At 60.8% G+C, this 41,772-nt stretch carries 41 protein-coding genes; 21 read left to right on the top strand and 20 right to left on the bottom strand.

All coding sequences use genetic code 11. The features are described 5' to 3' along the window. The 4 genes from HMPREF2635_RS11190 to HMPREF2635_RS11175 form a co-directional block, all read left to right on the top strand. Positions 1 to 484: hypothetical protein (locus tag HMPREF2635_RS11190; protein WP_141761712.1), on the top strand; the 484-nt coding region annotated here is incomplete at its 5' end. 164 nt (positions 485 to 648) lie between these two features. Continuing rightward, positions 649 to 852: a hypothetical protein gene (locus HMPREF2635_RS11185; RefSeq protein ID WP_070821773.1), complete on the top strand. Its 204-nt coding sequence runs from the start codon at positions 649 to 651 to the stop codon at positions 850 to 852. A 111-nt stretch (positions 853 to 963) separates the two neighbouring features. Beyond that, positions 964 to 1,536, top strand: a complete 573-nt coding sequence (locus tag HMPREF2635_RS11180) for a hypothetical protein (protein WP_070821772.1) — start codon at positions 964 to 966, stop codon at positions 1,534 to 1,536. Between the two features lie 94 nt (positions 1,537 to 1,630). Continuing rightward, positions 1,631 to 1,993 carry a hypothetical protein gene (locus tag HMPREF2635_RS11175; protein WP_070821771.1) on the top strand — a complete coding sequence of 121 codons (363 nt, stop codon included), beginning with the start codon at positions 1,631 to 1,633 and terminating at the stop codon, positions 1,991 to 1,993. A gap of 2 nt (positions 1,994 to 1,995) precedes the next feature. Here HMPREF2635_RS11175 and HMPREF2635_RS11170 read toward each other — a convergent pair whose 3' ends face one another. After that, complete coding sequence (locus HMPREF2635_RS11170; RefSeq protein ID WP_070821770.1) at positions 1,996 to 3,162, bottom strand: YihY/virulence factor BrkB family protein; 1,167 nt, start codon at positions 3,160 to 3,162, stop codon at positions 1,996 to 1,998. An 84-nt stretch (positions 3,163 to 3,246) separates the two neighbouring features. On the opposite strand from HMPREF2635_RS11170, the gene HMPREF2635_RS11165 reads away from it, so the two are divergent. Further along, a complete protein-coding gene (locus tag HMPREF2635_RS11165; RefSeq protein ID WP_070821769.1) occupies positions 3,247 to 3,723 on the top strand; it encodes an S-ribosylhomocysteine lyase in 477 nt (158 codons plus the stop codon). A gap of 15 nt (positions 3,724 to 3,738) precedes the next feature. Here the strand turns inward: HMPREF2635_RS11165 and HMPREF2635_RS11160 are convergent, their stop codons facing one another. Beyond that, on the bottom strand, positions 3,739 to 4,860 hold the full coding sequence (locus HMPREF2635_RS11160) for a UDP-N-acetylmuramate dehydrogenase (RefSeq protein ID WP_070821768.1): 1,122 nt from the start codon (positions 4,858 to 4,860) through the stop codon (positions 3,739 to 3,741). Positions 4,861 to 4,884: 24 nt separating this feature from the next. On the opposite strand from HMPREF2635_RS11160, the gene HMPREF2635_RS11155 reads away from it, so the two are divergent. Genes HMPREF2635_RS11155 through HMPREF2635_RS11145 form a run of 3 tightly spaced genes read left to right on the top strand, consistent with a single transcriptional unit; the run spans position 4,885 to position 7,034 of the window. Continuing rightward, positions 4,885 to 5,376, top strand: a complete 492-nt coding sequence (locus HMPREF2635_RS11155) for a DUF2505 domain-containing protein (protein WP_046647832.1) — start codon at positions 4,885 to 4,887, stop codon at positions 5,374 to 5,376. A gap of 27 nt (positions 5,377 to 5,403) precedes the next feature. Further along, positions 5,404 to 6,213 (top strand): class I SAM-dependent methyltransferase, encoded by an 810-nt coding sequence (locus tag HMPREF2635_RS11150; protein WP_046647833.1) that lies wholly within the window; start codon positions 5,404 to 5,406, stop codon positions 6,211 to 6,213. A 23-nt stretch (positions 6,214 to 6,236) separates the two neighbouring features. Further along, complete coding sequence (locus tag HMPREF2635_RS11145; RefSeq protein ID WP_046647834.1) at positions 6,237 to 7,034, top strand: LmeA family phospholipid-binding protein; 798 nt, start codon at positions 6,237 to 6,239, stop codon at positions 7,032 to 7,034. Between the two features lie 3 nt (positions 7,035 to 7,037). Here HMPREF2635_RS11145 and HMPREF2635_RS11140 read toward each other — a convergent pair whose 3' ends face one another. The 6 genes from HMPREF2635_RS11140 to HMPREF2635_RS13735 form a co-directional block, all read right to left on the bottom strand. Further along, entirely contained in the window at positions 7,038 to 7,487 is a 450-nt protein-coding gene (locus HMPREF2635_RS11140; protein ID WP_049154441.1) for a deoxyribose-phosphate aldolase, read from the bottom strand. Continuing rightward, positions 7,487 to 7,777 carry a DUF2516 family protein gene (locus tag HMPREF2635_RS11135; RefSeq protein WP_049154440.1) on the bottom strand — a complete coding sequence of 97 codons (291 nt, stop codon included), beginning with the start codon at positions 7,775 to 7,777 and terminating at the stop codon, positions 7,487 to 7,489. Before HMPREF2635_RS11135 ends, HMPREF2635_RS11140 begins: the two co-directional genes overlap by 1 nt. Positions 7,778 to 7,790: 13 nt before the next feature. Further along, positions 7,791 to 8,252 (bottom strand): CGLAU_01105 family protein, encoded by a 462-nt coding sequence (locus HMPREF2635_RS11130; RefSeq protein ID WP_049154438.1) that lies wholly within the window; start codon positions 8,250 to 8,252, stop codon positions 7,791 to 7,793. A gap of 15 nt (positions 8,253 to 8,267) precedes the next feature. Next, the gene (locus tag HMPREF2635_RS11125) at positions 8,268 to 9,602 is read right to left on the bottom strand and encodes a DUF445 domain-containing protein (protein WP_049154436.1); all 1,335 of its coding nucleotides are present in this window, start codon (positions 9,600 to 9,602) and stop codon (positions 8,268 to 8,270) included. A 115-nt stretch (positions 9,603 to 9,717) separates the two neighbouring features. Next, positions 9,718 to 10,203 carry a hypothetical protein gene (locus HMPREF2635_RS11120; protein ID WP_049154434.1) on the bottom strand — a complete coding sequence of 162 codons (486 nt, stop codon included), beginning with the start codon at positions 10,201 to 10,203 and terminating at the stop codon, positions 9,718 to 9,720. After that, the gene (locus HMPREF2635_RS13735; protein WP_232761147.1) at positions 10,200 to 10,523 is read right to left on the bottom strand and encodes a phage antirepressor KilAC domain-containing protein; all 324 of its coding nucleotides are present in this window, start codon (positions 10,521 to 10,523) and stop codon (positions 10,200 to 10,202) included. The genes HMPREF2635_RS11120 and HMPREF2635_RS13735 overlap by 4 nt, the downstream gene beginning before the upstream one ends. A 311-nt stretch (positions 10,524 to 10,834) precedes the next feature. Between HMPREF2635_RS13735 and HMPREF2635_RS11110 the strand changes: the two genes are divergently transcribed. Beyond that, entirely contained in the window at positions 10,835 to 11,752 is a 918-nt protein-coding gene (locus tag HMPREF2635_RS11110; RefSeq protein WP_070682406.1) for an Abi family protein, read from the top strand. 196 nt (positions 11,753 to 11,948) lie between these two features. Beyond that, complete coding sequence (locus tag HMPREF2635_RS13340) at positions 11,949 to 12,461, top strand: IS1634 family transposase (RefSeq protein WP_371326323.1); 513 nt, start codon at positions 11,949 to 11,951, stop codon at positions 12,459 to 12,461. A gap of 227 nt (positions 12,462 to 12,688) precedes the next feature. On the opposite strand, the gene HMPREF2635_RS11100 is transcribed toward HMPREF2635_RS13340, so the two are convergent. From HMPREF2635_RS11100 to HMPREF2635_RS11085, 4 genes are read right to left on the bottom strand one after another with little or no spacing between them, the layout of a single operon-like run. Beyond that, complete coding sequence (locus tag HMPREF2635_RS11100) at positions 12,689 to 13,060, bottom strand: membrane protein (protein WP_049157597.1); 372 nt, start codon at positions 13,058 to 13,060, stop codon at positions 12,689 to 12,691. Positions 13,061 to 13,107: 47 nt separating this feature from the next. Then, positions 13,108 to 13,857 (bottom strand): succinate dehydrogenase/fumarate reductase iron-sulfur subunit, encoded by a 750-nt coding sequence (locus HMPREF2635_RS11095; RefSeq protein ID WP_046647843.1) that lies wholly within the window; start codon positions 13,855 to 13,857, stop codon positions 13,108 to 13,110. Beyond that, on the bottom strand, positions 13,857 to 15,878 hold the full coding sequence (locus HMPREF2635_RS11090; RefSeq protein WP_046647844.1) for a fumarate reductase/succinate dehydrogenase flavoprotein subunit: 2,022 nt from the start codon (positions 15,876 to 15,878) through the stop codon (positions 13,857 to 13,859). The genes HMPREF2635_RS11095 and HMPREF2635_RS11090 overlap by 1 nt, the downstream gene beginning before the upstream one ends. 15 nt (positions 15,879 to 15,893) lie before the next feature. After that, entirely contained in the window at positions 15,894 to 16,649 is a 756-nt protein-coding gene (locus tag HMPREF2635_RS11085) for a succinate dehydrogenase cytochrome b subunit (RefSeq protein WP_046647845.1), read from the bottom strand. A 401-nt stretch (positions 16,650 to 17,050) separates the two neighbouring features. On the opposite strand from HMPREF2635_RS11085, the gene ramB reads away from it, so the two are divergent. Next, a complete protein-coding gene (gene ramB, locus HMPREF2635_RS11080) occupies positions 17,051 to 18,457 on the top strand; it encodes an acetate metabolism transcriptional regulator RamB (protein ID WP_070821767.1) in 1,407 nt (468 codons plus the stop codon). A 498-nt stretch (positions 18,458 to 18,955) separates the two neighbouring features. Here ramB and lpdA read toward each other — a convergent pair whose 3' ends face one another. Next, entirely contained in the window at positions 18,956 to 20,368 is a 1,413-nt protein-coding gene (lpdA, locus tag HMPREF2635_RS11075) for a dihydrolipoyl dehydrogenase (RefSeq protein WP_070511293.1), read from the bottom strand. Between the two features lie 675 nt (positions 20,369 to 21,043). Here lpdA and HMPREF2635_RS11070 point away from each other — a divergent pair. The 8 genes from HMPREF2635_RS11070 to HMPREF2635_RS11035 all read left to right on the top strand — a co-directional run bounded on the left by HMPREF2635_RS11070 (position 21,044) and on the right by HMPREF2635_RS11035 (position 30,300). Further along, positions 21,044 to 22,465, top strand: a complete 1,422-nt coding sequence (locus HMPREF2635_RS11070) for an alpha/beta hydrolase (RefSeq protein ID WP_070511291.1) — start codon at positions 21,044 to 21,046, stop codon at positions 22,463 to 22,465. Between the two features lie 38 nt (positions 22,466 to 22,503). Then, positions 22,504 to 23,583, top strand: coding sequence for an alpha/beta hydrolase (locus tag HMPREF2635_RS11065; RefSeq protein WP_070511289.1), 1,080 nt, complete (start codon positions 22,504 to 22,506; stop codon positions 23,581 to 23,583). 94 nt (positions 23,584 to 23,677) lie between these two features. After that, the gene (locus HMPREF2635_RS11060) at positions 23,678 to 25,036 is read left to right on the top strand and encodes a M1 family metallopeptidase (protein WP_049157605.1); all 1,359 of its coding nucleotides are present in this window, start codon (positions 23,678 to 23,680) and stop codon (positions 25,034 to 25,036) included. Between the two features lie 20 nt (positions 25,037 to 25,056). Beyond that, complete coding sequence (rfbB, locus tag HMPREF2635_RS11055) at positions 25,057 to 26,052, top strand: dTDP-glucose 4,6-dehydratase (protein WP_210384403.1); 996 nt, start codon at positions 25,057 to 25,059, stop codon at positions 26,050 to 26,052. A gap of 6 nt (positions 26,053 to 26,058) precedes the next feature. Continuing rightward, entirely contained in the window at positions 26,059 to 27,423 is a 1,365-nt protein-coding gene (locus HMPREF2635_RS11050) for a sugar nucleotide-binding protein (RefSeq protein WP_070511285.1), read from the top strand. Positions 27,424 to 27,540: 117 nt separating this feature from the next. Then, a complete protein-coding gene (gene rfbA / locus HMPREF2635_RS11045) occupies positions 27,541 to 28,407 on the top strand; it encodes a glucose-1-phosphate thymidylyltransferase RfbA (RefSeq protein WP_070511283.1) in 867 nt (288 codons plus the stop codon). Between the two features lie 147 nt (positions 28,408 to 28,554). Further along, positions 28,555 to 29,424: a DsbA family protein gene (locus tag HMPREF2635_RS11040; RefSeq protein ID WP_246824883.1), complete on the top strand. Its 870-nt coding sequence runs from the start codon at positions 28,555 to 28,557 to the stop codon at positions 29,422 to 29,424. A gap of 81 nt (positions 29,425 to 29,505) precedes the next feature. Next, entirely contained in the window at positions 29,506 to 30,300 is a 795-nt protein-coding gene (locus tag HMPREF2635_RS11035) for a cytochrome c biogenesis CcdA family protein (protein WP_070821766.1), read from the top strand. Here the strand turns inward: HMPREF2635_RS11035 and HMPREF2635_RS11030 are convergent. The 3 genes from HMPREF2635_RS11030 to HMPREF2635_RS11020 all read right to left on the bottom strand — a co-directional run bounded on the left by HMPREF2635_RS11030 (position 30,297) and on the right by HMPREF2635_RS11020 (position 32,966). Then, positions 30,297 to 30,932: an MBL fold metallo-hydrolase gene (locus HMPREF2635_RS11030; protein WP_070821765.1), complete on the bottom strand. Its 636-nt coding sequence runs from the start codon at positions 30,930 to 30,932 to the stop codon at positions 30,297 to 30,299. The genes HMPREF2635_RS11035 and HMPREF2635_RS11030 overlap by 4 nt on opposite strands. Further along, positions 30,933 to 32,084 (bottom strand): S-(hydroxymethyl)mycothiol dehydrogenase, encoded by a 1,152-nt coding sequence (locus tag HMPREF2635_RS11025; RefSeq protein ID WP_070821764.1) that lies wholly within the window; start codon positions 32,082 to 32,084, stop codon positions 30,933 to 30,935. It abuts the gene before it with no gap. Positions 32,085 to 32,150: 66 nt separating this feature from the next. Then, a complete protein-coding gene (locus HMPREF2635_RS11020) occupies positions 32,151 to 32,966 on the bottom strand; it encodes a GDSL-type esterase/lipase family protein (protein ID WP_070821763.1) in 816 nt (271 codons plus the stop codon). Positions 32,967 to 33,140: 174 nt separating this feature from the next. Here HMPREF2635_RS11020 and HMPREF2635_RS11015 point away from each other — a divergent pair, with 174 nt between their 5' ends. Further along, positions 33,141 to 34,826 (top strand): acyl-CoA synthetase, encoded by a 1,686-nt coding sequence (locus tag HMPREF2635_RS11015; protein WP_070821762.1) that lies wholly within the window; start codon positions 33,141 to 33,143, stop codon positions 34,824 to 34,826. A gap of 178 nt (positions 34,827 to 35,004) precedes the next feature. Here HMPREF2635_RS11015 and nagE read toward each other — a convergent pair whose 3' ends face one another. From nagE to HMPREF2635_RS10995, 4 genes are all read right to left on the bottom strand, one after another. Further along, on the bottom strand, positions 35,005 to 37,128 hold the full coding sequence (gene nagE / locus HMPREF2635_RS11010; RefSeq protein WP_070821761.1) for an N-acetylglucosamine-specific PTS transporter subunit IIBC: 2,124 nt from the start codon (positions 37,126 to 37,128) through the stop codon (positions 35,005 to 35,007). A 41-nt stretch (positions 37,129 to 37,169) separates the two neighbouring features. Beyond that, positions 37,170 to 37,949, bottom strand: a complete 780-nt coding sequence (gene nagB, locus HMPREF2635_RS11005; RefSeq protein ID WP_070546701.1) for a glucosamine-6-phosphate deaminase — start codon at positions 37,947 to 37,949, stop codon at positions 37,170 to 37,172. 42 nt (positions 37,950 to 37,991) lie between these two features. Further along, the gene (locus HMPREF2635_RS11000; protein ID WP_070821760.1) at positions 37,992 to 39,152 is read right to left on the bottom strand and encodes an N-acetylglucosamine-6-phosphate deacetylase; all 1,161 of its coding nucleotides are present in this window, start codon (positions 39,150 to 39,152) and stop codon (positions 37,992 to 37,994) included. Positions 39,153 to 39,327: 175 nt separating this feature from the next. Continuing rightward, on the bottom strand, positions 39,328 to 40,206 hold the full coding sequence (locus HMPREF2635_RS10995) for an alpha/beta hydrolase (protein ID WP_070821759.1): 879 nt from the start codon (positions 40,204 to 40,206) through the stop codon (positions 39,328 to 39,330). 246 nt (positions 40,207 to 40,452) lie between these two features. On the opposite strand from HMPREF2635_RS10995, the gene HMPREF2635_RS10990 reads away from it, so the two are divergent. Further along, positions 40,453 to 41,691 (top strand): MFS transporter, encoded by a 1,239-nt coding sequence (locus tag HMPREF2635_RS10990; RefSeq protein WP_046647863.1) that lies wholly within the window; start codon positions 40,453 to 40,455, stop codon positions 41,689 to 41,691. Positions 41,692 to 41,772: the final 81 nt, after the last annotated feature.

The raw sequence follows: 41,772 nt of genomic DNA, 5'->3' as shown, positions 1-41,772 counted from the left end.
GGCGGGTGCCGCGCTCTTCCAGACCGGCGGCATCATCGACGTCTTCCGCACGCACCGCATCCCGGCGAACGTGTCCCTGGACTGCGTCGACCCGCTCATCGCTCCGAAGGCGCCGAACCTGGTGTGGCTGCGCTCCCCGCTGGACCTCGCTGCGGCAGGCCACAGCGTGAAGGCCGCGGCACTGACCTCGCTTGGCTTCGGCCATGTCAGCGCGCTCATCGTCTACGCTCACCCAGGTGTGTTCGAGCAGGCTGTGTCCCAGCAACGCGGGGCGGATGCCGCCGCCCAGTGGCGTGAGCGCGCCGAGCAGCGCCTGCGTGCTGGCCGCGCCCACTTCGAGGCCGGCATGCTGGGCCGCGCCCCGCTCTTCGAGGTCATCGAAGGCCGCCGCCTTCCGGCACAGGACGCCAAGGCCGCCGAGATTGCCATGCTTCTCGACGACACCGTGCGCCTCACCGATGACGACACCTACCCCTCCGCCTAAGGCGCTAGCCCCCTAACAGCAAGCCCTTAGAACAAGCCGAGGACCTCCGCTCAGAAGCGGGCCTCCTCGGCTTCTTTTCTGTCTGCACCCTTCGCCTCGTGATAGTTTTTCGCATAAGGCACCGTTTACTTAATTGCGAGACTTCCAGGAACCAGGGGTGAAGCATGGATATCGAGAAGTTCCTCATGACAGCTGTCGGCTCACTCAGCGTCATTTCCCTTGCCGGTTGGCTCATCGCTGATTACGAGTGGTCAACCAGGGCCACGACGGTTATGGGGTTTGGATTCCTAGTCTCAGCACTGATTAATAAGCGCGGGCAAGAAAAGGCCGCTGGCCACCGCCAGGTTTCGGAAGAATCTGCGCAGTGACAGCGTTTGGGCAGTTAGGAGCGCTCCCCGGCTAGCCGCTTTCCCAGGTCCAGTAGCCATGCGGCGATTATTATCGGAGCTCATCGGACGCTCCCTTGAAAGAAGCTACTCATGACCCAACCTCCGTATCCGCCGCACACCCCGCCTCCGGGCCCCAGTCAGCAGGGGCCACGACAGCACGGCAGCCCACAGCAAAACCCCTATGCCAACCAGCCCTTCCCTCCACAGGGACCTCCTTATGGCAGCCCTGGTGGCGGTTACGGGGCTGCCCATCTCCAGCCAGAGCCGCCGAAGAAAAAGTCCGTCGTTGGAATCATCGCCACGGCGCTCGCCGTACTGGGAACAATCATCGCCTGCATCCCCGGCATCTACGTCGCAGGCTGGATCATTCTCCTCGTAGCTCTTATTACCGGCGCCGTCTCACTTTTCCTCAGCAACCAGTCAACTGCGTGGGGAGCAGTCGCCCTGATCATCACTGTGGTGGGCAGCTTGATCGCCTCGGTCGTCTTTTTCTTCTTCATGGCCGCAAAATTCATCGGGTCGCTTCCGGACACTACGCAAACACCCGGAATATCAAGTTCTGTCGTGGGCACGACGGTGCGCCCCTGGGATGAGGAGGAGACGCTGGACAGCACGGGCTCCCCCCACCCCAACAGCAACGGAATACTACGAAAGCGTTCCTGATGAGAACGGAAACCAAGTCATTGAAGAAGGCACGCCCGGTTCTCGTTCTAACCCGCTACCGCTCAACACGACGCTGAAAGGACCGGAATGGCACGTGGATGTCAGCAACCTCAACTTTGATGGCACGGACGAAGTCATGGCCGCGGACCCTTCCTACAAGCAGCCAGACGACGGGAAGAAATACCTGGTCTTTGATTTGACCTTGACGTACGTGGGCAACGAGACCGACGCCGGCTCGGAAATGGCGTTCCTGTACTTCGGCCCGGGCGAGGAGTCGAATGGGCAGCCTCTCATGTGGGATGTCAATGGGTTTATCGACGTAGACACTCCCTTCCAACCGCAAGAGAAACGTACCGGCCGAGTGGCCGTCAGCGTGCCTGAGAACGGCGCGGAAGACGGCACGTTCGGCATCGTCGTGCCGGGCACCGAGATTCCCTTCCACCTCGCTTTGAAGTAGAGCTACATCCCTGCCGTCTCGTCCTGTGCCTGCCGCGCGTTATCTGAAATCTCACGCGCTCTCTGTTCCAAGCTTTCTTGGGCGCGGGCCTGGGCTTGGGAGGAGCTATCAGAGCGCGGCGGGGCTTGGATAAAACGCTCCGAGTGTAGCCCCAGTTGCAGTTCCTTGGCGCGCAACACCTCAGCATCAATTTTGATGCCGACGATGAGCACGGTGTTCATCAACCACATGGCCATGAATACCGCCATGACGGTGCTCAGCGCACCATAGGCGCTGGCCGCAGCGAAGTACTTCAGGTAAAGGCCTACCAGCCCCCAGGACACTACTGTGCCCACGAGCGCCACCACGGAGCCATAGGTAATCCACCTAAAGCGCCCGGGCCGCACGTTGGGGCCGAAGTGATAGAGCACCGCGATGAGCGTGAGCACCACAACCACGGTGACGGGAAAGCGCAGCCAGTTCCACACCGGGAGGAAGATTCGCACCAAGTACGTGGCGGCGTCTTCTAGTCCTACGTTGCGCGCAAGCGGAATCAGCCCCTCATTAAGAACTGCATCACGCAGTAAGTTGGCAAAGAGCACGATGACCGCGCCGACCACGATGACCGCTGTCAGCCCCCACATCAGCGCCCACGTGCGGATGATGCCCCGGCCCTCCACCCGGCCGTACACGGTATTGGCAGTGCGCGAGAAGGCCCGCACATACGCCGACGCTGAAAACAGCGAAATGGCCAGGGAAATGATCAGTGCCAACGTGCCCTGCGCGCTAGAGCCGATGATCGTGCCGACGACCGTATGGGCTTGCTCAGAAAGCGAGCCAGGGACGTACTGTTCGATGAGCTCTGAGGTCAGCTGCTCCACTTCCGCTTGGCGGGAGGAGAAGATGAGCGTGGCAATGGAGTAGGCGGCCAGTACCGTGGGCGCAAAAGCCATGAGCGTGAAGTAGGTCATCCCGGCGGCACGGTCCATGAAGGCATCGTGGAAAAAGTCATTCCACGTGCGGCGGATGATCAGCCCCCAGCTCTCCTTGCGGAGCCGGTTGTCCCTGGAGAAAGGGTCGCGTTCCTCATCGTGGCCCTGGACCTCAAGGATGGTCGAGCTCTTAAACGGCACGATGGTCTCTGGCTCTTCGGCCGGAATAGCGTTGCCACCAATCTCCTCTTCGCTCATATCTGACCAGCGTATGCGGCACAGCCCGCATTCAGGGGAAGGACACTCGGGCCACAGGCTAAGCCGTGGTTACACTGGGAAAGCATGACTGAGAAGAACACCGAGAACAAGATCAACGTAAAGTCCTTCGAGCTCGACCACCGGCTTGTCGACGCCCCCTATATCCGCGTCGCCGACCGCACCGACTTGGGCGGTGGGGGCGAGATTATCAAGTATGACCTGCGCTTCTGCCAGCCCAATAAAGCGCACCTCGGCACTGAGGCGATCCACTCGGTCGAGCACATGATGGCTAATTTCATGCGCAACTACACCGACAAGCTCGTTGGCTTTGCCCCGATGGGCTGCCGCACCGGCTTCTATGCCATCACTAACGGCATGGAGCAGGATGAGCTGCTCCTCGCCGTCGAGGGCGCGCTCAACGACATTCTCAATGCCACCGAGGTTCCCGCCGCCAACGAGGTGCAGTGCGGCTGGGGCGCCCACCACTCACTCGAGGGCGCGCAGGAGGCTGCGCGCAATTTCCTCGCGGCCAAGGATGAGTGGCTCAACGTCATGGCCTAGCCACCCCAGTCCTCCTTAAATGCTCACACCCAGCCAGATGGGCTCCGGCTCCAGCGTCACACCGAAGGCCTTCTGAACCCCGGCGCGAATCTCGCGGGCCAGCGCAACGATGTCGTCTGCGGTGGCCTCACCGCGGTTGGTCAGCGCCAGGGTGTGCTTAGTGGACAGCGTTGCCCGCGCTCCTGACTCTTCACCCGGGTAGCCCTTGGCAAAGCCGGCTCGCTCGATGAGCCAGGCGGCGGAGAGCTTTTCCTTTCCTTCTCTAGATGCGGTGCCGCTTGCCGGCACCGCATGGCGCGGCATGCGGTCAGCATCCTCGTCGCCGCGGGCGGCGCGGACTGCTTCCTGGATGGAATCGGCAACCTTCGGTTCCACGATGGGGTTGGTGAAGAAGGAACCGGCTGACCAGGTGTCGTGGTCTTCTGGGTCGAGCACCATGCCCTTGCCGCGACGCAGCTTCAGCACTTCCTCACGGACGTCCGCGACCGGGCGGCGCTCACCGGGGTTCTGGGTGAGCTGGCCAAAGCGCAGGGGTGTGGACAGTCCATCGGTGGTCAGCTGCAGCTCAATAGCCAGCACCACGCCGCGTCCAGTGAACTTCAGGTTGGAGTAGCGATACGCCAGCTCTAATTCTTCCGCCGGTACCCAGCTCGCGGTCCGCGTAGCGCGCTCATAGAGGTAGACCTGCGTGAGGACGTCGGAGGTCTCCGCGCCATAGGCGCCGACGTTCTGTACCGGTACGGCACCCGCATTGCCCGGGATGCCGGACAGGCACTCAATGCCGCCCAGGCCGCACTCCACGGTCAGGGCCACGACGTCATCCCACACCGCGCCCGCATCAGCGCGCACGAGGCCGTTGGCCACGGTGACATCGATATCCTCGAAGTCGAGCACCACGACCACGACATCCAGCTGACCTTCCGCCACCACGAGGTTGGAGCCACCGCCGACGACGAGGTAGTCCTGGGAGGCGTCGTCAAGCGCGGCCAAGGCCGCAACCGCCGACTCAGCGCTGCCGCAGCGCACCGTCACCAGCGGTGCACCACCGATGCGCAGCGTCGTGAGATCGGCGAAGGTGGTCTCGGAATCCAGCGTGACTCCGTCAATGTCAGCGAGGGTCAGGAATTTATCTAGCACGTCTACCAAGGTAGTCTGTAACTCATGTCAACCCGTAGCGAAAACACCGTTATCATCAACCAGCCCATCGATAAGGTGCACAAGGCACTGACCACTCAGGAGTACTGGGACTTCATCGTGGCCAAGCTGTCCCCGGAACCGGGTACCGTGCACGAGTTCACCGGCAACACCGCTGTGCTCTACGAAATTCTTCCGACCTCCCTCCTTCCGGAGGCCGTTCGCGCCATGGTCTCCCAGGATCTGAAGGAAAAGCGCACCGTGACCATCGGCGAGTTGGTCGACGAGCAGATTTCCGTCTCCTTCACCGCTGACGTCAAGGGCACCCCGGTCGACTTCAAGGGTGACATCACCTACAAGGCCCAGGATGAGACCACCGTTCTGGATTACGTCACCGAGGTTTCCGTCAACATCCCGATGATGGGCGCTGCCATCGAGCCGAAGGTCGCTGAAGCTCTGCAGGAGCTCTACACCAACGAGGGCAAGCTCACCGAAGAGTGGATCTCCAACAACCTCTAAACAACTCCCTACACCACAGTTGTTGCCATGGCCGATCACGCGCATAACCTGAAGGCTCAGGAAAGCGCTGGTCGGCCTTTTGGCGTTGTTACCCGCGGCACCACCAACCCCAACCGCCTGCGCCGCTGCGATCGGTGGATGGTGGCGCACCCGGAGATCTCCTCGCTGTTGCGCTCCACGAGTAAGCCGCTGGCTCTCGACGTCGGCTACGGCGCTTCCCACACCACCACCGTGGAGTGGGCCGGCTGGCTGCGCAGCGTTAACCCGCATACCCGGGTAACGGGCCTAGAGATTTCCCCCGAGCGCGTCCTGCCGCCGCGCGATGGTGTCAGCTTCGAGCTCGGCGGCTTCGAGCTTGCCGGCTACCGCCCGCAGCTGGTGCGCGCCTTCAATGTGCTGCGCCAGTACGACGTCGACCAGGTGGAGAAAGCCTGGAACACGGTGACTTCACGCTTGGCTCCCGGCGGCTACTTCGTGGAGGGAACCTGCGACGAGCTGGGACGCAGATCGGCCTGGGTGCTTCTCGACGCCTCCGGCCCGCGCACGCTGACCCTCGCCTGGGATCCCTTCGACGTGGAGCGCCCCAGCGATATTGCGGAGCGCCTTCCCAAAATCCTCATCCACCGCAACGTGCCGGGTGAACCGATCCACGAGCTCTTGCAAGCGGCCGACGCCGCCTGGGACCGCGCCGCCGGCTGGTCTCCATATGGCCCGCGGGTGCGCTGGCGCATGGCGCGCGAAGAACTCCGGCAGACAGTCCCCATCCACCCGGTGAACCGCCGCCTGCGGGACAACGTTCTCACAGTGGATTGGGACCTGGTAGTTGGCCAACTTTAATCCAGTGCGCCACACTAGTAGTCATGGCTTCTTCTAAATCTCCCGCCTCGACGGCCTGGAAAATTTTCATCGGCGTACTGGTGACGCTCCTGCTCATCATCTTGCTTGCTGAGCTCGGCCTGCGCTGGTTCTTGGGTTCTCAGATGAAGAGCCAATTTACCCAGTCCGCCAAGGAGCAGGGCGTGGAGACCTCCGAGGAACCGGAGGTGAGCTTTGGTGCCAGCCCTATGGTCTTTGGTTTGCTCAACGGCAAGATTCCGCAGATGGATATGAAGACCCCGTCCACGCTGAAGATTGAGGGCACCACCATCACCGGCCAACCGGCCGCTGATGTGCACGTCGAAGACATGACGCTGTCCAAGGAGCCGGTTGCGGGCACGCTGCGGGCTTCGACGACGGTGCCGGATCAGTTCCTGCTCGCCAGCTTCCAAAAGGCCATTGCTGAGCAGTCCGGCTATGACGCCTTGGGCAACCTGGTGGTCACCGCGATTACCGCCAACGATGCCGAGGACGACCTCGAGGTGGAATTTGCCGGTGGCCTAGCCACGCTCTCGCTCAAGCCGGAGGCTCGCGACGGCAAGCTCGCCATCGATGCGAAGGAAGCATCGCTCTTCGGCTTCGACCTGCCCGAGCAGGCGACCTCCGCGATCTCGAATGCCTTGGCCGAAGGCATGGAGGAACAGCTCGCGGGCCAGCAGCTGACCTTTGAATCCGTGGATGTTGGGGCTGGGGAACTGACGCTCACCCTCATTGGCCACGACGTTCCAATGAGCGAACTCGATTCCGCCACCGCGCCAGCACAGCAGGCACCGGCTAATTAAGAATTAAAGGCTCTCTATGGAGAGCTGCGTATCCAGGGCTTCGTCGTCTGAAACGACGGAGCCCGTTTCAATGAGGCACTGATAGCCCGCTTGCTCGGCAGCACGCGCATACTCCGGCAACGGCAGAGCCGGACGCTCAGGAAGAATGAGCCCCAAGCGCACGGGCAGCGGGCAGGCCTCGCGGAGAGTGACGAGCTCGGAGAGGAGCGAGGTGGCATCCCCGAGCAGCGCATCCACCGCAACCCACACCTCGGCGGCACCTGATTGCACGGCCAGCCGCGCCTCCGCCGCCTTCACCAAGGAGTGGTGGCGGCCGGTGGGATAACCGGCAACAGCAATAACGTGCTCGGCGCCCTCAGCGGCAAGCACGTGGTGCGGGGAGACCAGCACTCGCTGTTGCCCCGCCGACTGGGTTCGCACCTCCTCCACGGAGGCCTCAAGCAGATTCAGCATTAGTAGGAATAATCGCCGTTGATGATGGCCTTGAGCTGCGGGCGCACGTCAAACCAATACACGCCGGTGATGATGGCACCAATCCAGCTGACAAAAGGCAGCGGCAGGTTCATCAACAGGGCGGAGCCGAAGAGCAGGCCGACCCATACCCACTTGTTCTGGCGGTCACCGGCGCGGAAGGCATCCTCCCGCGTCATCGCCGCTAGGACGGCACCAAAGAGGGCGAAGAGAGATACCGCGATGAAAATGTAGTGCGGTATCGACGCAATAATGTTAAGAAAAGTGTGCATCAAGAAAGACTAACTAGTTCTCGTCAACTACTTCGCCGTCAATGACATCGTCATTCGGCTTCTGTGCGTAGGGGTTGCGCGGGCTCTGCGGCTCTTGCGGCTGCTGGGCATGCTTGCCCTCCGCGCGCTGCTCCTTGGCGTTGTTGATAGCGCCCTGAACACCCTCACGGGTCTCGTTGAAGGCCGTGGTGAAATCCTCACGGGCCTTTTCAAAAGACTCCGAGTTGCGGGTCTCGCGCGCTGCGGAGGACACAGACTCCCCAATGTTCTTGGCCGTGGAGGTCACGCGGTCAAAGAAGGACTCTTCCTTCGCGGTGCCATCACCCATGCCCGCCTCATCGGCGGCGCGGGCAATGCGATCCGCCTGCGCGCTCTGGGCTTGGTTCTGGCGCTCCTCCTTGAAACGGCCACCAAAATCCTTGGCCACATCAAAAGCAGAGGAACCGGCATTCTTGATTGAGTCAAATACGGACATGGTCGTCACTCCTTGTTAGACGCCAAAAAGCAGATGATTAACAGTGTAGATAACCAACCCCGCCAGCGCACCCACAACCGTGCCGTTGAGGCGGATGAACTGCAGGTCCTTGCCCACCATGAGCTCGATATTCTCGGAAGCCTCCTGGGCATCCCAGCGCTTAATGGTCTCCGGAATAATCGCGATGATCTCCGGGGCGAATTTCTCCACCGCGTAGCGCGCGGCCTTGTCCACCAGCTCGTTGGCCTGGGCCAGGAACTCGGAATCCTCCAGCAGGCGGTGCGCCAATTCCTTCACCTTGGCGGTGATCTTCTGGCGCAGGAAGGACTCTGGGTCGGTGAGCTGTTCAATGAGCGTGGAGGAGACCGTCGCCCACATCGCCGCCGGCGCCTTCTGCGCCTGATCGGAGGCCAGCATCTCCTGCTTGATGCCTTCGATGCGCCCGCGCATGTCCTCATCCCACTGCAGGTCCGAAGCCAGCTTGGACAGGTTGCGGCGAATGGCCAGGCGGGCTTCGTGGTTGCCGTTGCGGCGGACCTCATCGGCGAATTCCACAAGCTCGGCGTAGACCTTCTCCCCCACCATCTCGCGGGCAAAGCGCGGCGCCCAGCCGGGCATGCGCTCATCAATGGCGGTGACCACCGTGGATTCCATGCCGAGGATCTTGCCGTGCGCCCACTCAATGAGGTCATCTTCCAGCGGCCGCGCCTTGCCTTCCGCGATATAGCCCTCCAGCAGGCGCCCCAGCGGCGGGCCCCACTCCGGCTCTGCCAGACGGTCCATGACTTGGGTGCGGATGAACTGCTCTGCCTCCGCCGGGTCTAGGTCTGCGACCACGCTGGCTGCGCGCTCACCAATCCACGCGGAGACCTCCTCCGCCCGCCCAGGCTCCACGCCCTGGCGCGCCAGCCACAGCGGTATCTCTGCCTCCCGCACCTTGGCGCTGAGCGCATCCGCGGTGAGGAAGTTCTCCTCCACGAAGTCCTTGAGCGCATCACCCACGCGGTCCTTGTTGTTGGGAATGAGTGCGGTGTGCGGGATGGGCAGCCCCATGGGCCGGCGGAACAGCGCGGTCACAGCGAACCAGTCCGCCAATCCACCGACCATTCCTGCCTCCGCTGCCGCGCGCACGTAGCCCACCCAAACGGGAGCCCCGCTTGCCGACGCCTGCCACCACGAGCACCCCAGAAAGATCACCGCCGCACCAATCAGGAAGGACAGCGCAATCGCCTTCCAGCGGCGCAGGTCCGCCCGGCGCGCCTCCTGGTTTCCTGGCTGCGGCACAAACGACGTCTGCGCCGCCGACGTTTCCCGAGCCGGCTCAAGCCCTGCGTCTGCGCGGTGCGTCATGGGTTGGTTCTCCTTGGGTCTGCGTAATGATGGGGAATAGTGAATCCATTAATCAACATTAGTGGGCGTACCGGACACATTCGATTGCCACCAACACTAAGATCGACTCCTAGCTTTATGAACGCCAGCCTGCCGAGGGCCCGTTTGTGGTTCCGTAGATGAACCGTCCGGCATCCAACGCCTGCTGATCAAAGAAACCGAACCTAGCCGCCAGCACGCCTTTCGCCTTCTGGTGGTTACGGGAAGTGGCGGTCATGAACACCACACCCGCTATCAACTCGGCGAGCTTCTCCAGTGTCACCCAGTTGGATGATTCCTCGGTGTGGTCGTTGTCGATGTCCATCACGACACAGTCCGAGGAAATGAAGCTCGCAGACGAGCGCCGGTCGTTGGTGTAGGTTGCGGCGACGTGATCCAACCTGGCCACCTGCTCCAGCCCGGCTTGGTCGGTGATCTGGTGGTGGTTCGGGATGTCCATCTGGTGAGCCCAGTCGATCTCGGCGCGCTGAATCGCTTTCAGGGCCCGGTAGCAGGTCGGGTCAGGGTATCCTTCGACGTTCTTCTTCGGTATTCCGATATCAAGAAGCGCAGTGGTGGTCATCTGGCGTCCTCGCCTTCACGCTCGACCACCGGCAGCAGGCCACGGATGTTCTTCAACAGGTCATAGATGAACAGGCGGCCTTTCTGCGTCCAGTACATGTGGGTGCAGGTCTTGCCCTCGTCGTACTCGTACGTCTTGGACTGGGTGTAACCCTTCTCAGTAAACTTGGCGTAGAGGAACCAACGCCCGGGCTGGTGAAACTGCACCTGCTCCCCGCGCAGAATCTGGTTGAGCTTCTTCGCCGACAGGCCGTAGTCCTTGGCGATCTCGGTGGTGGTGATCAGCGACGGCGACGCCAGCACCACGTCGTAATAGGACACCTTCGCTGGTAAACCTGACCTGCTGGATGCCACCAGCCGTTTCAAGGGGGTAGTGATTAACGACCCCCTGCAATGACGCGCCAGGGCATCTTTCGTGTTGGCGTAGCCGAGGGCGGTCGCCACGTCCCAGCCGCAGAACAGGACCTGTCCGCCCGAGGTGATGGTTCGGATCGTACCGATGGCTCCATGTCCCGTGCTCTTGCCTCGGCGTCATCAACCAGGTAACCTCGTAGTCAACATGACCGGTTCCGCTGCCCGCCTCAATGGGAGTCCAGGGCCGGTCTTCGTTTTTGTATCAAACAGGGGTGTGCGTGGAGCAGGTGAAGCAGTTCAAGACCTACGGTGAACAGGTCGAATTGCTTCGTCAGCGTGGGATGCGAGTGGATGATCCCAAGCATGCTGAGACGCTGCTGGCTCAATTGAACTACTACCGCTTGTCCGGATACTGGTACCCGATGCGCCGTTTCTCCCAAGACGACGGCACTGCCCGAGATGAATTCGTTGAGGGAGCATCGTTTGACCTGGTGGTAGCCCTCTATGGGTTTGACGAACAATTGCGCCACAGCGTGTTCATCGAGCTTGATCGCGTGGAGTTGGCTATTCGAACCAAGCTCGGTCACGAGCTGGGTCGCCTTGACCCGCTGATCTATTTGGATCCCCAGCGTTTGAGCGCCCGGGCACGGCAGCGAAACAAAGACGGGCGTAGCGTGCACGAGGTGTGGCTGAGAAAGTACCAGTCGGCATTGAAAGCGTCGAAGGAGGACTTCGTCGCCCACCACAAATCCAAATATGGCGGGACTCTACCCATCTGGGCGGCTGTCGAAATCATGGATTGGGGGATGCTGTCGTACCTGTACGGCATGTCGCCCAATATCGTGCGCAAACGGATTGCCGAGCCCTGCGGCCTAACTGGTCCTCAGCTTGAATCATGGCTGAAATCCTTGAATATTCTGCGTAATTACGCAGCTCATCATGCAAGGATGTTCAACCGTGTTTACGACATCAAACCGAAACTGAACAATGACGTCAGGCTGGCTCCGGTAGCTGAAGGAATGAATCGCGTGTTCGGGCAGCTCTCCCTTATCCAATACTTGCAGCGCCAACTGGAATTGTCTCCAGCCGACCGGCTACCGAAGCTGTTCCACACCTACCCGCACAATCCCATCGTGCCGTTTTCTCGCACAGGAGCACCTGACAGCTGGGGCGAGTTGCCTCTCTGGCGCGTCTAATCTTTGCGGTAGTAGTCGCATTCGTACCCGTCTGCGTCGAGTGTCATGGCGTGGACGAGTAGGTCACGAGCGACTGCTTGGACGATGTTCTCGACGAGTTTCTCGCCGTAGTTCTTCAGCCGCCCCCACTTGCATCCGGTTGTGACACCGCTGTAGGACTCACTTCCAGCACTCCCATGTTCGGGCTAGACGCAGCCTGCGCGGAATCGGCAAGCAAATAGCGAAAGCCAAACGCGCTGTTGACGGCGATATCGCAATCAAGCGCAACCGCTATATCGATCTTTCCGCCTCAAACAAGAAGGTCAACTACGCTCTTGCCGCCAAACACCGAGCCCTAGCCGGAATTAAAGGCTATGAAACCGACCTGACTACTCTTCCCGCTAGTGAGGTTATAGGGCATTACCGCAGGTTATTCAACATTGAGAAATCATTTCGGATGTCGAAATCAGACCTGAAAGCACGCCCAATCTACGCCAGGAAACAAGACTCGATCACAGCCCACCTCAACATCGTCATCGCAGCCCTAGCCGTGGCCCACCTGATGGAGACCCGCAGTGGTCAATCCATCAAACGCCTCGTGAGAACACTCAAGAAATACCGCAGCTTTCAACTCGTCGTTGGCGGCGAAACCATCCACGCCGCAGTACCACTACCCCCGGAAATCCAAACCCTCGTCAACACCATCACCACCCCAACCCTTCGGCACTAATTTGAGCCAAGTCAGGTTAGTGTTCGCGTCGCTCCCTGCGGCGCCATTCACGCGTATGGCACCGTAGGGGCGTCGCCAAGCGCCCGCTCCCCCTCTCCGCCCGCCCAGCACCCACCCCAAACGCCAACAACCCCCGCCTCCTCACATGGTCTCCCATGTGTGTTTGGAGGTGGGGGTTGTGGTGGTGTCAGTACAGAAACTTAGGCGTTCAACGGCCTAGGAGGTGCCTAGTTGATGCGGCCGGTTTCCTTGCGGTACTGGCGGTAGTAGCGGCGGCCATACTTGACGGAGACGATAGCCAGGATGGCTACGACGACGCTGGCGATGGCGCCCACAATCAGGTTGATCTGGTAGTCAGCACCGGCGGTGCCCTGCGGGTACAGCTTGGTGCCGAAGCCCCAGATCAGGATGCCCAGCGCCGGCAGGATCGAGAGAACCAAGCCCATGCCCACCCAGGTGGAGGTGCGCAGCAAAGAAGAGTGCGGTGCACTGTAAGAAACGGGGTCATATCCCTCGATGTAGGAGTCCTGAATCTTACCGGAGAACTCCGGGTAGGTCTCGCTGTGGTGATCAGCAACTGCCGGGTTGAGGTCGCTCATGGCTGAAACTTTCTCTCGTTCCTGTTAATCCTGTGAATGACTATAGCTTAGTCGTCCTTGCCGCGGAAAGCAGCACGTGCACGTTCGCGGGTAACCGCGGAAACCGCGGTCAGCGGCACACCAGCCGGGCAGACGTCGGCGCACTCGCCGTAGAGCGAGCAGTGGCCGAAGTTCTGCTCCAGATCGTCCACCATGTTGCGTGCGCGGCGTCCACGCTCTTCCTTGCCCAGCGGCATGAGGGAGAGGTGAACCAGCTTGGCGCCGGTGAACAGGTGAGCAGCACCGTTCGGGCAGGATGCCACGCAGGCACCGCAGCCGATGCAGGCGGCGTGATCCAGGGCGTACTCGGAGGTCTCGTGGTTGACGTGCAGGGTGTCAGCGTCCGGAGCGGTACCCGCATCCATGGACACGTAGCCGCCCTGCTCCATGACGTGGTCCAGCTTGGCGCGGTCCACGATCATGTCCTTGATGACCGGGTAGGCAGCGGAGCGGAAAGGCTCCAGCTTGATGGTGTCGCCATCCTTGAACTGGAACAGGCGCTGCTGGCAGGCCGGGGTGTTCTGACCCGGGCCATGCGGGCGACCGTTGACCAGGAGGCCACAGGTACCACAGATGCCCTCACGGCAGTCGGAAGCGAATGCGAACGGCTCGGTGCCGGCCTCAATGAGGCCGTCGTTGACGTGGTCGAGCAGCTCCAGAATGGACATCTGCTCGGCGGCGTCGTCAACCTGCACGGTTTCGAACTTGCCTTCTTGCGTCGGTCCGGCTTGACGCCAGATCTCAAGTGTCAGTTTCATTACTTGTAGTTCCTTGTCATCAGCGGGATCGAATCAAAGTACAGCGGCTCAGCGTGGCGGATGAACTCGCCCTCAGCAGCGCCCGGCTCCCATGCGGAAACGAAGCACCAGTTCTCGTCATCGCGCTCGGCCTCGCCGTCCTCGGAGAGGTGGTCCTCGCGGAAGTGAGCACCACAGGACTCGTCGCGGTCAAGGGCGTCAATACACATGAGCTCACCCAGGTCGATGTAGTCAGCAACGCGCAGACCATACTCGAGGACCTGGTTCATGTCGTTAGCGTCACCAGTGATGCGGACGTTAGCCCAGAAGTCCTTGCGCAGTGCGCGGACCTTCTCGATGGCAACCTTGAGGTCCTCGACATTACGGGACACACCACAGCCCCAGTAGAGGATGTCACCCAGCTGGCGGTGGTAGTACGCCGGGCCGTGCGGATCCTCGCCCTGGATGGACATGAGGCGGTCGATGCGAGCCTGTGCGCGAGCAACGGCGTCGTTAGCCTCGGCGGAATCCTCGGCCAGCTTGGCCTCACCCAGGTGGTGAGCCAGGTAGTTCGGGATAGTGAACGGCAGGGTGAACCAGCCATCAACGGAAGCGGACAGCAGGGAGTTAGCACCCAGGCGGTTCGCACCGTGGTAGGTCCAGGAGCACTCACCGGCGGCGAAGAGGCCGTCGATGGCGGTCATCTCGTTGAAGTCCGTCCACAGGCCACCCATGGTGAAGTGGCAGGTCGGAGCGATACGCATCGGGGTCTCGTAGGCGGACTCACCGATGGCCTCTTCGTACATCTCGATGAGGTTGGAGTAACGCTCGCGGATCTTGTCCTTGCCCAGACGCTCGATGGCGTCGCGGAAGTCCAGGTACACGGAGTTGTGCAGCGGACCAACGCCCAGACCCTTGTTGATCTGCTGGGAAATGGCACGGGAAGCCACGTCACGCGGGACGAGGTTACCGAAGGCCGGGTAGCGGCGCTCTAGGAAGTAGTCGCGCTCCTCTTCCGGAATCTCGTTAGCAGGACGGTCATCGCCCTCCTTGATCGGAGACCAGATGCGGCCGTCGTTACGCAGCGACTCAGACATGAGGATGGTCTTGGACTGCCACTCGGAATTGACCGGCAGGCCGGTCGGGTGGAACTGGATGAATGCCGGGGAAGCCAGGTAAGCACCAGCCTCGTACGCACGCATCATGGCGCCAGCGTTGGAGTTCTTAGCCAGCGTGGACATGTGGTAGACGTTGCCGTAACCGCCGGTACCGAGGATGACTGCGTGGCCGGTGAAGGCCTTGAGCTCGCCGGTGATGAGGTTACGGGTCACAATGCCGCCGGCACGCTTGGTGCCGTTGTCGTTGTAGGTGATGACGTCCTGCATATCGTGGTGAGCGAAGAGCTCCACGTTGCCCAGGCCAATCTGGCGGTACAGCGCAGAAGTGGTGGACAGCTGCAGCTGCTGGCCTGTTTGACCACGGGTGTAGTAGGTGCGGGAGACCTGCACGCCACCGAAGGAACGGGTAGCCAGGGTGCCGCCGTACTCGCGAGCGAACGGAGCGCCGATGGCGTTCATGTGGTCGATGACGCGGATGGACTCATAAGCCAGGCGCCAGCAGTCGGACTCGCGGCAGCGGTAGTCGCCGCCCTTGACGGTGTCCTTGGTGTGGCGGTAGGCGGAGTCGTTATCCACCTTCTTGTGGCGGGAAGAGTTCACACCACCCTGCGCAGCAATGGAGTGCGCGCGACGCGGGGAATCGTGGTAGGTGAAGACCTTCACCTTGTATCCCAACTCGCCGAGGGCAGCCGCAGCGGAACCAGCAGCCAGGCCGGTACCGACGACGATGATTTCGAACTTGCGGCGGTTCAGCGGGGAGACCAGCTCCATGTGGTCCTTCTGGTAGCTCCACATGTCCTTCATCGGGACGCCGTGCGGCTCGTGGGACTCCAGGATGCGGCCCGGCTTGACACCCGGGACGATGGACTGCGGGTGCGAGAAGTTCGGGTGCTCGCGCTTGAGTTCAGTATTCGCGTTAGTCATGGGTTCAAAACTCCTTTAGCTGACCCAGCCCAGGGCGACGGACAACGGCATAACGATGTTTGCCAGGCACACGACGGCCGGGACGATGTACGCCAGGATGACAAAGACCTCGCGCCACTTAGCACCGGTAATGCCCAGGTCGGAAGCCGCAAGGCGGATGCCGTGGGTCAGGTGCAGGAAGAGGCAGAGCATGGCAACGATGTAAATGATGGTCACCGGCCAGCGGGAGAAGGTAGCGATCATGTTGGCCTTCACTTCGCCATGAGCGAAAGCCTCCGGAGCGATCGGCTGAACACCCATCGTCAGGTCCAAGATGTGGAAGACGATGAACAGGAGCAGCACGACGCCGGTCACCAGCATGGTCTTCGTTGCGAAGGAATCCATGCCGCCCATCAGGTTGGTGCGCTTGAACTTACCGCGGGATGCCTTGGAGCGAGCGGTCAGCGCAAAGGCGCCGTAAATGTGGGCGATCACGCACGCCAGCAAGACGATGCGGATGATCCACAGAAGGTGCCCGCTCGGAATCAGCGGATCACCCATGCTGCGCAGGAATGCGCCGTAGGCATCGATGGCTTCCTCGCCATTGTGGGCCGGCAGGTAGAGCTTCAAGTTGCCGGCCATGTGTCCTACAACGAACAGCGCGAAGAACAGACCGGTAATTGCCATCGTCAGTTTCAAAGCCCAGGACGGAATTCCTGGCTTAGGACGAATCGTTTCATTAGTAATGCGGCCGTGAGCAAGGGCTTCACGGTCAGGATTTTTTACAGACATGACACCTCCATTGTCGCCCTTACCTTACGCAGGACTGCGCGCTGACCACTACTTATCCCTTTGCTTTTAACGCCCCCTCCCCCACCTACAGGCCCCTGACAGAAATGAGTTAAGGCAAGGGTTGCCTTAAGTGTCCCCCAACTTATGCCGGTCTACCTTGATCACTTCGCTTTACGCAATATTAACCTTGCGAAAACATTTCGCGGTTGAGACTTTTGTCACAGGGTGTGACTCGAGTGACGACCCTACCCCTTTAGGTGTCAAACTTTCGCTTGGTACACACCCCTCACCGCCCCTTCACGCCCCGCTAACACCCCCACTTCGCAGCGAAGTTAAAATGCTTCACACATTCCTTGCAAAACTATTGTTATGACCGAAAGGCACTAGGTAACCTAGCTCACATGAGCAAGACATACGTAGGTTCGCGCCTGCGCCAGCTGCGCCGCGAACGTGATCTCAGCCAAGCCTCCCTCGCCGCTACGCTGGGGCTTTCCGCTAGTTACGTTAATCAGATTGAACATGACGTACGCCCCCTCACCGTTCCGGTCTTGCTTAGGATTACTGAAGCATTTGGTGTGGATGCCACTTTCTTTTCCCGTGACGATGACTCGCGGCTACTCGCCGAGATTCAAGATGTCGTCCAGGACCAAGAAATCTGCCCCTCCCCCGTGGAATTACAGGAATTGTCCGAACTGGTTTACAACCACCCCACCGTTGCGCGCACGCTCGTCGACATTCACCGCCGCTACCGCAATATCCGCGACAAGCTTTCCCTCGCCACCGATCCCCGCCGCTCCGACGGCAACCAGGCGCTGTCCATGCCGCACGATGAGGTTCGGGATTTCTTCTATGCCCGCCAGAATTATCTCGATGAGTTAGATCAGCATGCAGAGGCGATCTCCGCGGAGCTCGACGTCGTCCCCTTCCACATCCGCGACATCGAACAGGCTCTGGACGACAGACTCACCACCCAGCACGGCGTGGAGATCCTCACCACCGATCGCATGGATGGCACGCTGCACCGCTTCGACAAGGACAGCGGGACCCTTCGCCTTGCCAGCCGGCTGAGCGTCGGCCAGCGCGCCTTCCGCATGGCAGCTGAGCTTGGCTTCCTCGAAGCGGGCGCGCTTTTCGACGAGCTCGTGGAGGAAGAACCGTTTACTTCAGAGGCCTCCATCAACTTGGCCAAGCGGGGTATCGCCAATTATTACGCTGCGGCCACGCTCCTCCCGTATGGCCTCATCCATAGCGAAGCCGAACAGTCGGGGTACGACGTGGAATACCTCTGCAATGTCTTCGGAGTGGGCTACGAGACGATTGCCTCCCGCCTCTCCACGCTGCAGCGCCCCAACAAGCGCGGCATCCCCTTTACCTTCGTGCGCGTTGACCGCGCCGGCAACATGTCCAAACGCCAATCCGCCACCGGCGTGCACTTCTCCAACTCCGGCGGCACCTGCCCCCTATGGAATGTGTACGAGTCCTTCTCACACCCCAACACCATTTCCCGCCAGTTGGCGCAGATGCCAGATGGGCGCAATTACCTATGGATCTCACGAACGGTGAGCTACCCACAAGGCCGTTTTGGGGATACGAACAAGCTCTTTTCCATCGGTCTGGGCTGCGAGGCACGCCATGCTAATCGCACCGTGTACGCCCAGGGGCTAGACCTCAATGCCCTTTCCGCCGCCACTCCCATTGGCGCCGGCTGCCGCACCTGCCCGCGCCAGAATTGCTCCCAGCGGGCATTTCCCGCCATTAACGAACAGCTTGTCGTCGACGCCCACCGCTCTGCAGTGGCACCCTATTAACTAAAGCTAGTTAACGGCGTAATCGCACAGGTTTTAAATCATCCATCTTTACGCCGTTAACGCAGATGAATCTTAAAAGCTGGGGAGCACTCTCCATCGAGCGAAAGCCTCCGAAGAAAGATACTGAAGCAAGAAAGGGGCCTACTTAGTGCGATGAGCTGGAATTATGACCCAAACCCTCGGCGCTATACATTGTCCTACAAGCCCCACCCCATGGTTTTCATTGCCAAATCTGATGGATTTTCCCGACTCGGTTGTTCTATCATGGTCAGCGACCGATAATCACCAACAGAAAGGATTATTATTATGTCCAGCTTTGGCGAGAACTTCCTTGGCCAGATCCAGAAGCTCGTGCTGACGATCGTCAACGCACCGTTCGCACTGTCTTCCAAGCTCTTCGGCTAAGGCCAGTCGCGCTTCGGCGCTAAAACCAACACTCCCCCTCACCGCCACCGATTCACGTCGATGGGATGAGGGGGAGTGTTCTTGTTTTAGTTCTTAGAGGTTAATCATGTGGCCGCCGATGCCCTCGGCTGCTTCCTTCATAGCCTCAGACAGCGTCGGGTGAGTGTGAACGTTGCGTCCGATCTCCTCTGCAGTGAGATCGAAGCGCTGCGCCAGGGTCAGCTCCGGCAGCAGCTCGGACACGTTCGAGCCCACCATGTGACCACCAATGAGCTCACCAAACTCGCCGTCGGCGATGAGCTTGACGAAGCCCGCGGTCTCATTCAGACCAGCTGCCTTACCGTTAGCGGAGAACGGGAAGGTAGCAACCTTGATGTCGCGGTCAGCGAACTTCTCACGAGCCTGCTCCTCGGTGTAGCCGAAGGAGGCCACCTGCGGGTTGCAGAAGGTGGCGCGCGGCATGTTCATGTAGTCACCCAGCAGCTGGGTCTCAGCGCCGGCGATGACCTCAGCAGCCACAACGCCCTGCGCCTCAGCCACGTGAGCGAGCTGCAGCTTCGCGGTGACGTCACCAATGGCGTAAATGCCCTCAACGTTGGTGCGCATGTAGTCATCAATAGCGATGGCGCCGCGCTCAGTGAGCTCGACACCGGTGTTCTCCAGGCCGTAGCCCTCGGTGCGCGGGGCGAAGCCGATGGAGACCATGCAGCGATCCACGGTCAGCGTATCGGTCTTGGAGCCGTCCTTGGACTCGACCTCAACGGTGACATTGTCACCGTTATCCGTGATGGCGGTGGTCTTGTAACCAGTCAGGAGCTTCACACCAAGCTTCTTGTATTCCTTGGCGATAGCCTTGGATACATCCTTGTCCTCGTTCGGAAGGACGCGGTCCATGAACTCCACGATGGTCACGTCTACGCCATAGTTGGCCAGAACGTACGCAAACTCCATACCGATGGCGCCTGCGCCAACGATGACCATGGAATCCGGGGCCTCATCGCTGAGGATCTGCTCCTCGAAGGACACGATGTTGCCGCCGATTTCCACGCCCGGAAGGGAACGGACGACGGAGCCGGTGGCGATAATGCAGTTGTCAAAGGTAACGGTCTTACCCTTGTCATCGCCCTCGGTAATCTCGATGGTCTTGGCGTCCTTGAAGGAGCCGAGGCCATTGATCTCCGTAATCTTGTTCTTCTTCATCAGGTAGTGCACGCCCTTGACGATGCCCTCCGAGACCTTGCGGGAGCGCTTGTGCGCAACACCGAAGTCGAAGGAAACATCGCCGGAAATACCAAAGGCCTTCGCCTCATGGTTGAAGGTGTGTGCAACTTCAGCGTTCTTAAGAAGAGCCTTGGACGGGATGCAGCCCACGTTGAGGCAAACACCGCCCCAGTACTGCTTCTCAATAACGGCAACCTTCTTGCCCAGCTGGGCAGCGCGGATGGCGGACACGTAGCCGCCGGGGCCCGCGCCGAGTACTACAACGTCAAAATGTTCATTAGTCACGCCCTATAGGATACGTAACTTTGTGCCCGCTGTCCCACCACCCCCATGCTGTGCTCTCGTATCAGTCCATAACATTCCTGATACGCAAGCCACAGTGCACTGATGCGTAGAGGGCACACAACGCACAAAATAACCCCCAACCACCCGAGGGGGCGATTAGGGGGAGAGAAACGTGGGGCCGCACGCCCCGCAGCTGTTTAGTAAAGACCCCAATCCAGGGCGATCTTGGAGGAAGTAGAGGAGCCGGAGTGAGCGAACTGGCCCAGCACCTGGTTGATGGAAACGAGGATGGTGTCAAAGAGGTTCATTCTTCTTCTTTCTGTTGGTCTTCTAGCAGCCTTCACGGCCTCGTGCGATGTCACTATGCGGCACTGCCACCTTCTGCCTTGCAGGACGGCCGCCGCAGTAACGGTCTCCGCATCTGGTTCGACTAACGAATAGGCCGGACATTGCGTTACATAGCCCACGTTAACGCACGGAAAGATTATGACACGGTTTCCACTTCAATACCACCATTAACTTTAATATCTTGGTATGTTTAAACACGTTACCCTTATCTTGGGGTGCTGAAATTCCCATCTACCAGCACTATTGCCCATCTCATGGGTGGCGTGTCCGGAGCATCTTTTACACTTGCCCCTACATTTCCGCTCATCACTTAGAAAGCGAGATTCTATGAAGATTGCGCGCTCTCTCACGACGCTTGCGGCAGCCACTGCCCTAGCACTTGGCGCCGTAGCATCCCCTACCGCGGGCGCATCCGAGGTCACCCCGGAACAAATCCGCGGTGATGCCACACCGTCCACCATTTCCGAGCTCGACATCTACGGGGAGATTGAAAAGTACCTGCCCAAGGACTCCGCCGGAAACCCGTCGCCCTCCCGCCAAGAATATGAAGACGCCATTGGTAAGAACGTCACTTTTAAGGACGTTGACGTCAATGAGATCCCGGACAGCAAGCAGTGGATGGGCTACGTCCTGAAATACCCGGACTACCGTCAGAGCGTCAAGGCCCTCAATGCCACCGCACCAGCGATGGACCGCACCGTCCCTCTTGCAGTAATTACCCCAGACGGCACCTTTGATTCTTCCCGCCCCACCCTTTATCTACTCAACGGTGCTGGCGGTGCCGAGCAGGGCATGGACTGGCTGATAGCCACCACGCGCGAAGACTTGGATCCCAACAAGGAGGGCACCCAAGAACTCGATGACTACTACGGTGACCGAAACGTCAACGTCGTCATCCCGCAGGCAGGCGCATTCTCCTACTACACCGACTGGGTTACCAGCCCGGACCGCAGCTACCTCAAGGGCCCGCAGAAGTGGGAGACCTTCCTCACCAAGGAGCTACCGGGACCGCTGGAGAAGCACATCAACGCCAACGGCAAGCGCGGCATCGCAGGCATGTCCATGTCTGCTACCTCATCGCTCGTCTTGGCCCAGCACAACCCCAACTTCTATGACGCTATCGGGTCCTTCTCTGGCTGTGCGGCCACCTCGACTCCACTGCCGAACTTCTACACGCAGCTGACCGTGAATCGTGGCGGTGGAAGCACCGAGCAGATGTGGGGACCGATGGGCGGTGACTACAACCGCTACAACGATGGACTCATCAACGCCACAAAGAACAACATGGGTAATTCCCAGGTCTACGTCTCCGCTAACTCGGGGTTTGCCGGAATGAACGATTTGGGTTCGTCCAGGATTGAAAAGCAAGGCCTGGCCGGAGCCTTGAAGTCCTCCTCCACCCTGGTGGTGGAAGGCGGCGTCATCGAGGCAGCGATGAATGCGTGCACCCACGACCTGCAGGCAAAACTGCAGCGCGAAGGTGTCAAAGCGGATTTCAACCTGCGCAATACCGGTACCCACTCCTGGCCGGGCTGGTTCGATGACATCAACTCCTCCTGGCCCACCTTCGCTCGTGCCTTTGGTCTGCCGGTGGAGCCGGTCTCCACGCGGGCGTCGGAAAGCGCGGTGAACACGGACGCTAACGCCAAAGCTGAGGATGCCGATAAGCAGAATATGGAAGAGGCCGAGAACGATCCCAAGACCCCGGCCGACTCCCGGCCAGTAGCCCCTGAGGCCATCGAACAGTAAGCTCAACTCGCCATATTGATTGTTAAATAAGGAACGTAATGAAGCGTCTTAGCTCTCTCCTCGCCGCCGGCGCGCTCTGCGCTGCCGCGCTTATCAGCCCCGTTGCGGGTGCGGCCACCATCACCCCGCAGCAGGTTGCGGGTGACACGCCGCTGTCCACCATCTCGGACTTGAACGTCACCCCGGAGGTGCAGAGCCAGAAGTGGTACGAGCACTTCAAAGATGACGCCCGCGTTCTCAAGCTGGAGGCTACGTCACCGGCCATGAACGGCCGCGCGATTCCGCTGGCTGTTATCCCTGCTAAGAACCCGGACCGCCCGACCTTGTACCTGCTCAACGGCGCCGGTTCCGCGGAGCAGGACTCCGATTGGCTGTACATGTCCGATGCCGTGGACTTCTACGCGGACAAGGACGTCAACGTTGTCGTTCCGCAGGCAGGTGCTTTCTCCTACTACACCGACTGGCTGGAGGAGCCCAACGGCAAGTACCTCAAGGGCCCACAGAAGTGGGAGACCTTCCTGACCAAGGAGCTGCCTGGCCCGCTGGAGTCTCGCCTGAACGCAAGCAACAAGCGCGCCATTGCCGGCATGTCCATGTCCGCAACGTCTTCCCTGCTGCTGGCGCAGCACAACCAGGGCTTCTATGACGCGGTTGGCTCCTTCGCCGGCTGCGCCGCAACCGCCTACCCCACGGAGTACCAGTTCCTGCGCCTCACCGTGAACCGCGGCGGCGGAGAACCGGAACAGATGTGGGGCCCGATGGGCGGTGACTACAACCGCTACAACGATGCCCTGATGAACTCCGAGAAACTGCGCGGCACCAAGCTGTACATTTCCTCCGCATCGGGCTTCGCGGGTGAGCAGGATACCCCGTCCTACTACATGAACAAGGGCTACAGCCCGCTGGCCGCCTACGCGGGTTCGGCACAGCTGCAGGTTGAGGGCGGCATCATCGAGGCCGCGGTCAACCACTGCACCCATATGCTCAAGGCCAAGCTGGATAAGCAGAACATTCCAGCCACCTACAACTTCCGCAACGTGGGCACGCACTCCTGGCCGGGCTGGCGCGAGGACCTGGTGAAGTCCTGGCCCACCTTTGAGGAAGCTTTCAACTCCTAAAAAGTGAGCGGAGCGTGTCGCCCCACGGTCTGGCGCGGCGTGCTCGCTCCCCTGGCTTCGGATAACCCAGACAGGGCGGTAGGATAGCGGCATTATGAAGCTGCTTTCTACCGCCCTTTCGCATATCTCCGCCGCTCGCGACCGCGCTGCACTTACTCGGGATAGCTACACGAGGGTGGATTTCAACCTCGGCTTCGAGGTCACCCACTATGACTTGGACCTGACCTACCGCGTGGAACCCAACATGCTGCAGGGCGAAGCCATCCTCCACATTCGCGCGCTGGAGGACTTTGACAAACTCACGCTTGACCTCGGCGGCGCCATGGTGGCTCGCCGCATCACGGCGAAACACGCACCCCGCGTGGCCAAGTTTCGCCTGTCCGCCGGCAAACTGCGGCTGACCTTTGCCGACACCATCGTGGAGAACCAAGAGTTTGAGCTGCACATTCGCTATGGCGGCTCGCCGCGGCCACTGCGCACTCCGTGGGGTGAAATCGGCTGGGAGGAAACAGATTCCGGCTCCCTGGTGGCCAGCCAACCCAACGGTGCACCCAGCTGGTTCCCCTGCGATGACACCCCGTCGGAAAAGGCCACCTACGATATTCGCATCACCGCTGACGATCCTTTCGTGGTGATTTCCAACGGCAAGCTGGTCTCCCGCCGCAGCGCAGGCGGTTCCATGACGCGCTGGCACTACCGCGTCAAGCACCCTATGGCCACGTACCTCGCCACGGTGCAGATCGGCGAATACTCAGAGATTGACCTGGGCCGAGACGTCCGCGCTTGGGCGCCGGCTCGCCTGAAGCAGGTAGTCCTCGAAGAGTTCGCCCAACAGCAGGAAATGCTGGACTTCTATTCCTCGCTCTTCGGCCACTACCCTTTCCCCGACTACCAAGTGGTCATCACCGATGATGAGCTGGAGATCCCGCTGGAGGCCCAAGGCCTGTCCATTTTCGGATCCAACCACGTCAAGGGCGACCACCTCTTTGAGCGACTCATCGCCCACGAGCTGTCCCACCAGTGGTTCGGCAACTCCGTGGGCCTTAGTGAGTGGAAGGATATCTGGCTCAACGAAGGTTTTGCCTGCTACTGCGAGTGGCTGTGGTTCGAGCACGCGCATGGCCGTCCGGTGCATGAATCGGCGCGTTCGCACTATCAAGTGCTCGCACGCAAGAAGCAGGACATCGTGCTCGGTGATCCGGGCACGCGCGACATGTTCGATGACCGCGTCTACAAGCGCGGCGCGCTGACTGTTCACGCACTTCGCCGCCTCGTGGGCGATGAGGTCTTCTTCCGCACGGTCCGGGATTACCTCACCGCATCCCAGCACTCCGTGGTCACCCCGGAGGATCTCATCAGCCGTGTGAAGAAGGAAGCGGCAGATCCTGCTGCGGTCGATGCTTTGTTGGACGAGTGGCTCAACCACACCGCGCTGCCCAAGTTCCCGGTCTAGACTTGTTCACCATGCGCAGGATGCTTGTTACCGGCGGTGCCGGCTTTATTGGTGCAAACTTCGTGAGGCTCGTAGCCCAGCAACGGCCCGACGTAGACATCACCGTCTTGGACAAGCTCACCTACGCGGGCAACCGCGCCAACCTTGACGGCGTGGACGCCACCCTGGTGGTGGGGGACGTGGCGGATGAGGGGGTCGTCGACAAGCTCGTGGCCCAGACGGATGCCGTGGTGCACTTCGCCGCGGAATCCCACAATGATAATTCGCTGCGGGATCCTTCGCCCTTCCTCCACACCAACGTCATGGGAACCTTCGTGCTGTTGGAGGCCTGCCGCCGCCACGATGTGCGCTTCCATCACGTTTCCACCGATGAGGTTTTTGGTGACTTGGAGATTGGCGCCGATACCTACTTCACGGAGGAGACTCCCTATAACCCCTCTTCGCCCTATTCGGCCACGAAGGCCGGTTCGGATCACCTGGTGCGCGCGTGGGTGCGCAGTTTTGGGCTGCGGGCAACCATTTCGAATTGCTCCAATAATTACGGACCTTACCAGCACATTGAGAAGTTCATTCCGCGGCAAATCACCAACCTGCTTCTGGGCCAGCCCGCCAAGCTTTATGGCACGGGCGAGCAGGTGCGGGATTGGATTCACGTGGATGATCACAACGAGGCGGTGCTTGCCATCCTGGACCGCGGGCGCATCGGTGAGACCTATAACATCGGTGCCGACCAGGAGGATACGAATAACCGCCAGGTCATCGAGATGATCTGTGAGCTGTTGGGTGCTACTGACGACGGCCGCGCGAACTACATCCACGTGGCGGACCGCCCGGGCCATGATCAGCGCTACGCCATGGATGCCAGCAAACTGCGCCGCGAGCTGGGCTGGAGCCCGCGCTACACGGATCTGCGCGAGGGCTTGGCTGCCACCATTGAGTGGTACCGCGCCCACGAGGACTGGTGGCGCCCAGGCAAGGAAGAAGTCGAAGCCAACTACGCGAAGCAAGGACAGTAAATTTCCATGAAGGTGCAGTCAACGGCCATTGAGGGCCTGCTCATTGTGGAGCTCGACGTCCACGGGGATAACCGCGGCTGGTTCAAGGAGAACTGGCAGCGTGAGAAGATGGTGGCGGCAGGTTTGCCGGACTTCCAACCGGTGCAGAATAATGTCTCCTTCAATGCGGAGAAGGGGGTTACGCGCGGGCTGCACGCGGAGCCCTGGGACAAGCTCGTCTCCGTGGCTTCCGGCCGGGCCTTCGGTGCGTGGTGCGATCTGCGCGAGGGCTCTGCCACCTTCGGGCAGCTGGTGACCCACGAGCTGCGCGAAGACGTGGCGGTCTTCGTGCCGCGCGGCGTGGCCAACGGTTTCCAGGCGCTGGAGGCCTGCGCCTACTCCTACCTGGTCAATGACCACTGGTCCCCGGATGCGGACTACACCTGCGTCAACCTCAACATGGTGGACTGGCCGCTGGAGCCGACGGAGATCTCCGACAAAGACAAGGCACACCCCGCGCTTGCCGACGTCTCCCCCATGCCCCCGCGCCGCATCCTGGTCACCGGCGCCAACGGGCAGCTGGGCCGCGCTTTAAAGAAATTCCTGCCCACCGCTGGTCTGGGCGCGGTGGAGTTCTGTGGGCACGAGGATTTCGATATCACCAACCCGCCTGCCCGCCCGTGGAAGCAGTATTCCGCCATCATCAACTGCGCGGCTTATAACGATGTCAACGGTGCGGAGGACGATCGCGCCGCGGCCTGGACGGTCAACGCTTCCGCCCCGGCGAAGCTCGCGCGCATTGCGGCGGAGAATAACCTGACCTTGGTGCACGTCTCCAGTGATTACATCTTCGATGGCTCTAACGAGGTCCACTCCGAGGATGAAATGCCTTCCCCGCTGTCGGCCTATGGGGCATCGAAAGCCGCGGGCGATACCGCCGCGCAAACCGCGCCGCGCCACTATGTCATCCGTACCTCCTGGGTCTTCGGCGATGGAGCCAACTTCATGGCCACGATGCGCTCGCTGGCGGCTAAGGGGGTCAAGCCCTCCGTCATCCATGATCAGCGCGGGCGCCCCACCTTCGCCGAGGACCTGGCCAAGGGCATCATCCACCTGCTCAAGACCAAAGCCGAGTACGGCGTGTACAACATCTCCAACTCCGGTGATGCGGTGGGTCGCGATGAAATCGCCATGGCCGTCTTCACCGGCGTGGGCCAAGACCCCGCTGGTGTCACGCCGGTCAGCACCGAGCAGTACCGCGAGATCGCCGGGCCTGAAGCTCCCCGCCCGAAGGAGTCCACCTTCGACCTGTCCAAGATTGAAGCCACCGGCTTTAAGCCGATGAATTGGCGGGCCGCTTTAGCGCTTTACCTGGGCCTTTACCCGGCATAACACTTAACATAACACTTAGCTTCCCAGGTGTTATGTTGAGTGGGAAGTTAAGTGTTATGTTCGCCAGCCCGCGCCGCCGCACCCCGGCGCGGGACCCCTCCGTTAAGCTTGAAGCCCATGAAGGGCATCATCCTCGCTGGCGGTTCAGGGACCCGCCTCTACCCCATCACCAAGGGCATCTCGAAGCAGCTCATGCCCATCTATGACAAGCCGATGGTCTACTACCCTCTGACCACCCTGATCCAGGCCGGCATACGCGAGATCCTCATCATCACCACCCCAGAAGACCAGGCCGCCTTCCAACGCCTGCTTGGCGACGGCTCCCAACTAGGCCTCATGCTGCACTACGCGGTCCAACCCAGGCCCGAAGGTTTGGCCCAGGCCTTCCTCATCGCGGAAGACTTCATCGCTGAAGATGACGTGGCCCTCGTTTTGGGTGACAACATCTTTGACGGCCACGGCTTCTCCACGGCGCTGAATGAGTGCAGCCACCCGGGCGGCGGCATCATCTTTGCCTACGAGGTCTCCGATCCGCAGCGCTATGGCGTTGTCGACTTTGACTCCTCGGGCCAAGCATTGTCCATTGAGGAAAAGCCCGCTGCGCCCAAATCCAACCACGCCGTGGTGGGCTTGTATTTCTATGACAATTCCGTGGTGGAGATTGCCAAGTCCATTACGCCCAGCGCACGCGGGGAGTTAGAAATCACCACCGTCAACGAGGAATACCTGCGCCGCGGGCAGCTGCGCGTCAAACGCTTGCAGCGCGGTGATGTCTGGCTGGACACCGGCACGGTGGACTCCATGAGTGAGGCCTCGGCCTACGTGGAGGTGATGCAAAAACGCACCGGCACCGTCATCGGCTCACCGGAGGTTGCCGCCTTCGAGGAGGGCTTCATCGATGCCGCCGCACTCACCGAGCTGGCCGAGCCCCTCCTGAAGTCCGGCTATGGCCGCTATCTCCTGGCCGCTGCCCAAGAGAGTTGAGCTCGAGGTACATATCGATCAAATAGGGGCCGAAACCTGCCAAGATCTGGGTCCTTAATTGATCGATCCGTACGCGCCTAAGCGTCCCTCGCCCTGTGTCAGGAGCCGCCATCACCCAAACGGGCCTAGACGCGTTAAGGTAATCGCATGCCTCATTCATCCTCTCGCCCCACCAGTGATTCGAAGAAATCAGCGCTATCCACCATCAGCCCCGTGGCGTGGGGATTGTTGGTGATCATTGTAATTCTGGCCATCATCATCGGCTTCCTTCTGGCAGAGCGCAATTCTTCCGGTGACGAAGGGACCCAGGCGGCCAAGGAAACCGCGACGAGCACGGCACCCACCGAAGACCTAGCGAAGGACGCCGACAAGGCCACACCCGGCACGAAGTTCTCCGACGGCAAGGGTGACCCGATGATCTTCGGCCCCGGCGGCGATACCAAGAGCGGGGATATCACGGTGGTGCACCGCAAGAAGGAGAACGATCCTTTCGCCGTGGGCGCGGTGGATGCGCCTGTGGTGATTTCGGAGTTCTCCGATTTCGAGTGCCCGTTCTGCTCCCGCCACGCCAATGTCACCGAGCCGGATATCCTTAAGAAGTACGTGGAGAAGGGCCTGGTGCGTATCGAGTGGAATGACTTCCCCGTTAACGGCCCCGCCGCCGTTGAGGCTGCTAAGGCCGGGCGCGCGGCCGCGGCACAGGGTAAATTCCAAGAGTTCAAGCACGAGCTCTACACCGCCAGCAAGGACATCAGCGGGCACCCGGAATTCGGCATCGAGGACTTCATGAAGTTCGCCAAGAAGGCCGGCGTTGCGGACTTGGAGAAGTTCCGCCAGCAGGCCACGGATGATACCTACACAGAGGTCATCGAGACGGCCACCACCTATGCTTCCCAGATCGGTATTACGGGCACCCCGGCATTCGTGGTGGGGGATCAGTTCGTCAGTGGTGCGCAGCCCCTCGAGGTATTTGAACAGGTCATCCAGGAACAGCTGGGAAAGGCGGCCAATGCCTAAACCACCGCTGATCGTGTGGATCTTCATCGCACTGGTTATTGTGACCGCATTCTTGGGAGGTTATGCCGTGGGGGTGAGCCTGTGAGCATCGGAATTTTTGGCGCCGTCATCGCCGGTGTACTGACCTTGATCAGCCCCTGCTCAGCGCTGTTGGTGCCAGCCTTCTTTGCCTATGCTTTTGAATCGCAGCGCCAGCTGTTGCTGAAGACTGTGGTGTTTTTCTTAGGCCTGTGCAGCACGCTCGTGCCCATCGGCATGGGGCTGGCTGCCCTGCTTGCGCAATACCGCGGCCAGGTCATCACAGTGGCGGGCTGGATCATCATTGCGCTGGGAATCTTTACCGCCTTGGGCGGCGGTTTCCGCATCCCCGGCATGGATTCCCTGTCCGGTAAGGCGCGGGGAAGGGTATTTCTGCTCGGCGCGGTCTATGGCTTCGCGGGCTTTTGCGCGGGCCCACTCTTGGGTGCTGTTCTCACCACGGCCGCAGCGTCCGGCAGCGCGCTCTACGGCGGGCTCATTATGGTGGCTTATGCCGCGGGCATGGCCGCACCGCTCTTTGTGCTCGCCGCACTGTGGGAACGCTTCGATGTAGGTTCGTGGTCCTGGCTGCGCGGGCGCGAGGTGGTACTCGGCCCCGTGCGCACGAATACTCTCTCCATTGTGTCGGGCGCATTTTTCGTGCTCATCGGCGTGCTGTTCATTGTGAGCTATGGCAGCGCAACCCTGCCCGCGGTCTTAAGCACGGATGCGCAGTTCGCAGTGCAGGAAAAAGCCCGCGCCTTCAGCGCGGGCGTGGCGGATGCGTGGGTCTGGTTCGGGGTCTCGCTTGCTGCCACGGTGGTAGCAGGCATCAAGGCTGCCCGCACCCCGGCCTAGTAACCACGCGCGATGTACTCGTCGATACGCGCGGCCTCAGCGCCAATGGTGGTCTCGTCGCCGTGGCCCGGCAGGACGCGGGTCTCCGGCGGGAGGTTCAGCACGCGGTTGCGCAGGGACTCGATGATGACGTCGAAGTCGGAGTACTTGCGGCCGGTGGCACCCGGCCCGCCATTGAAGAGGGTATCTCCCGACAGCAGCGTGGCTTCGTCCGCGAGGTAGAGCACTACGCACCCCGGCGAGTGACCCGGCGTGTGGAAGACCACGAAGTCACTATCGCCCACGGTGAAGAGCTGGTTATCCTCCAGCGGCACGAAGGTGGCATCCTCGTGCGTTTCCTCCCACAGGGGACGGTCATCCGGGTGCAGGTACACGGACACACCGAAGTGCTCAGCCACCTGGGGGGCGAGCTCGCAGTGGTCGTTGTGCGCGTGGGTGAGGATAACGCCCTTGACGGTGCGCTGTCCTACCTCGTCGATGACGCGCTCGGCGTCGTGGGAAGGATCGATGATGTAGCACTCGGCGTCGCTTGACGCGCCACCTGCGGCCAGGATGTAGACGTTATTGTCCACGTCCCACTCACCGCCATCCAGGCGGAACTTTCCTGAGGTTACAAACTGTTCGATAATCATTTACAGCTCCACTACGGATCGAAGTACCTTGCCAGCCTTCATGGTAGCGAAGGCCTCCTCCACGTCGTCCAGGCCAATGCGCTCGGTGACGAAGTCCTGCAGCGGGAAGCGGCCCTGCAGGGAGAGGTCGACGTACATGGGGAAGTCACGCTCCGGCAGGCAATCGCCGTACCAGGAGGACTTCAGCGATCCGCCGCGGCCGAAGAAATCGATAGCCGGGACGTCGAAGCGGCTGGTGAGGTTCGGCACGCCCACCATAACCATGCGGCCGGCCAGGTCGCGGGAGTAGAAGGCCTGACGGGTGGTGACCGGGATACCGACGGCATCGATGGCCACGTCGGTGCCGAAGCTATCGGTGAGCTCACGGACTGCCTCGATGACTTCGTCCTCAGACTTGTCCTTCGACGCAATGGTGTGGGTTGCACCGAACTTCTTAGCCAGCTCTAGCTTGTCTGGGTCCAGGTCCACAGCGATGACCTTCGAGGCACCCGCCAGCACCGCGCCGGCGATAGCCGCCATACCGACACCACCGCAGCCAAAGACCGCGACGGACTCGCCGCGCTTGACGTCCGCGGTATTCACCGCAGCGCCCAAGCCGGCCATCACGCCACAGCCCAGCAGGCCCGCGGCGGCCGGATCCGCCTCCGGGTTGACCTTGGTGCACTGGCCTTCGTGGACCAGGGTCTTCTCCGCGAAGGAGCCGATGCCGAGCGCCGGGGTGAGCTCGGTGCCAGCGTCGGCGTCGCCCTCGGCAAGCGTCATCTTCGCGGAGGCGTTGTGGGTGTTGAAGCAGTACTTCGGCTCACCCTTCTTACAAGCGCGGCACTCGCCGCACACCGCGCGCCAGTTCAGGACCACGAAGTCACCGACCTCGACGTGGGTGACGGCATCGCCCACGCGCTCGACGACGCCCGCCGCCTCATGCCCGAGCAGGAAGGGGAAGGCATCCTCAATATCGCCATCGCGGTAAGCCAGGTCGGTGTGGCAGACGCCGCAGGCCTGAATCTTGACCACGACATCGTGCTCGCCCGGAGCGGGCACGACGATGTTGACGGTCTCGACGGGCTCGCCCTTGGCGCGCGCAATCACGCCACGGACAACCTCCGAGCCTTGCTGAGATTTATTTTCATTAAGGTTTTCATTAACAGTCATGTCCGCGAGGGTACGCGAAAGGCCCGGGCAACGTAGCCCGGGCCTAAAAGCCAGAAGAACACGCTTCTAGAAGCTAGCGAGGTGATTGGCCACAAACTCGTGACCGCGCGCATTAATGTGCAGCGGCAGGTTTCCGGGACCGGCAGAGAAGTCCACCAGACCCGCCCACAGTCGCTTATTGGCATCGGCGCACATTCCACGATCCCAGGTCATCGGCTTCATGTCCACGAACTCGGTACCCGTCGCGTGCGCTAGGTCCACCTGCATCCACTGCGTGACGTTTTCATAGCGCTGCACCATCGGCAGAGCCGTGGCATCGGCCGGCTTCGGACCAAAGTGGAGGAGGCAGTAGCGGTCGCCCGAGCCGATGGTCGGATAACCCACGATCTGAATGCGGGCATTGGGGGCTGCTGCACGAATCTTGTTGATAATCGGCGCATTTGCGCCAACAAAGCGGGCACGCATGTCGGCGTCGGAAAGCTGGGCATTGTTATACGTATCGTTAAAGCCGCCCGCATAGAGCACGCGCTGGGTGTCCGGGCTGAGCGCGCCACGACGGATGGCATCATCGACCTGCGCGTTCATCTGCGGACCCTGAGACATCGAGACCGCACCGGAGCAGGAGAAATCCGCCACCGGCATACCCAGCTTGGAAGCGACGCGCTTGGCGTAGTTATTGCCGGAGGGGCAGTCGAGGCTCGGGTTGCGGTTGGAGGAGCCGAGGCGCGAGGAGAGGTAAACATCTAGCTGCGGATCCGCCAATACGGAGTCGCCAAAGGCAACGAGGTTTCGCTCGCCGGCGGCAGCCTGCGGAGCCTGGGACAAGCTTACTGCCACGAGGAGGGAGGCGCAGAGGGCAGTGATGCGCTGGGTAAACTTCACGTGACTGATGTCCTTTCGAGAAAAGGGTATGTTCTTAACCGAAACCATATTAAACTAAGCTAGCAGTTAATCTCGTGCAACAATAGCAACAACTGTAACAATTTGTCGTTTTTAAAACAGGCGCGTTAGGCGCCTCCCCGTAACCTTCTACCCCTTCCCTACGATGAGAACCCTATGAAGCTTTCTGATCTCACCTTCCATGCCGCCGCTCTCGCGCGTTTTGTCCCCGCCCTCTTTCGCGCCGGCCTTATCAGCCCCGCTGGCGGCCCACGGGCAGTGGTCTCCACCGCGCCGATTCTCGCCCGCTACCGCTTCACCACCGCCCGCGAGGTGGAGCAGGCCTACCTGACCTGCCCAGAACGCCTAGCGCTTATCGACGATGACGGGGCACTCACCTACCGCCAGCTGCGTGATCACTCCCGCACCTTCGCGCGCTGGTTGCTTTCTTTGGGGCTCGAGGAGATTCGCCTCGGTGTTATGGCACGCAATGGCCGCGGCATCATCACCCCGTTGGCCGCCAAGGGCTATGCGGGGGCACACATCTTTTTGCTCAACGTTGGTTCTTCCCCCGAGCAGCTTGCCGGCTGCATCGAGGAAAACCGCATCAACGTGCTCGTTATCGACGATGAATTCATCGACCGCCTCGCTCCCGCCGACGGTTCTAGTCCCACCAATAGCGCTAGCCCCATTGATGGCCTGCACGTGGTCATTGGCCACGAGTCTGGTGAGGAGATTCCCGCTGAGCTGGCGCAGGCGGCATCGCTGCGCAAGATTGTTCAGAACCCGCGGGACGTCGAGGAACAGAAGCTTCCGACCTGGCCCAAGCACGGGCATATCGTGCTCATGTCCTCCGGCACCACTGGCATCCCCAAGGGAATCATGCGCCCGGAGCCGACGCTGCCGGTGGTGGTTGCCTCCATCGTCGATGCGGTGCCGTGGCGCGGGGATCAAAAGGTGCAGATGACCGCCTCCATCTTCCACACATGGGGCTGGGCCTGCCTCAACATCGCGCTGGGCCTGCGCAATACCATTGTCACCCGCCGCGTCTTCGATCCGGCGGCCGCACTCGACGACATCCAGCGCTACCAGCTTGATGGCCTGCTTTCCTCCCCCGTCTTCTTCCGCCAGATGGTTGAGGCGGACCCGGATTCGACCTTCGACACCTCAAGCCTGAAGTTCATTGCCTCCGCCGGGCATGCGCTGACCCCGGAGATCGTCAAAGAAACCCACGAGCGCTTCGGGCCGATTCTGTGCAATGTTTATGGCTCCACGGAACTGGCGCTGGCGTCGACGGCCACCATGGAAGAGGTGGCTAAGGACCCGACCATCGGCGGCAAGATTGCCTCTGGCACCAAGCTGCGCATCCTCGATGAGGAAGGCAATGAGGTCCCGCGCGGCGAGGTCGGCGAAATCTATCTGACCAACTCCACCGCGCTCATTGGCTATACCAACCCGAAAATTCCGCTCAACAAGGTTGATGGCCTCATCTCTATCGGCGACTTGGGCTATATCGACCCCGATGGCTACTTGCACGTGGTGGGCCGCGCCGATGACATGATCATCGTCGGCGGCGAGAACGTGCACCCGCAGTCGGTGACGGAGGTGCTTGAAACCATGCCGGGCATCGCGGAAGTGCATGCCGGCGGCGTGGAGGATGAAACCACCTTCCAGCGCATCGCCGTGTGGGCCGTGACCACGCGCGATGCCTTGGGCAACACCGTGACTGCCGACGCCATCCGCACCTGGGTCCGCGAGAACCTCGCCGACCACTCCGTGCCGCGCGACGTCCACTTCCTAGACAAGCTGCCGCGCAATGCCACGGGCAAGGTGGTGCCGCGCCTGCTGAGCAATACCGACTAGCCGGCTTCTTCACTCCAGATTTCCCGGCTGAAATAGGGCCCTCCGAGCCACAACTGCCCGAGTTGCCAAAACCTTCGCTCCTCACCGCAGGGAGCAACGTTGTTTTTGGCAACTCGGGCAGTTTTTATATCTGGGATTTGGCCCCGCCGGCCCATCCCTTGAGATGGGCCGAATCAGGTTAGTTGCTGCGCTTGACGGTGGCCGCAACCTCGCCCGGTTGGACATGACCCTCGCGGGCAATGTCGACACCAGCGACTTGCTTGGCCGTCGGGCACACCACCGGGGTGATGAGGTTGACGCCGCGCTCGCGCAGCTTCTGCGCCTCCACCGCGATGATCGGCGTGCCGGCGGTGACGGTATCGCCCTTCTTGGCCAGGGCCGTGAAACCTTCGCCCTTGAGCTCCACGGTGTCGATGCCGATGTGGATGAGCAGGTCCAGCCCATCCGCGGTCTGCATACCGAAGGCATGGCCCGTCTTGAAGACCATGGTGATGGTGCCGTCAACGGGCGCGCAGACGTCGAAGGCATCGACGGTTTCAGGCATAACGGCGAAGCCTTCGCCCACCATGCCCTGCGCAAAGGAGGCATCCGGGACCTGGGAGAGCTCGACGACGTCTCCGGCGAACGGGGCACACACCTCGACATCCGCTGCGTCACCGCTGACGCTCTGAGCGGAAGCGGCGCTGGCCGGCGCGCTGGCTCCAGCCGCGGTCGCAGCACCCGCCGTGGCCAGGACCGGAGAACCGTGGCGCAGCTGGTGGCTGACCTCGTCATACATGAACTGCACGGCCGGGCCCACGATGACCTGGACGCTCTTCTCCGAGGGGTGGATGACGCCGGAGACGGCGGCGCGCTTGATTACGGAGTCGTCGACAAGCGCGCGATCCTTGACGCCCACGCGCAGGCGCGTGGTGCAGTAGTCCAGGGAGTCAATGTTGTCCTTGCCGCCGAGGCCTTCGATGATGCGCGCGGCATCGGCTGCGGTCTTGTCATCGCCGCTGACGGAATCCGCCGCGTCGTCGGCTTCATCCTCGCCGCGGCCCGGGGTCTTGAGGTTGAGCCAGCCGATGAGGAAGTAGAAGATGACGAAGTAGAGGAAGAAGAAGCCCACGCCCATCACCACCAGCATGTACCACTTGTTGGCCAGCGGGTTCTGGGAGGAGAGCAGCATATCCACGAAACCGGCGGAGAAACCGAAGCCGGCGGTCCACTCCATGGCGGAGGCAATGAAGACGGACAGACCCATCAGCAGCGCGTGCACCACGTAGAGCAGCGGGGCGACGAACATGAAGGAGAACTCCAACGGCTCAGTCACGCCGGTGAAGAAGGAGGCCAGGGCGCCAGCGGCCATGAGCGAGCCGACGACCTTGCGCTTGCTCTTATCCGCGCGCAGGTACATGGCAAGTGCCGCGCCCGGCAGGCCGAACATCATGACTGGGAAGAAGCCCGCCTGGTAGCGGCCCACGACGCCCTCGACCGTGCACTGGCCGTTCGCCCAAATGCCCGGGCAGTCCGCAGCAGAGGTCGCGGCCGCGGCGGCGTCGATGGTGGCCTGGCCGGCCTGGAAGTTACCGATGTCGTTGATACCGATGACGTCGAACCAGAAGACGGAGTTCAGTGCGTGGTGCAAGCCGGTCGGGATGAGCAGGCGGTTGGCCACGCCGTAGATGCCGGCACCCGCCGCGCCCAGCCCCTGGATGGAGGTACCGAAGTTGAACAGCGCGTTGTAGATGAACGGCCACACAAAATAGAGCATGCCGGAGACAACCATGGCGAAAATCGCGGTAAGGATCGGCACCAATCGGCGGCCAGAGAAGAAGGCGAGGAAGTCCGGCAGCTTGGTGCCGTGGAAGCGGTTATATACCCAGGCCGCCATGATGCCGGCGAGGATGCCGAAGAGGACGTTGCCGCCGCCCACAGCATTCCAGCCTTCCGCGGCCCATTCCAGCGCCTCATCGCCGGTCAACGCGGTGGGGTCTTCGATGCCGCGGTAGCCGGCCACGGCGTCGGGGCCCAGCAGTTTCATGAACGTGGCAAAGGCCAGGAAGCCAGATAGTGCTGCGGCACCGTTGGAATCCTTGGCCAGGCCGAAGGAAATGGCGATGGCGAAGATCCAGCCCAGGTTAGCCAGCACCGCATCACCGGAGCTGATGAGCAGCTGCGCGGCGAGGTTATCCGGGCCGGCGGCGCTGGATATCCAGTAACCAACACCGCAGAGAATCGCCGCGACGGGCAGCACCGCCACGGCGCCCATGAGGGCTTTTCCGAGCCGCTGCAGCGGCCCCATGACATCGACTTTCATGCGAGGAGTCCTTTCACATTAGTAAGGAATAGATGGAGTTTTTAGGAGAAGAGTGGGCGGTGCGGACGATGTTGGTCGGCGAAAATGTAGTACTCGCGGTCCTCTAACTGGGAAGCAGCGGATTCATCCACAATCACCGTGGCGTGCTGGTGCAACTGCAGGATTGAGGCCGGGCAGTGTGCAGACAGTGGGCCTTCCACCATGTCGCGCACAGCATTGGCCTTGTTGCTACCGGTAGCCAGCAAGAGCAGGCGACGCGCCTCGTTAATCGTTCCCAGTCCTTGAGTGACGGCAAAGCGCGGCACCTCGTCCACGGTGTCAAAGAAACGGGAGTTATCGTTCACGGTCTGCGGGTGCAGAGTAGTGACGTGGGTGCGCGACGTCAGGGAGCTGGAAGGCTCGTTAAAGCCGACGTGTCCGTTGGCGCCGATGCCCAGCAGTTGGATATCCACGCCGCCAGCATCACGGATGGCCTTGTCATAGGTGGCCGCGGCGGCTGCCGGGTCGTCCGCGTCACCAGCGGGGCTTTTCACCAGGTCGTCGTTGAAATCCACGTGGCTGGTGAATTCGCGGCGAATGGTGGAATAGTAGGACTGCTCGTGGGTGCGCTCCAGCCCGATGTATTCATCGAGCAGGAATGCGCGGCTGCGGGCAAAGCTCACCTCGCCGCGCTCATAGCGGGCGATGAGTTCCTTGTACATCGCCACCGGGGTCGATCCCGTGGCGAGGCCCAGGGTGGACCCGGCGTTGGCGTAATGCGCGAAAATGTTCGCGGCTTCCACGGCCACCTCGGCGGGGGTAGATCGAATAAGTATGTCCATGAGCTGCCTTCCTCGTTGCTTCTTTATTTAACGTCTAGATTTTTAACGGTCGAGCGGGATATCAGCACCGCCAACAATGACGCGCACTGGTTCCAACTGGGCATTGAGACCCACCAGATTGGCACGAGCGCCAACCGCGATGCGGCCTAGATTCGTTTCCCCCAACACGTCGGCTGCCGTGGTGGAGGTAAAGCGCACCGCCTCACCCAGACCATGGCGCGCAGCGAAACTGGCGAACTGCTGGGCCAAGGTGGACGTGCCGCCCGCAATCGCGCCGCTGGGCACGCGCGCGACTCCCCCGCTCACCGTGACGGGCAGGGAGCCCAATTCATAGTCGCCGTCGGCCATACCGGCCGCCGCCATGGCATCAGTGATGGCGAAGGCGCGGTGGCTGTGCACCATGTCCACGGCGCCGTCAACAAGATGCACACCATCTGCGATGAGCTCAACGGACACATCCCCCGCCTTCGCCGCGGTGAGCAAGGCCGCTACCGGGCCCGGCGCGCGGTGGTGGATAGGTGGCATGGCGTTGAAGAGGTGCGTGCCGGTCACGGTGACGCCGAGCTCCTTGGCCTTAGCGATAACCTTCAGCGTGGTGTCGTAATCGGCCTCGGTGTGGCCCAGGCTGGCGATGATGCCATGCTCCGCGCAGACTTCGAGCAGCTTGTCGACGTTCTCCGTTTCCGGCGCGAAGGTAATCGAACGCAGGTGGCCGCGAGCCGCGGCGATGACTGCGCGGAAGAAGTCCGGGTCGCCCGGCACGATGCGCGAAGGGTCCTGCGCGCCGCATTTGGCCGCCGCGATGAAGGGGCCCTCCATGTGGATGCCGGCGATCTCGCCTTCTTCAGCCAGCTGGGCCAAAAGCTCAGCCCGGGCACACAGCTCTTCCTGCGTGCCGGAGACCAAGCTGGCCAGCAGCGTCGTGGTGCCGTGTGCGCGGTGGAAGCGGGCGGCGGCCAGGCACTGCTCATAATCGCCGTTGGGGAATCCCCCGCCGTTGCCGCCGTGGTTGTGCAGGTCCACGAAACCGGGCACCCACAGCAACGCATCCGGGTCCCCGGCGCGCCAGGCGGCCTCGGCTGCGGGGACGTCGCCAAGCGCTATACCCTCAAAACTCTCCCCGAACGTGACGGCCCCGGCGCGCAGCTCGAAGTTCTCATCGATGTAGAGGCCCTCGACGTGGCCTTTCGCCTCTGTCTGCATGACTCATTCGATTCTGTTTGTACGGGCTGGCAAGGCACAGCCCAATTGACAATTCACTTGAAATTTATCAGGGCTACCAATTTTTGTGAACCGCACTTCCTCCGTAGGGTGTGTGAGCGCAGATGCCTTCTAGCGTGTTAGGTACACCGCGTGGTATGCCGAAAGGCCCCGCGAGTTACCAGCCGCGGGTGGCCACTCGGTCCCAAAGCGCGTTGCGAGCTAGCTCACCGGCGCCCGCTGGTGAGGTGCCAACGAACACGTCTCGCGCATCAGGATCGTCAGCAAGAATGTAGCGGAACCACGCGGTGGCGTAGCCGTCCCCAAACTCTAAAACGTCCTTGTGGTCCGCGCCTAGGCGGCGGGCAATGACTGCCGGACCACCAGCTGATTCATAGCTCTCCTGCAGGTCTTCCCACGGGCTAACAAACCAGCGGTCTGAACGGCCATCACTCGTCATCAGGAAAAGCGGTTCCTCTACGTCGGCTGTGTTGTAGTCCCAGTCATTGGACCGCGCCACCTTGTGGGAGGCCGGGCTCGCCACATACACGGCTGCTACCTCCACTTGTACCGCAGCGTTGATGGCACCTGCGCCGCCCTGCGAGTGTCCGAAAATACCGACTCGTGACCGGTCCACACGGGAATCCAGTTCCGGCAAGCGCTCGATTAGGTGCACGACATTCTCCCCGGTTCCGGTTTGGGGAGTCTCATCGCCGACAACCACGAAGCCCCAACTAGCCAAGTGCTCCGCCACGGGCAGGTAGCTGCTCAGCGGCGTGTTCGTGCCATTAGCCATGACCACCGCCGGAAGCGGTCCCGCGCCCGTCGGTGCCGCAACGGTCACATCACCGTCACGCCGCACGTCGACCTCGTGTGGCCCCTCGTCCGCGAACGACGCTTCCAGCGGGCCACCTGTCTCAGCGCTGTATCCGGCAGCCACGCCGTCATCACCGGTCACGCTGTCTGCGTCCACCCACTGCATGAATCCCACAAACCCTACAAACGCCACCACAATCACGGCCACCACGGCAATCATACCAACCACAAGCTTTTTCATGCTCTGTATTGTGTTTCGCACGAGAGCGAAGGTCACTAGCGCTAGCACTACTTTTTCCTGTACACAGTGCAAGAGCTGCCTCCGCTACGCCCTTGAAATGAGAGACTCACATCATTACCTTGTTGTATGTAATCGTCATCACATATGGGAGAAATAATGCTTACCTCCGAAACGCTTTCCGAAGTAGTCACAGTAGGAGGTTCAGGTCCGTTCAGCGGCCAGGGCAACGAAACAGTTGCAGCCTAAATGCATCCCCCTAGAAACAGTGGTGACGAAGGACTTTCATCTATCTACACCTTGACCGCCACATATTTTTTATTGTCAGTGTGCGGGTCAATGACCAGCCTCTCGATTTCACTCCACTTCGCCGAACTCAACAAAGGCGAACTGTTGGTGGCAAGCATCTTCATCTCGGGTACTTGCGCTCAAGTTTTTGCAGTCCCCTTTCTGGCCCCACTCTTCAACAAATTCAACAGCTATCACATTGCGCTTGCTGCACTCTTCTTAGATCTTCTGGGCCTGTTATCAATGGCAGCCTATCCAGAGCCATTGATCCTCATTGTCGGAAATCTCGTCACCGCATGCTTAAGCGGACTGTCAATTCCATCCATTTTCACCATCGCTGACTCTCAGGTCGGCGAAGGACAGCAGGCGAAAGCCTTCTCCCTCTTGGACACAGCCCGACTTGGCAGTGGATTCCTTGGACCACCTCTAGGTGGATTACTACTGGACCAAAGAAACCTGCAGACAGCGCTCTTCGTTGAAGCTTGCGCCGTTGGAGTCTCGCTACTTGCTTTTTATTTCCTTTATAAATCCTCGCCCCCGAAAACACTGCTTCATTCAGAAACCAAAGATTCTTCACCGAGTTTTCTCCAGAAGGTCCTCGAAGCACCTTCCCTTTTGCTGAAGAATAGAAGCGCTCGGTCCGCGTTAACCAGCATTTGGGGAGCAATTATCTGCACCTCGATTTTCAACGTTTCGCTTGTCTTCTATGCGACACAGACCCTCCACGTCAGCGGTACGTTATATGCCATCATTGCCCAAGCATTTATCGTGGGCCGCATCTTTGGCGCACGGCTTTCAGCTCGCCTTCACTCACAGAACGCTGGGAAAGTCCTGGCCGGGGCAGGATTCGCTATGGGGTGTTTCATAGCTTTACCTGGACTATTTCCCTCATTGTGGCTCTGCATCCCATGTTTCCTCCTGGGCGGAGTCTGCAATGCTGCTCAGGTGGCCGCACTACGCATAATCGTTGTCGGATCCGTACCTGATGAAGTGAAACCCAAAGCCCTTTCTACGATGGGTTCAATTAACAGCTCCGCAATGCTTATTGGATACATCATCGGGGCACCTGTTGTAAGTGCCATCGGCCCAGCTGCGGCCCTTGTCGTATCAGGGTTTGGCACCTCTATCCTCACTCTGGGGCCAATTCTGAAGACCACCATGTACGGTGCCTCCGGTGACCAAGACTACGACAACAAATAGCATTCAATTCTGTAGTAAATCTACTGTCAGATGCGAGTTTTTGGTACCGGTGTGTTCAGAAGACTGAAATGGTAGCGGTGT

The sequence above is a fragment of the Corynebacterium sp. HMSC035E02 genome, from assembly GCF_001836065.1.
GTDB classification, from domain to species: domain Bacteria; phylum Actinomycetota; class Actinomycetes; order Mycobacteriales; family Mycobacteriaceae; genus Corynebacterium; species Corynebacterium hiratae.
This window is presented reverse-complemented; position numbering and strand designations above follow the sequence as displayed.

Coding starts and splice junctions, on each gene's coding strand:
- HMPREF2635_RS11185 (WP_070821773.1), top strand. CDS start 649: ATGGATATCGAGAAGTTCCTCATGACAGCTGTCGGCTCACTCAGCGTC.
- HMPREF2635_RS11180 (WP_070821772.1), top strand. CDS start 964: ATGACCCAACCTCCGTATCCGCCGCACACCCCGCCTCCGGGCCCCAGT.
- HMPREF2635_RS11170 (WP_070821770.1), bottom strand. CDS start 3,162: ATGAGCGAAGAGGAGATTGGTGGCAACGCTATTCCGGCCGAAGAGCCA.
- HMPREF2635_RS11165 (WP_070821769.1), top strand. CDS start 3,247: ATGACTGAGAAGAACACCGAGAACAAGATCAACGTAAAGTCCTTCGAG.
- HMPREF2635_RS11155 (WP_046647832.1), top strand. CDS start 4,885: ATGTCAACCCGTAGCGAAAACACCGTTATCATCAACCAGCCCATCGAT.
- HMPREF2635_RS11150 (WP_046647833.1), top strand. CDS start 5,404: ATGGCCGATCACGCGCATAACCTGAAGGCTCAGGAAAGCGCTGGTCGG.
- HMPREF2635_RS11145 (WP_046647834.1), top strand. CDS start 6,237: ATGGCTTCTTCTAAATCTCCCGCCTCGACGGCCTGGAAAATTTTCATC.
- HMPREF2635_RS11140 (WP_049154441.1), bottom strand. CDS start 7,487: ATGCTGAATCTGCTTGAGGCCTCCGTGGAGGAGGTGCGAACCCAGTCG.
- HMPREF2635_RS11135 (WP_049154440.1), bottom strand. CDS start 7,777: ATGCACACTTTTCTTAACATTATTGCGTCGATACCGCACTACATTTTC.
- HMPREF2635_RS11130 (WP_049154438.1), bottom strand. CDS start 8,252: ATGTCCGTATTTGACTCAATCAAGAATGCCGGTTCCTCTGCTTTTGAT.
- HMPREF2635_RS11125 (WP_049154436.1), bottom strand. CDS start 9,602: ATGACGCACCGCGCAGACGCAGGGCTTGAGCCGGCTCGGGAAACGTCG.
- HMPREF2635_RS11120 (WP_049154434.1), bottom strand. CDS start 10,203: ATGACCACCACTGCGCTTCTTGATATCGGAATACCGAAGAAGAACGTC.
- HMPREF2635_RS11100 (WP_049157597.1), bottom strand. CDS start 13,060: ATGAGCGACCTCAACCCGGCAGTTGCTGATCACCACAGCGAGACCTAC.
- HMPREF2635_RS11095 (WP_046647843.1), bottom strand. CDS start 13,857: ATGAAACTGACACTTGAGATCTGGCGTCAAGCCGGACCGACGCAAGAA.
- HMPREF2635_RS11090 (WP_046647844.1), bottom strand. CDS start 15,878: ATGACTAACGCGAATACTGAACTCAAGCGCGAGCACCCGAACTTCTCG.
- HMPREF2635_RS11085 (WP_046647845.1), bottom strand. CDS start 16,649: ATGTCTGTAAAAAATCCTGACCGTGAAGCCCTTGCTCACGGCCGCATT.
- ramB (WP_070821767.1), top strand. CDS start 17,051: ATGAGCAAGACATACGTAGGTTCGCGCCTGCGCCAGCTGCGCCGCGAA.
- HMPREF2635_RS11070 (WP_070511291.1), top strand. CDS start 21,044: ATGAAGATTGCGCGCTCTCTCACGACGCTTGCGGCAGCCACTGCCCTA.
- HMPREF2635_RS11065 (WP_070511289.1), top strand. CDS start 22,504: ATGAAGCGTCTTAGCTCTCTCCTCGCCGCCGGCGCGCTCTGCGCTGCC.
- HMPREF2635_RS11060 (WP_049157605.1), top strand. CDS start 23,678: ATGAAGCTGCTTTCTACCGCCCTTTCGCATATCTCCGCCGCTCGCGAC.
- rfbB (WP_210384403.1), top strand. CDS start 25,057: ATGCTTGTTACCGGCGGTGCCGGCTTTATTGGTGCAAACTTCGTGAGG.
- HMPREF2635_RS11050 (WP_070511285.1), top strand. CDS start 26,059: ATGAAGGTGCAGTCAACGGCCATTGAGGGCCTGCTCATTGTGGAGCTC.
- rfbA (WP_070511283.1), top strand. CDS start 27,541: ATGAAGGGCATCATCCTCGCTGGCGGTTCAGGGACCCGCCTCTACCCC.
- HMPREF2635_RS11040 (WP_246824883.1), top strand. CDS start 28,555: ATGCCTCATTCATCCTCTCGCCCCACCAGTGATTCGAAGAAATCAGCG.
- HMPREF2635_RS11030 (WP_070821765.1), bottom strand. CDS start 30,932: ATGATTATCGAACAGTTTGTAACCTCAGGAAAGTTCCGCCTGGATGGC.
- HMPREF2635_RS11025 (WP_070821764.1), bottom strand. CDS start 32,084: ATGACTGTTAATGAAAACCTTAATGAAAATAAATCTCAGCAAGGCTCG.
- HMPREF2635_RS11015 (WP_070821762.1), top strand. CDS start 33,141: ATGAAGCTTTCTGATCTCACCTTCCATGCCGCCGCTCTCGCGCGTTTT.
- nagE (WP_070821761.1), bottom strand. CDS start 37,128: ATGAAAGTCGATGTCATGGGGCCGCTGCAGCGGCTCGGAAAAGCCCTC.
- nagB (WP_070546701.1), bottom strand. CDS start 37,949: ATGGACATACTTATTCGATCTACCCCCGCCGAGGTGGCCGTGGAAGCC.
- HMPREF2635_RS11000 (WP_070821760.1), bottom strand. CDS start 39,152: ATGCAGACAGAGGCGAAAGGCCACGTCGAGGGCCTCTACATCGATGAG.
- HMPREF2635_RS10995 (WP_070821759.1), bottom strand. CDS start 40,206: ATGAAAAAGCTTGTGGTTGGTATGATTGCCGTGGTGGCCGTGATTGTG.
- HMPREF2635_RS10990 (WP_046647863.1), top strand. CDS start 40,453: ATGCATCCCCCTAGAAACAGTGGTGACGAAGGACTTTCATCTATCTAC.